The following is a 57,671-nucleotide window of genomic DNA, read 5'->3' as shown; positions in this document are numbered from 1 at the left end:
AAAGCCGTGGCGTCCAGGCTGATGATCGTATTATTACGGGTAAAGATCTTTCTCACCACATTAATATTGGCGTTCCAGGAGGTTTCCGGTTGCAGATCACCGATAAAAACGACCTGCCGGGCCCCGGTTAGGGCCGCGTGGTCTTCGGTAAAGACATTCGCTACCCGGTAGCCGTTCCCGGCGCTGATCCGCAGGGTACTCTTTTTATCACTGGAACTCCATTTGTAATTGATCCGCGGCGACAGGATGCCGCCGTGCAGACTGTTGTGATCGTAACGCAGGCCGAGGAGTAGCTTGTGGTTCGCATGCAGCGCAATTTCATCCTGCACGAAAATGCCCGGCAGATAAGTGACCGAGGGCGCATTGCCGTCGCCGCCATCCGGTTCAAAAGCCGCGGTGGCCGGCGTGTCATCATCGTAATAGGTGTAGCGGAAAGCGGTACCCAATAAAAAGCTGTGCCGCAGGCCGAGTTCTTTATGCCAGCTCAGTTGCCCGAAACCGATATACTGTTGGGCCAAGTAGGTGGTATTGCCATAGACCGAATTCTGATCGTGACCGTTAGCGCTGAACTGGAAATTGATCAGCTCCGTGGTCGGCAACTGATAGATCCCAAAGGCTTCCCAGCGGTTGGTATAGATGCTTTCTCCGTACACTTCGTCGCCGCCCCGGTAGGGTTTGGCCCAGTTCATTTCACCGCCCCAGCGATCTTCGTACACATAACGTCCGGCGAAGGAGAATGTCCGGTTCTGCGGACGGTCGATACTCCATTTGTTGAAAACGGAGATCCGGTCCTGCAGGGTAACATCCGTAAAGCCGTCCCCATTGTGATCAATGGGCTGCTGGTAGTTAAAATAATTCACGCCCAATAGGGAACTCGCTTTTTTACCGAGGCCAAAACGCAGCCCGAGATCCGTATTGAGCTCACCCCAACTGGTACCAAAAATATCCGCCGAGAACTGGGGCGCGCTGCCGGGGTTGCGGGTAATGATGTTGATCAGTCCACCCACGGCTTCCGATCCGTACAGCGTAGAAGCGGGCCCTTTGACCACTTCTACCCGCTCGATCAGCGATTGCGGAATACCGGTAAGTCCGTAAACCGTAGAAAGGCCACTGACGATCGGCATGCCGTCGATCAGCACCATGGTATAGGGGCCTTCCAAACCATTGATGTGGATGTCTCCGGTATTACACACATTGCAGTTGAGTTGGGGGCGTACTCCATTTACATTTTGCAGGGATTCAAAAACCGATGGGGTAGGGTTAGCCTTGAAAAAATCATCGCGGTAGACTTCTACGGGCACCGGGCTATCCAGCCGGCTGACGGTTTTCATCGTACCGGAGACGACCACTTCGTCCAGATCCAGTTGGGATGGCTCAAGTTGAAAGTCTACCGTCACGTCCTGGTTTTGGGCATCGATGGTGATGGATCTGCGTCGGGAAACAAAGCCCAGCATACTCACTTCTATCTGGTATTCACCGTAGGGAACCGCTTCGATCAGGAAATAGCCGGCCGTATCGCTGATGCTGCCCCAGCTGGTACGAAGCAGAGCGACAGACGCGAATTCCAGCGGTTGATCACCGGAAAAGATCTGGCCGCGTACGCTTCCGCTTTGTCCGTAGAGGCCCGACCCGCATGATAAGAGTATATAGAGAGGTATTAGTTTGTGCATAAGCCAATCGTTTGATATTCAAAAATACAATTTTAGATTAATCTAAAAAATATTTTTAGTTATTCTTTAGCTCGGAAATAGAAGAAGGGGAGCGGTCGTGGCAATTAGTGAAAGTCCCTATCCGATAGTTCGAAATGGGAAATTAGGATGTTGATAAGCCGGGAAAGCTGAAAAAAGGCTAATGAAATAGATTGATTTACAGTGAATTGTAAGAATGGTAGGTATAGGGATAGCCAATATTAGGTATAGCGAAAATCAAGAAAATAGCGATTTCAGGATCGGGAATGGCGTCCTATCTTTGCGTTTAGAATTTGTCTAAATAAGAATAAGCAGGAGTATATGGATATTTACAAAATCACCCGACTGTCTGGACTACTGATCATCGTTGCCCTTTTCGGGGCCTGTGAAAAGGACGTTCAACCCATTATTAATTACGACTTCGTTTACGAAGGAGATAATTTTGAGACCAATGCCGCCGCCGAACTGGAACTGCGCAACGCATTATCAGCATTGGCTTCTGAAATGAAAAACGGCCGTACCGCCGGTACACAGGTGGATTATAACCAGCTGTTAAGTCTCTATCAGGCCGGCACACCTTCTCTGGCTTCTACCTCCACCACCTACTACCAGAACCGTATCGAAGGTGCCGGTGGCTGGCTGGAAGAGTTGAGCAAGGCCAGTGGCGGAACTTATACGCCGGGTACGCCTACCGGAGAAGGTGGGGTATACGAAGGTTATCTCTTCAATGAATACGGCCTGGAACTGGAGCAGATGGTAGAAAAAGGTCTGTTTGCCGCCGCACTTTATAACTACGCGGCGGCGATCCTGGACGGTAGCCACGACGAAACGACTGCCGACCGGGTAGTAGCCCTTTTCGGTGCACATCCGGATTTTTCCAACTCCGACAACTCCTCCGTGGATAATCCCGACACCTTTTCAGCCAAGTATACCGCCCGCAGGGACAAAAATGACGGTCTTGGCATGTACTACATCATGGTGAATAACTTCGAGGTCCTGCAAACAGCTATTCGCATAGGAGATGATCTGGATACTCAAAAACGTCTCGCCATTGCTGCCTTGAAAACGACCTGGGAGCGGGCCATTTTCGCCACCGCGATCAACTACCTCCATTCCGCCATTTCCAAGCTAAGTAGCACCAATCCGACGGATGCGGATCAGGCCAGTGCGCTTCACGCGTACAGTGAAGTAATTGGTTTTATCCACGGATGGCGGGAAATCGCCCCGGCGCAAAAGCTGATCACCGACAGTGAGATCGATGATCTGCTGCTCACCCTGAATGCACCCTACGATGCGGCTCCGGCCTCCTACACTTTTGCTACCGATCCGGTGAATGAGCTGCCGAAAATGACCCAGGCGATCGATAAGATCCAGGCCATTTACAGCTTCACCGATCAGCAGATCCAGGACTTTAAAGAAAACTGGGTCTCCAAGCAGGGACGCTAAAATAACCGAACATAGGGCTGGTGCCGGGCACCGTCTAATTTTCTGGAACATCCAAGATCTGAGTTACCAATAAACCGCCAACCATGAAGCGCACATTGATCTACTTACCGGGCCTGTTGTTGATCCTAACCCTGGCCTGGGCCTGCAAAAAAGATGATCCGGGGAGCGAAAGACCGGATTTTGACCGCGCCGCTATGCTCGAAAACTATGCGGTTAACGTCATCCGTCCGGCCTACGAGGAACTCCTGGCCGCGACCAATACCCTCTCCGGACGATGGACGGAATTTGTTGCTGCCCCCGATACAGATAAACTGGCGGCCCTACAGGATCAGTGGCTGAGTACGGCCATTGCCTGGCAGGCGGCCAACGGCTTCAATTTCGGCCCGGCCGGTGAAGAGGGATTGCGAAAAGGACTGATCGAAGAGATCGGCACCTTTCCGGTAAATACCGATAAGATCGAGAATTTCATCAGCGCCGGTGATGCCACGCTGAATAATTTTGATCGGGACAGTCGCGGTATCCTGGCCATTGAATATCTGCTTTTTGGGCATAGCGGTAATACTCAAGATGTACTACAGGCCTTGGAGGACGACAACCGGCGGATCTATCTGGCCGCCCTGATCGATCACCTGTACGGCGAAGTGGATCGGGTGGCGACGGCCTGGGAAACCTATCAGACCGAATTCATCGCTAATGACGGTACGGATGTGGGCTCCGGCACTTCACAGTTGTACAATGAATTTGTCCGCAGCTACGAAGCCGCCAAGAATTTCAAAGTAGGGCTACCCGCGGGAAAACGGGCCGGTCAGACCCAGGCGGAACCCCAACTGGTGGAAGCCTACTACTCCGGCAGATCACTGGATCTGTTGCAGGCCCATCTGGCCTCCATCGACCGGATCTATTACGGTAAGGGACTGAACGGCGGCGATGGTGCCGGCTTTCACGAATACCTCCAGGCCGTGGAGGGCGGCCCAACCCTGATCGCATCCACCGAAGCGCAGTGGGCGGCGGTAGAGCAGGCGCTGGCCAAGGTGCCGGCTACACCTGCTTTCTCCGAATTGGCCGCTCAGGATGACCCGGCTGTGGATGCCCTGCATACCGAAATGCAGAAACAGATCCGCTTTTTCAAAAGTGATATGTCTTCTCTGCTGGGCATCGCGATCACCTTCAACAGTGGGGATGGGGATTAAATCCGGTATTTCCGGTAACACGTCAATTCAAGAACATCCGATCAAAATACACTACACTATGAACACACCTTTTACCGCCGGCCGAATGCTTGGCCTGCTTCTGTTAACTGTCAGTTTTTTTGCTTGTCAGAAAGATGACGAGGACCTGACTATCGACTATCGCGAAGTCTTTGAAAATTACGCCGAGATCGTGCACGCTTCCTACGAAGACAGTTACCGGACAGTAGCTGACCTGAAGACGGCCATTGACGATTTTGTAGCGAATCCCACGGCAGAGGGACTGGAAAGTGCTAAAAACCTGTGGCTGGTGGCCCGGATCCCTTACGGTCAAACCGAAGCCTACCGTTTTTACGGAGGTCCGATCGACGACGAAAACGGACCCGAAGGGCTGATCAATGCCTGGCCGATCGATGAGAACTTTATCGATTATGTGGACGGTAATGCTACGGCCGGTCTCATCAACGATCCGGTGAATTACCCGACGATCGATAAAGCTACCCTGGCGGACCTGAACGAAAGCATTTCGGAGACCAGTATCTATACTGGTTACCACGCCATCGAATTTCTGCTCTGGGGGCAGGATCTAAGTGCCGACGGGCCCGGCGAACGCCCGTACACGGATTATGTTACCGACGGCACGGGTACCGCTGACCACCAGGCTCGCCGGGCGGAATACCTGCAGGTTGTCACCGATCTTTTGCTGGATCACCTGGCCGAAGTTCGGGACGAATGGGCCGACCGGGCGGAGTACCGGACGGCCTTTCTGGCCACCGATGATGCCGTGGCGCTGGGACGCATCTTTACTTCTTTAGGCGAGCTGAGTAAAGGCGAACTGGCCGGGGAGCGCATGTTCGTAGCCGTCGACTCCAAAGATCAGGAGAACGAACACTCCTGTTTCAGCGACAACACGGATACGGATATCCGGATGAACCTGGAAGGGATCGAAAACGTGTACTACGGGATTTACACCCGGACCGGACCGGCCGCTGACGTCATCCAGGGCGAAAGTCTGGCACAGAAAGCGGCTCTGGTGGATGCGACCAAAGCGGATGCGGTAGATGCCGCTTTCCAGGCCGCCGAAACTGCCGTGGAGGCGATTCCCCGCCCGTTCGATCAGGCCATCCTCAACAATGAGACCCTGATCCTGAACGCGGTGGAAGCCCTGCGCGAACTGAGCGACCGGCTGACGGATATGGGCTTTGCTATGGGGGCGGAGTTTTAGAGACCAGATTTCGAACTGTTCCCTCGCAACGGGCGAGATCGGAAATAGCGGTAAGTCCGCACCGGTCTGCCACAGAACATAACCACCGAAAAACGCTAAGGAGCATCGAAGTTTTCCGTTTCCGGAAGGCTGAGTGCGCCTTAGCGCTTTTTGCGTTTAAACGGCAATTATTTAGACCTGTAGAGTTAAACTTAAAATGCAGCATATCATGGCGGCAAAGCGCCTTTTCTTCCTGAGTATTCTGTTGAGCCTGGTAGCCTGCACCAAGGACGAACCGCTATTGGAAACAGAAGCGGGGGAGAAGTATTCCGGAGGGGAGAATTTCACCACATTTGATTTTTCGGAAAATGCCTTCGGCGTGCAGGGCAGAAATCTGAGTCGAGAGGATGAGAATCTTTTTGTGGCGGGAAATGCCCTGTTTCGTACCAATTGGGTAACGGCTCCCGCTTCGGTCCAATCCCTGGACGGGCTCGGGCCGGTATTCAATGCGATCTCCTGCGGGAGCTGCCATTTCAAGGACGGACGGGCCGAACCACCCCTGAGTCCGGACGAGCCGCTGAACGGTTTGTTGTTTCGTCTCAGCGTCACAGCGCCCGGCCAACACGGGCAAACTCTGGGGGATCCGGTATACGGGCTGCAACTGCAGGATAAAGCCATCCTGGGCGTCCGGCAGGAAGCTTCGGTACACGTAAACTACCGGGAGATCAGTGGGACCTACGCCGACGGCAGCATATATACGCTCCGGGAACCCGATTACGAGTTTTACGATCTTCGCTTCGGTGATTTTGCGGCGGACCTGCACTTCTCTCCCCGTATCGCCCAGCAGATCCCCGGACTGGGGCTGCTGGAGAATATACCCGAAAGTAACATCCTGGCCCTGGCCGATGAGCAGGATGCCGATGGCGACGGAATTTCCGGCCGGCCGAATTACGTGTGGGATAAAGTCAAACAGTCGGTCGCTTTGGGCCGATTTGGCTGGAAAGCCAACCAACCGCACCTGCGGCAACAAACGGCCGATGCCTTCAACGGAGATATCGGGATCACTTCTTCCATCAACCCCCAGGATCATCTGACGGACACCCAGCGGGAAGCGTTGCAGGACGTACCCAACGGCGGCGAGCCGGAATTATCGGATGATCAACTTGATCGCGTAGTGCGTTACCTGGAAACCCTGGCGGTACCCGGCCGCCGTAATGTGGATGATGCGCAGGTCCTGCAGGGAAAAGCCATGTTCCATCAATTGCAGTGTGCCACCTGCCACCAGCCGAAAATGGAAACGGCTGCCAACGGACCGATACCGGCCCTGAACAACCAGACGATCTATCCCTACACGGATCTGCTGCTGCACGATATGGGCCCCGGACTGGCCGACAACCGGCCGGATTTTCTGGCTTCTGGTACTGAGTGGCGTACGCCGCCGCTGTGGGGCATCGGTCTGATCGCTACGGTTAACGGACATACCACTCTGCTACACGACGGACGGGCCCGCAATCTGGAGGAAGCCATTCTCTGGCACGGAGGAGAGGCTGAGGCCGCCCAAAAGGCCTTCACACAATTAGCTGCATCGGAACGGGAAGCCCTGATCCGCTTTCTCGAAAGCCTGTAAGATATGACCAACGAGCGTCTGCATACCATCACCGACTGGCTGAGCAAGCCGGTTTCCATCGCACCGCTGGTGACCTTCCGGCTGGTTTTCGGGGCGGTGATGGTATTTAGTACGCTGCGGTTCTGGTATCTCGGCTGGATTGAGGAGCACTTTATCGATACGCAGGTCACTTTTAAATATTTCGGTTTCGAATGGATACAATTGTTACTGCCGGAAGCCATGTATCTGTTGCACGCCCTCATGTTGCTGGGGGCCATTGGGGTTTGGCTGGGTTTATTTTACCGGCTATCGGCCGGCGTCTTTTTTCTGACCTTCACCTACGCGTGGCTGATCGACCTGACCTACTACCTCAATCACTATTACTTCGTCAGCATTGCCGCTTTTTTGTTGATCCTGGTGCCGGCTCACCGCCGCTTTTCGGTGGATTGCTGGCGGAAACCGGAGCTCCGACAATTGCAGACGGCGCGCTGGACGATACTGATCTTTAAGTGGCAGATCGGGATCGTATACATCTACGCCGGACTGGCCAAGATTAATTACGACTGGCTGATTGCTGCCCTGCCCCTGAAGATCTGGGTACCGGCCAACGATAATCTGCCCTTGGTAGGGCCCCTGTTCCGCTGGGAATACACGCCCTGGATATTCAGCTGGATCGGAATGTTGTACGATGCGACTATTGTTTTTTGGCTGAGCTGGCGACCTACCCGCGTGCTGGCCTATCTGAGCGTGATCATTTTTCACGGCCTGACCGGTATGATGTTCCAGATCGGTGTTTTCCCGATCGTTATGATCGGTGCAACCTGGATCTTCTTTTCCGAAAAGTTTCACGAGCGATTATTGCGATTCCTCGAACAAGGATGGCCGGTGAAAATAAGCGTGCAAAAAGCGGCGTCACCCCGCCGCATCGCTTCCTGGACCTTCTATCTGCTCGTAGCGCATTTCGCGCTGCAGTTGTTGTTTCCCTGGCGCTACCTCCTGTATCCCGGCAATATGTTCTGGACGGAGGAAGGATACCGTTTCGGCTGGCGGGTAATGCTGATGGAGAAAGCCGGCACGGCTACCTTTTACGTTCGGGATGGTGCCGGGGGGAGGGAAGGCATAGTTTTCAATGAAGACTTTCTGTCCGACCACCAGGAGAAGCAAATGGCGATGCAGCCGGATATGATCTTGCAGTATGCGCATTTTCTGGAAGCACATTATAAAGAAAATGGGATGAGGGATCCCCGGGTTCGCGCCGAAGTATACGTCACGCTGAACGCCCGGCCCAGTCAGTTGCTGGTGGATCCCAATCTGGATCTGACGACCGTGGAAGACAGCTGGGCCCCTAAAAAATGGATTTTACCGTATGACAAATCAGTTGACGATGAGCAATAACGGATTACTACGTATCATAAAAATGGTTTCTCAACCTACGATAGGCGGTTCTAAAGCATGGGCTTTGAGCGGTCTGTTAGTCATGGGAATCACCTTCGGTTTGCAGGGCCAGACCGCTACGATTAGCGGCCACGTATTGGATCAGGCCGATAATTTCCCCCTCATTGGGGCCCACATCAGTATTCCCGAACTGGATCGGCGGACCATCACCGATGCATCCGGTTTTTTTATAATCAGCGATCTGCCGGAGGGAGAATTTCTGCTCGAAGTCAGTTATACCGGAAAAACAACCCATAGCGAAAGCATCCGCACGGGCGGGCAAAAAAAAGAGCTGAAGATCAGGCTGGAAGACGAAGCCCAGTTACTGACCGAGGTGAGTGTCCGGGCCGAAGAAGAAGAGAGTTTTGGGATGGCCCGGCTGCGGGCCGTCGAAGGCGTGGCTATTTATGAGGGAAAAAAAAGTGAAGTAGTGGTACTGCGTGACCTGGCGGCCAATCTGGCGGCCAACAACCCCCGGCAGGTCTACGGCCGGGTAGCGGGACTGAACATCTGGGAAAGCGACGGTGCCGGCCTGCAACTGGGGATCGGCGGCCGGGGACTGAGCCCTAACCGCACGGCCAACTTCAATACCCGGCAGAATGGATACGACATCAGCGCCGATGCCCTGGGATACCCCGAAAGCTACTACACACCGCCCACCGAAGCGCTGGACCGCATCCAGGTAGTACGCGGAGCGGCCTCTCTACAGTACGGTACCCAATTTGGCGGTATGCTGAATTTTGTTTTCAAAAAACCACCGGCGGACCGGAAGATCAGTCTGGTCACTCGCCAGACGGCCGGCTCCTTCGGATTTCTGGGTTCCTATAATCAACTGGCCGGCACCCTGGCGGACGGCAAATTCTCCTATTTTGGTTACTACCAGTACAAACAGGGAGACGGCTGGCGTCCGAACAGTGAGTTCCAAATGCACAACGCCTTTGCCTCCCTCTCCTGGAAACCTTCCAATCGCTGGGACATCGGCCTGGAAATGACACGGATGAGTTATCTGGCCCAGCAGGCCGGCGGACTTACCGATGCCCTTTTCGAACGGGATGCCCGGGCCTCTTACCGGGAGCGGAACTGGTTTAAGGTAGACTGGAACCTCCTGGCCCTGACCCTGGATTACCGCCTGTCGGACCGGACGCGGATCAATATCCGCAACTTCGGCCTGCTGGCGAGCCGGAGATCACTCGGCGTACTTGCCCCGATCAACGTTACGGATTTCGGAGAGAACCGGGATCTGATCGAAGGTACCTTCGAAAATATGGGTAACGAAACGCGCCTGCTGCACCGTTACCGTATGGGCGGACAGGATCACACCTTCGTTGCGGGCATTCGTCTGTACAAAGGCTATACGACCGCCCGGCAGGGAGAGGGCAACAACGGCAGTGGTCCGGATTTTTATTTTCTCGACCCGGAAAACGTGGGCAAATCCGATTACACCTTCCCGAATACCAACTACGCGGCTTTCGCCGAACACATTTTCCGATTGGGAAATAAGTGGAGCCTGACCCCCGGTATTCGTTACGAATATATCCACACCCAGGCGGAAGGTTATTACAACCAGCGGGTATACGATGCGGCCGGTAATCTGGTAGCCGAGACCCGCGAAGAAGAGACCGAAAGCCGCCGCCGGGATTTTCTGTTATTCGGACTGGGCGCCAGTTGGAAACCTTCCGAGCGTTACGAATTCTACGCGAACCTATCGCAAAATTACCGGGCGATCAATTTTTCGGATCTGCGAATCGACAATCCCAACAGTCGGATCGATCCCAATATCACGGATGAACGCGGTTTTACGGCGGACCTGGGCTGGCGCACCCGTACGGGCGGCTGGCTGTACGCGGATGTCACGGCTTTTTACGTTGCTTACCGCGACCGGATCGGGCAGGTGCTGCGTTCCGGCGAACCTCCGCTCTACAACGATTACCGCCTGCGAACCAACATCGCCGACGCCCGAAATTTAGGACTTGAGTTGTTTGCCGAGGCCGATCTCTGGCATTTTATTCGCAAGCAGGATCCCGACCACAAATTGTCGCTCTTCATCAATACTTCTCTGATCGATGCCCGCTACATCAATACGGATGATCTGTCCATCCTTAACCGGAAAGTAGAACTCGTGCCTCCGGTAACCGTACGCAGCGGCCTGACCTATCGGCATCGCGATTTTCGGACCTCCTTTATCTGGGCTTACACCGCCGAACATTTTACGGATGCCACTAATGCCCGGCGTACTTCTTCGGCGGTGAATGGGATCATCCCTGCCTACCAGGTGGCGGATCTGTCGGCTGCCTATAAATGGCGCCTGTTGACGCTGGAAGTCAGTTGTAACAACCTTTTCGACGCCCGCTACTTTACCCGCCGGGCGGAGGCCTATCCGGGGCCCGGGATCATCCCGGCGGAAGGCCGTAGCTTTTTTGTGACATTGGGGGTTGAGCTTTGATGGCAAGGGGGCGCGGCCGCAATTGGGTATGAAACCGGGAGTGGAATTACTCCGCCCCGCTTTGCTGGCCTTATCCAGACCGGTGAGACCGTATACAAGAAGATCTTTCTCGATAAGATCATCTGTGCGCCGCAGAAAGAATGGGAACCAACGACTCCGGTCCACTATCTTTGTGTGCCAACCTTCAACTATCTGGTGATGAAATTGAAATATCGCGGCCCGGACGGGCGGGAATACACTGAAGATCTGGAACCGGTTTCCGTGAGCGGCCTGTTGCTCCACGCAACTCCCGATGAGCGAATTGATCGGATAAAACGGGAAGGACTTCGAATAAAAATGCCTCGTACCAAACTATTGGCCGACATTGATGCGATCTTTTGTACGATCCCTTCCGGGACGCCCAATACCGCCGACCTGTTCCGGTACTATGATGACTGGAGCATTGTGGTGATCGATACGGATCGCATTCCGGATCACCGGTGGTATATCGATTTTTTAGCCGCAGCGGACCCCAGCAGCAATGGTCAAAATCTTCACATCCTGACCTTTCAGGATATTCCGGCCGACGCGATCCGGAAAATCATCAAATAAGCTGGTGAGGGTGGTCAAATGGCAATTTACGGAAGGGTAATTCAATCACTTTTGCAAATTACCCGTGCGTATGAAAAGTCAGGAAGAGCATTCTGGGCGTGTGGATTTTGATACTATTATCCACACGCCTATATCCTATCTGCATCTAATCCCCCGACTGGTGTTTACCTTACTGCTGCCGGGTCTGATGATGTATCTGATTCTTCCGGTCACTTTCTGGAGCTTATTCGGATCGGGGTCTACCGCCTCCCGTATCATAGAACTACCGGTTTCCCGCCTGATCTATCAGTTTGTACCACTCCTCACGGCCCTGATTTTCCTGCTGTGGCGCTGGCTTAGAAATTACAGGAAGCGACGGCTGGTGAAATTAAAATCCTACCTGATCATTCTTTTTGTGCTCTTTGCGTTCTACCCTTTTCGCCATGCGATCCTGAACTATGTAATCTCGCTGATCATTGGATAGCGTTATAACGCAATGGCAGCAAATACGGCATCGGGGAACTATTCCTTGCAGGAACGAATTGGTAGGCTGTAGCCTGGATCAGATGGTCCTGGCGTAATTACCTACAGCATGATACCGGAAATAATCACGATCAATCTGGATCTGCCCGCCCGGGAACGGTGGCAGTTTTTAGCGGACTTTAAAGCGGAGCTCAACGCACTGTTGGGGTGTTACCTGAATGATCTGGCGGGAGCGGATTTCCTCTTTGCGGAGATCGGCGAATACAAACACGAATTGATCGCTGAAGAATACCTCGAAGAAATTGATTGCATTGCCGCTCTTTCCGATTATAATCCGGACGAGGTTTTGCTGGCGAATCTATACTACGATGCGCTAAAATTCTATCTGGGATGTACGGCCTTTGCGGTGGCCACCGAAGACCAGATCCTCCACGCGCGGAACCTGGATTGGTGGACAGACAACAACCTGTTGAGTAAACACTCGAAGATCTTCGAATTCACTAAAGATGGACAGGTCATTTTTAAAACGGTTGGATGGCCGGGTTTTATCGGTGCTCTTTCCGGAGTAAAACCCGGGTATTTCTCCCTGACCCTAAATGCAGTGTCGAGTAAAGATCCGGTGGAAATCGCCACTCCGGTTTCTTTTCTGCTGCGCGATGTCCTGGCCGGAGCCAACTCTTACGTGGAGGCGAAACGACAACTGGAAACCACCACCATCGCCAGTGACTGCCTACTGTTGCTGGCGGGAACGGAGGCCACAGAAATGGCGGTAATCGAAAGAACGCCCAAAAGAAGTGCCGTTCGCCGTCCGGATTCCGATTTTATTGCGGTAACTAATGATTACAAGCTGATCAAAAACGAGTCGTTCGGGGGCAATGAACTACAGGCTACTTCCTGCGGGAGATTTGAACGTGCGGAGGAACTGCTGCGCGACCAGATCCCGGAACACGCGGCGGCCTGTATGAAGATCCTGCAGGACGATCGTATCATGATGGGCATCACCGTACAACAGATGGTTTTCGAAGTGAGGTCCGGAAAGATCGACCTGATTAAAACCTGATATTATCCTGGAAACGGTATTGCAAGCATTGTAAACAATATTCAGGCCGGCCGTACAGTAAACGACCCGCTGATCTGTTCCTGCCCGTTGACCAAGATGCTTAAGCTATGGGGGCCGGGATAGTGTTTGCGAGTCGTGAAGTCCTGGAAGCGTTGCTGCTTGCTGAATTCTTTCGTGGCACCCGCTGCGAGTTCAAATTCACTGATCTTAAATACCTTTTTGGAAATCTTGCCGCTCAGGGTTTGGTAGTCGATGGCGTATTCCAGCCGGATCATATTCGCCAGACGGCCATCGTTGCGCAGGCCGAATGCAAAATGGAACCGCCGGCCGATCGCTACGGAATCATCGTGCCGGAAGTCGTAGATGGTAACTGTGGACAGCTCCGGGTTAAAGCCGAAAAGCTCCAAAGCGGCGGGATGTCCTTTTTTGAGCAGGCCCCGGCAGGCGTGGCGCACGATCCAGTCCGTATCCGGATGATGGCCCAGCCAGCGGTCGGCGATCTCCAACACCAGATCGGGATGATCTTTGGAAATATCATTTAAATTGTTGGCTACCGAGCGGCGGACGGTCTCGGCGGGATCCTGCTTCAATTGTTCCAGTACCGGCAGCACCAGTTCGGGTTGCTTTTTGAGTACCGGGATACCCATACCCCAGGGCAGCCGGGGGCGAAACCCTTCCGTAGCCAGGCGGCGCACGTAGGGACTGGTATGACGGGCCCAGCGCTGCATCTGGGCGTACATGCGCTCCGGGTAATCGCGCAGGTAGGGGCGTACGGCAAACTCAGCGCTGGTCCATCGGGTGATCCGCTCCAGTGCGGGCAGGGAAAGATCGGGCGTATCCAGACCGAAACGTTCGATAAAATCGGCCAGGAAGCCGTACTCGAAGGCCATTTTCTCTCCGTGTTCCCGGATCAGCGCCTCCGCAGATTCCACTACGATAAAAACCGCTTCGGTATAATCCTGCGGCAGCGTTTGCTGCATGCTGGAACTGATGTGTCGCATCCGCTCTTTGAGTTCCAGAGTTTGCCATTCCGGACTAAATACCAGATCTTGAAATTCGGAAGCCGGGAATTCCGGATGGATCTGCTGCACCAGGCGGGCATAACCGGAGATCAATGCTTCGGAATAGATATCCTTGAGTTTAAACGGCGTTGGTTCCGGTTTTTTGGCACTCATATCGATCGGATGATTTTACCGGCCGTGGGAACGGCCAGAGCGGTGAAAACACATGCTAATGATAGTCCAAAGTTAGAAAACAAATCGTATGAAACAAATTGGTTGGTGGTTTTTGCAGCTGGGTGCTGCCTTTTTTGTAATCCTCTTGTTTTGCGGCAATGCGGCCCAGCCCGGGGTTTGGAATGCAGGTGGCGGTGGTTTCAATCTTTTGTTTCCGGAAGACAGCAGTGCCTACCGGAAGATCCAGATGCAACGGGAAGCGATCACGATCCAGTTATATCCGGGTTTTGCGGTGGTCAGGGGCACGTACCAGATGTACAATACGACGGCGGATAGTATATCCATCCGGGTGGGATATCCGGTAGAAGGGATCTACGATAGCGACCAGGGGATGGAGCGCAATGAGATCACCTTCGACGGTCTGTACCGTTTGAAAGTGCTGCAGGATGGTCGGCCCCGACCGGTGATCGCCGAACCGGTCCGCAGTCCCCAGCCCCAGGCGCAGACTTTTGATAATGACAACTGGTACATTTGGGAATCCGTTTTTCCCCCGCGTGCCGTAACGGAGATCAGCGTCTATTTCATGGTAAATACGAATGACGCCAAGATCACGGCGGGTTATGCGAGCGATGCCCATAATGCCTTTATCTACATCCTGGAATCCGGAAGGATCTGGCAGCAGCCGATCGAAAAAGCGGATTTTAAAATACAGTTGATGGACGGACTGGAACTGGAGGACATCTACGGTATTTCGCGCAGTATCGACTTCGCTGCCGTTCCCGCCGATGCCCTGCTTTTCGGTAGCAAAAAGAACTTTTCGCCCTTACCGTCGGATAACCTCCTGATCAATTACGGGGAGCGGGTCGGTTCCTTTGATTTTGCGGCATTGGTTGCGGAGAGCGAAACCTATTTCGCGGCGGTGGATGAATTATCCAGTCGCCGGATAGCGGAGCAACAATTGATCCCCTACGAAGAAGCGGATCCCTACCGGGTGCGGCAGATCAGTATCGTGCAATGGTTCTGGATGGGCCTCCTGATCGGCCTGCCGGCCCTGGTGGTGGTATTGATTATCCTGGGGCGGTATTTTCGGCGGCGTTCCCGAAGATGATCACAATCATGGCCGCCGGTGGTGCCGGCTAATTGTATCCGGAATTGAAAAATGGTAAATTATCGGGAGCTATAAAAGTTGGCGAACAAAGCGAAAATTAAATATATGAACATCCCTATAGGTTGTGAAGGTTTTAAGAGGTGATGGATCTATAATCGGCGAACTGCAGGCAAACGTTTGATCCGGAAGTTAGCGGAATGATATCCGCACGAAAGTCCGGGGCCCAATTACTTGCCGGTGGATGATCAGAGAAAAAAACATTGCGCATATCAGCAACCGCCAGTTGATCTGGCCGAAAACCACAGCCATGATAAAGAAACTTCCCAACAACCACGAAATCGCTCAACTGCTGGAGCATATTGCCAGCCTGCTCGAACTACAGGACGCTAATACCTTTCGGGTACAGGCCTACCGATCCGGAGCGAACCAGGTCCGGGAAGCCCAGGTAGAAATTGCCGAACTGGCGCTTTCCGACAAGCAGACCCTGCTGGATATGCCCCATATCGGCGAACGGCTGACCAACCTCATTATCGAATACGCGAAAACGGGCAAATCCCGTATCCTCCAGCGCCTCGAAGGAGAAGTGCATCCGGATGAACTATTCGAAAGTGTACCGGGCATCGGACCCGAACTGGCCGATCGTATCGTCGAAGAACTGGACATCAAAACCCTCGAGGAACTGGAACAGGCCGTGTACGACGGCCGACTGGCTAAAGTGGAAGGCTTCGGCGAAAAACGACTGGAAACCGTGCGTTTGAGTCTGGCCGGTAAGATGCGGCAGCCTTTCCGTCGTATGGATCCCACTACCAGTATGCCGGGACATCGCACCGGACCGGATCGCCCGTCGGTGGAACTCCTGCTCAGGATTGACGAGGAATATCGCACCAAAGCAAAAAACAAACAACTCAAGCGGATCGCTCCCCGCCGCTTCAACCCGGAGAACCGGGCGTGGCTGCCGATCCTCCATACGGATCTGGAAGGATGGTCCTTTACGGCCTTGTTTTCCAATACCGTCCGGGCCCATGAACTACAAAAGGTAAAGGACTGGGTGGTGATTTATTACGAAAAAGATCAGCACGAAGGGCAGGCGACCGTCGTCACGGAAACCCGCGGCAAAATGGAAGGTAAACGCGTAGTGCGGGGAAGGGAGCAGGAAAGCATGGAAATGGAAACTATCTCTTAAAGTTATCCCAAGATTATTTTTTAAAACCCGGTAAACCACAACTATCCCTATCTTCGCAGCGTTTTTATGTTCAAATTCAATTAACTTTTCTACAACTTGCTGATTAAAGCCCTACATATCACCTTGGTGTTAAGCCTCCTGACCAGTTCGGTCGGGGTGGTGATCAATCAGCATTTCTGTCAGGATGAGTTAAAAAATACCGCTCTTTTTGCTGCGGTGCAAAGCTGCCATACCACGGAGGAAACACCGGCGCCGGCCTGCCCGCATCACCAGAAGCAGAGTAAGCGCAATGGACTGGATCAGCGGGATTGCTGTAATGACAGCACCCACTTTCTCAAATCCACCCAGGAGCAGCAAATGGAGCAGCAGGATCTGCCCGTCTGGAAGGCGCTGGTAGCTACTCCGGTCGCTGCTTTTACTACTGCCTCCGTATTCAGTCAGAGCCCCGCGCAACTCAGCGGACGATTCTACCGCCCGCCTCCGCTCCCTACCGAGCCAACTATTCAGTTTCAGATTTTCCGTTTATAGATCGATCTTGTTAGCAAGTTCCACTTATCCGGCCTGCGGATAAGGGGCTTTTCGTATTTTCAGCCTAGGAGATTGATCATAGGCAGTCTCCGGGATCAGGATCAGACCTTTAGGGTAGTTCCAAGTTCATGAATGGGCCTCAATTGATCTAAACAGAGATCCGAACGGAATAGGTAATAAAGTGTTGAAATTGGCTTACAGTAGATCGACCGGCGGCGTGCTACATCCAAAAAAACGGATCATGCCGTACTGATCTGCTCCTCCACCGGCAGCATTTGCCGGTAAGCGTACCTACCTGTTTACAGCTATCGGATTTCGACCGTATAATTCTAAGCGGCAATGTTAAATAACACGATTCGATTTTTTCTGGAAAATAAGCTGGTGGTCTGGCTCTTGCTCCTGCTGTTTGTAGGATGGGGATTGGTCACGGCACCCTTTGATTTCAACATCAAGGACCTGCCGCGGGATCCCGTAGCGGTAGACGCCATTCCCGATATCGGTGAAAACCAGCAGATCGTATTTACTTCCTGGAACGGTCGGTCCCCACAGGATGTGGAAGACCAGGTGACCTATCCGCTCACCTCCGCCCTGCTGGGCATTCCCGGTGTGAAAAGTGTGCGATCCAATTCTATGTTCGGTTTTTCGAGCATTTACCTCATTTTCGAAGAAGATATAGACTTTTACTGGTCCCGGAGCCGGATCCTGGAAAAACTGAACGCGCTGCCCAACGGTACGCTGCCGGAAGGCGTGACGCCGATGTTGGGTCCGGATGCCACGGCACTCGGGCAGATCTACTGGTACACCCTGGAAGGCCGCGATAAGGACGGGCAACCGACCGGTGGCTGGGATCTGCACGAACTACGCTCCATTCAGGATTTTTACGTTCGTTACGGACTGTCTTCGGCTTCCGGAGTGTCGGAGGTGGCTTCCATCGGCGGTTTTGTCAAAGAATACCAGGTGGACGTGGATCCGGACGCCATGCGGGCCGCCGGCGTGAGTCTCAATCAGGTCATGGCGGCGATCCGGGGAAGTAATCTGGACATCGGAGCCCAGACCCTGGAGATTAACCTGGCCGAATATTTTGTTCGCGGCCTGGGCTACATCGACAATATCGAGGACATTGAGGAAAGTGTAGTGGCGGTTAACAATAATGTGCCCATCCGCGTCCGGGATGTCGCCCGGGTAAATATCGGGCCGGCTACCCGCCGTGGACTCCTCGATAAATCGGGGGCCGAAGCGGTCGGTGGGGTAGTGGTAGCCCGCTACGGCGCCAATCCCCTGGAGGTGATCAATAATGTGAAGGCGAAGATCGCCGAACTGGGCCCGGGCCTGCCGAGCAAGGAACTGGCCGACGGCACGGTGTCCAAAGTGACCATCGTACCCTTTTACGACCGGACCCAACTGATCAACGAAACCATCGGTACCCTGCAGGAAGCCCTGTCGCTGGAAGTGATCATTACCATCATTGTGGTTATTTTGATGCTATTGAATGTGCAATCCTCCCTGCTGGTGAGTGGTACCCTGCCGGTGGCGGTGCTTATGTGTTTTATCGCCATGCGGTACTTCGGGGTGGATGCCAACATCGTAGCGCTATCGGGTATTGCCATCGCGATCGGGACCATGGTCGATATGGGGATCGTACTGACGGAAAGTATGGTCAACCGAATTCGGGAAGCGCCGCCGGGAGAAAGCCTGCTGGAGAGTATTTATCAGGCTACCGTAGAAGTTGCCTCGGCGGTGATCACCGCCGTCGCCACTACCGTGATCAGCTTTTTACCGGTGTTCACGATGGAGGCCGCCGAAGGTAAGCTGTTCCGCCCGCTGGCTTTCACCAAAACTTTTGCCTTGCTGGCGGCGATCGTCATTGCTATCGCTGTGATCCCGGCGCTGGCCCATACCGTCTTTAAATTCAATTCCAAAGAAAAAAATCAACAGTGGCTGCTCAATGCCGGACTGGTAGTGGCGGCCGTGGCCGCGGGGATCTGGCTGGACCTGACCCTGGCGGCGATGATCGGTATTATCGCCCTGTTCGGATTGTTTACGGTGAGCCTGCAGGATCGCTTGTCGGAACGGCAACTCAGCCGGATCGATCTGATCAAAAATATTCTGCTGGCGGCACTGGTCGGATTTACCCTCGCCCGGATCTGGATGCCGCTGGGAGTAGCCCAGTCTATCGGCACCAATTTCCTGTTTGTGGCCATTGTCGCCGGCGTACTGATCGGTCTGTTTTGGGTGGTGATCTATTTCTACGAGTCGATACTGCGTTTTTTGCTGCGCTTCAAGTTGTTGTTCCTGGCTCTGGTCACGGTCATTGTTTTTGCCGGCTACAACGTATTCCTGGGGATTGGTGAAGAATTCATGCCTTCCCTGGATGAGGGTTCCTTTTTGTTGATGCCGACCTCCATGCCCCATTCGGGCGTACAGGAAAACCTGAAGAACCTGCGGGCACTGGATATGGCCGTGACGGCGATCCCCGAAGTGGCAACGGTAGTCGGTAAAGCCGGTCGGGTGAACAGTCCGCTGGATCCGGCCCCACTGTCGATGTACGAAAACGTTATCCTGTATCATTCGGAATACAAAACCGATGCTCAGGGGCACCGCATCCGCTACGCGGTTGATGAGAACGGGGAATACCTCCGTAACGAGAAAGACGAATTAATCCCGGATAAGAACGGGCAGTATTTCCGGCAGTGGCGGGATCACATCCACAGTCCGGATGATATCTGGAATGAGATTGTGGCCGTCACCAAACTGCCGGGGGTAACCTCCGCACCGAAACTGCAACCCATTGAGACCCGTCTGGTCATGCTGCAAACGGGCATGCGGGCGCCCATGGGGATCAAGGTACAGGGGCCGGACCTGAAAACCATCGAGGATTTCGGGCTGCAACTCGAACAATTGCTCAAAGATGTGGACGGCGTGAAAGACGCTGCCGTTTTTGCGGACCGCATCGTGGGCAAGCCCTATCTGCTACTGGATATTGACCGGGCGGCTATTGCCCGTTACGGTCTACGGATCGATGAGGTGCAAACCTACATTCAGACGGCTATCGGCGGGATGCCGATGACAACTACCGTCGAGGGGCGCGAGCGCTACCCGGTGCGCATCCGTTATCCGCGGGAAATGCGGGATGATCCGGAAGCGATCAAACGTATTCTGATCAGTACCCGGACCGGTGAGCAGATACCACTGGGGCAACTGGTAAAGATCCGCTACGAGCAGGGCCCCCAATCGATCAAGAGCGAAGACGGATTCCTGATCGGTTACGTCCTGTTCGACCGGGAGAAAGAATTTGCGGAAGTGGAGGTTGTGGAAAATGCCCAACGACTCATTCAGGAGCAGGCGGACGCCGGTGAGTTGGATATACCTCCGGGCATCAGCTACCGTTTTGCCGGTACCTACGAGCAGCAACTGCGGGCGAGCAAACGCCTGAGTATCGTTTTGCCGATCGCGCTCGGAATGATCTTCCTGATTCTGTACTTTCAGTTTCGTTCCGTGGCGATCACCGCTATGGTGTTCACCGGGGTATTCGTCGCTTTCTCGGGCGGTTTCATCATGATCTGGCTGTACGGACAGGACTGGTTCTTCAATTTCGATTTCCTGGGTACGAATATGCGATCCCTTTTCCAGATGCAGAACATTAACCTCAGTGTGGCGGTCTGGGTAGGATTTTTAGCGCTTTTCGGTATTGCAACCGATGACGGCGTACTGGTGGCTACTTTTCTCAAAGATAGCTTCCGGCGCAATGATCCGGAAACTGTGCCCGAGATCCGCGATGCCGTACTGGAAGGCGGTCTGCGCCGGGTGCGTCCGGCCATGATGACCACCGCTACGACCATACTGGCGCTGCTGCCCATCCTTACCTCTACGGGACGGGGCGCGGATATCATGCTGCCGATGGCGATCCCTTCATTTGGAGGCATGTTGCTGCAGGTGGTCACCATGTTTACGGTACCGGTGCTGTTTTCCCTGTGGAAAGAGACGAATTTGAAATTCAAACGCCGGCGGGGGACTTCGGCGGCATAGGACGGGGCGTTGTTCCCGGATTAACAATTCCCAAATACGGGCTGATATCTCCGGCACCAGGCCGGGGGCAGCCCCAAAGCGGTATCGTTCTGGCGGAAGGGTACTGTCTAATAAGAGAGATCATGAACAAAATTGCAAATCATAAATTGCCGCTTTCGGAATGGCGGCTTTGGGGAGCCGGCACTGCTGGTGATGCGGTGTATTCCCTGATCCGGCGGCTCGGGCTGGGTTGCCTGTTCCTGTTGCCGGCATTTGGTCTGGCCGGACAGCCTCTGGATACCCTGCTGGCGGCGATCCCGGAGAATAATCCGGAATTGAAGGCCCTGGAGCTCGAGTACCGGGCTGCACTGCAGATCGCTCCCCAGGTAAGTCAGTTGCCGGACCCGGATCTGAAATTAGGTTGGTTTATGCTGCCTCCGGAAACCCGTCTGGGGCCACAGCGATTCTGGTGGATCTTCAACCAGAAACTACCCTGGCCGGGAAAATTGGAAGCCCAAAAGGATCTGGCTCTGGCCCGGGCGGCTCCGCTGCTGGAAAAGGTGGCTGCCCGCAAACTGGTGCTGGAGCAAAACCTGCGAAAATCCTGGCTGGAACTATACCGGCTCAACAAGCTCCAGGAAGTAATAGAGGAACAGCTCGAGATCTACGAAAGTCTCGAAGAAGTAGCGCTGGCTAAAGTGGAGAATAACCGGGGTGGGACGGTAGACGTCTACCGGATCCAACTGCAACGCAACGAACTGCAGCAGAAGATGACCCAGCTGGAGATCGAAAAATCCAAACCACAGGCGGAGATCAACCGGGTTCTGGGCCGTCCGTCCAATGCCGGAGTAACCATTACGGGCTTTATGGGCATTCCCGAATTGCCGGTAAACCTGGAGGATCTGCTCACCCGGATCACCACGGACCACCCGATGCTGCGCATTCTGGAATTGCAACAGGAGGTTTCCCGACAGGCCTTGGCGGTCAGTGACCTGGACAGTAAACCGGATTTCACCGTCGGTCTCGATTATTTTCTGGTAGGGAAGCGTACCGATGCGGATCCGATGGGTAACGGCCGGGACATTCTCATGCCGCACGTGATGATGACTATTCCACTGAATAAGGGAAAGTACCGGGCCAAAGAACAGGAAGAAGCCCTGCGTATCCAGGCCCTGGATCAGCACCAGCTGGATCAGTTGAATGCTTTCCGGTCGATGGTGGAGATGGCGCTGACGAATTATCGGTCCGCCCAGAGTGAGATCGATTTTCTGGACGAACAGGCTTATTTGTTGCGGACAACGCTGCGGGTCGCCCAGACGGATTATGCGAACGGGAAACGTTCGTTTGAAGAATTATTACAGCTACAGGAAAAACTGATCGGATACAAGGAACGCCACCTGGCTTCCCTGATCCGGATGCATATTGTGATGGCGGATCTACGGTTTTATCTGCTCTTTTAGCAGCAGCTGGTACAAACGAAAGATTTTTCAGCTTTCACCAACTGGCCTTACAGCAAAGTGGTGATTACACAAAAAACAACAATTATGAAATGGTTATATATTCTATTCGCGATGCTTGGTGGGCTCGGCCTGGGGTATTTGCTGTTTGGTGGAAATGAGGCAGTGCCCGTAGAGGAACACCAACACGACATGACAGCAACTGCCGGGGGGGCGGAAATCTGGACCTGTTCGATGCACCCCCAGATCCGCCAGCCGGAACCCGGGATCTGCCCGATCTGTGAAATGGATCTGATCCCGCTGGACCAGAATATGTCCGATGATCCGCTGGTATTGAAAATGACCGAACAGGCCGTAGCGCTGGCCCGCATTGCCACCACCGAGGTGGGTACGGCTACCGCCACCGGCGATACGCTGGAACTCAACGGAAAGATCAAAGCCGACGAACGGCGGGCGGCTTCCCAGGTTGCCCATGTACCCGGACGGATCGAGCAGCTTTTCGTTACCTTCACCGGCGAACGGGTAAAGGCCGGGCAAAAACTGGCTACGGTCTACTCCCCGGAGCTGGTCACCGCCCAGAAGGAATTGCTGGAAGCCCTGCGCTTTGCGGGTACCAATATGGATCTGGCCGAAGCCAGCCGGCAGAAACTTCGCAACTGGAAGATCGACGAAGCGACCATTCAGCAGATCCAGAGCTCCGGAGAGATCATCAGCAATGTAACGATCTACGCCGACCGGGCCGGAGTGGTAATGGATAAACGCGTGAATGTCGGCGATTACATCAAACAGGGAGAAGCTTTGTTTACCCTGGCTGACCTCGGCCGCCTTTGGGTGCTGTTTGATGCCTACGAGGAAGATCTCGCCAATATTAAGGTAGGGGATCGGGTGCTGTTCTCCACCCCCGCTTTGCCGGGGCGGAAGTTTACCGCCTCCCTTTCCTTTATCGATCCGCTCATCAATGCCGGTACGCGGGTAGCGGCCACCCGGGCGGAGATCAACAATCCCGGTGGTGTCCTGAAACCGGAAATGTTCGTTCGGGGCCAGATCGCCCTGCGCCGGGGAGAAGCCGGTGCGGAGATCAGCGTACCGAAAACCGCCGTTCTGTGGACGGGAGATCGCTCGGTGGTCTACGTGGAAGTACCGAATATGGAGGTACCTTCCTACGAGTACCGGGAAGTCACGCTGGGCGACCGGGTGGGCAATCAATACCTGATCCGGGAGGGGCTGCAGCCCGGCGACCGGGTCGTGACCAACGGCGCTTTTTCGATAGATGCGGCCGCCCAGCTCAACAACCAGCTGAGTATGATGAACCGCGATGTTCAGGTCCAGGGGCAGGACATGGTCATGGAAATGGCGGTGCCTGACTACCGGGCGGAAACGCCATCGGCTTTCAAAGAACAGGTCGGAGCGCTGGCGCTGGCTTACCTCGCACTCAAGGATGCTTTCGTCAATACCGACCCGCAGGCCGTCACCCAAGCTGCCGGCAATTTCCGGGATCGCCTGGAAGGGGTGGATATGATGCTACTCAAAGGGGACGCCCACACGTACTGGATGCAGCAGCTGGAAGCTCTGGATGTGCATTCCCGGAATATGATCGGCCAGGAGGAGATCGAAGCCCAGCGGCGGCAGTTCGATTTCCTGTCCCAGGCGCTGATCCATACGGTGAAAGCCTTTGGTGCGGAGGGCGAGGCGCTCTACGTACAGCACTGTCCTATGGCGTTCGATAATGAGGGTGCCGACTGGATCAGTAACGAAGAAACGATCCGTAACCCCTATTTCGGAGAAAAGATGATGAAGTGTGGCTCGGTACTGGAGCAGTTAACTGATTAGATCTTTGGGGATTCTCCAATTACGCTCCGCAGCTATAGGGCAGGGCTGTTCAGTTCTATAAAAACGCAATGCGAATTTTTCAATTACAATGTCAAGCACAATAGCAATAGCAAGCAAAAGGCAGCTTTCTGCTCCGATTTTGACCTTTTCGCCTGATGTTGAGTTATTGAAATTGCTATTGCCATTGAAATTGCCATTTTTTATATTCAATAATTTGAGAACTGAACAGCCCTAGCAGCTATAGGGGGTAAACGGCGCAATGTTCATCTTTCTGACAGTTGCTCACCGGATCTAAAGACGTGGTGTTAGCCAAAGGTTACGCTATCTTTGATCGGATAAAAGGAAAAGGTATGTTCGGGTCATTGCGCCGTTTACAAAATGCTCTCATGAATAAGTTACCCTGGAAACGTTATCTCCTGCACGCGCTGGGTGAGGTAGTGCTGATCGTCATCGGTTTACTGATCGCTCTTTCGCTGAACAGTGCGGTGGAGGAGCGAAAATGGCGGAAAAAGGAAAAGACTTTTCTGGAAGATTTCCAGAAAGCTTTGCTGCTCGAGATCCATGATATCCAGGAAAACCGGGAGGCCATGATCGAATGGTCCGCATCGATCGGGGTGATCGACACCTTCCTGCAATCCGACCGGCCCTATCACGATACCCTGGATCAACATTTCAGAAATCTGGCCAACTTCGTCTTTTTTATTCCGACGAGCCGGCCGAAGTTCGAGGAGCTGAAGTCGCTGGGTTTTGATCTGATCAGCGACCCGGAGATCCGCCAGCAGATGCTGGCTTATTATGAATTACACGTCCCCTACATTTACGAATACGAAGGCCAGGCCGATCTGGCCCGCGAGGACTTGCGGGCCTATTACCTGGATCATTTCTCCGGTTGGGCGTATTACGGTGCCCGGCCGGATGATGTGGAATTTATCCGGCAGGACAAGCGTTTTCAGCATCTGGTAGAACAGCAGGCTTACTTCTGGAAGACCCTGGAATACGTTTACCAAGATACCGGGATCAAGGCCCGGGAACTTCACGATGCGATCTGCGAAAAAATGGAGATCTGCTAACTATTATTTAGGACCCGCTCTTTTGGGTATCCATTTCGGCCAGCATTTTTTCCAGTTCACTTACCCGCTCAACGAGGCTGTCCAGGTTGCGGAAATGAATATAGTTTTTCCGGTATTTCATCACATCCATAGACGGACTGCCCATTTGCACCGAACCGGGTTTCCGGATACTTTTGGATACGCCCGACTGGGCGGCCAGCATAGTATTGTCCGCGATCACCAGGTGATCAATGACCCCAACCTGTCCGCTAAACATACAGTTCTTCCCAATAACCGTAGAACCGGCCACCACATTGTGGGCCGCCAGATAGCTGTTTTCTTTGATCTCCACATTGTGGGCGATGTGCACCAGATTATCCAGCTTGACCCCATCCCGCAGTATGGTGGAACCGAGCGTAGCGCGGTCGATGGAACAGTTGGAACCCAGTTCTACATTGTTGCCGAGAACGACATTACCGATTTGCGGGATCTTTTTGCCGCCGTCCTGCAGGGCAAAGCGGAAACCGTCACTGCCGACCACCGTACCCGAATGGAGGATGCAGTCGTTGCCGATGACACAGTCGGAGTAGATCTTCACACCGGCAAAAAGCACCGTGTTGTCGCCGATGGTGACGTTCTCTCCCACATAGACCTGCGGGTAGATCTTGACATTTTTACCGATGCGGGCATTGTCGGCTATCACCGCAAATTCCCCAACGTAGGCGTCCGCTCCCACCGTGGCCGATTCCGCGATGTAGGATTGTTCGGAAATGCCGCTCTTGGCCAGTTTGACCTCGTTGTACATCTCGAGGAGTTGGGCAAAGGCATTTTCCGCATTGGCTACCCGGATCAGCGTAGCCCTGATGGGAGCCGTGGCTTCGAAGTCCTCATTGACGATCACGATACTGGCGTCAGTGGTATAGATATATTGGGTGTATTTGGGATTGGCCAGGAAGGAGATCGTTCCCGGCGCGCCACCTTCAATGCGGGAGACATTGCTCACTTCGGCGTTTTCATCTCCTTCTATCTTTCCTTTCAATACGGCTGCGATCTGGGCGGCGGTAAATTTCATAAGGTGCGTTTTTTGTTATTATGCAGATAATTGTTTTCGTTCTATACTTGACAACATGTGATTTTGTGCAAATGAAGATCCCCCTCAGAACTTCGGCCAGCTCCCCCAGCCATACGGCCCGTACCGGGGTGGAGCACAACCATCCATTAAGCAAGGTGCTATCCTCCTCGGGAGGAGGTGCCCGCCCAGAACGGGCCCGTACGGGCAGGGCGGAGGAGGAATATCAAATACACAAAGTCTGACGTTATGCAGTATAATTTGACTTGACGAAGGTAGATAAATAAGCGCTTGTTTGGAAATCTCATCGCTCGGGATCCCGGTAGCATTTTGATGGATTCAAGAATGACTTCTGTATGGTGACTCTGTTAAACTGTGATCATTTTTCCAGTTAGATCTTATGATGTTTCCAGTATGCAGTATAAGTTAAATTATAATAAAAGTTTCCTCTAAAGGAAACTTTTTGTATTTTTAAGCTATTACAATAACGCGCATATGGTTCCAAAATACAATGTCATCTTTCTGATGGAGGCAATGGATTTTCTTGAAAAGCTAGATGAAAAGACCCGGGAAAAAGTTATTTATAATATTGATAAGTCCCGCTACATTAATGATCCGAAGTTGTTTAAAAAACTAAATGCAGAAATCTGGGAATTCAGAACCCGATTCAATAAGATCCAGGTTCGTTTATTGGCTTTTTGGGACAAAGAGGATGGAGAAGAAACACTGGTCGTTTCAACACACGGGATCATAAAGAAAACGGATAAAGTAGCAAAGAAAGAAATTGCGAAAGCTGAAAAGATCAGGCAGATGTATTTCGCTGATAAAAATAAATGACCATGGCAAAAGGGATGAAAAAATATACCTTAGATGAAGTAAAAGACCGCTTTATTGGTGAAAGTGGCACTGCAAAAAGAGACCAATATGAAACTGACCTCCAATTGGAAGTCATTGGAGCGTTGATCAAAACGGTTAGAAAGGAAAGAAACCTGACACAAGGTCAATTAGGCGAGTTGATTGGTGTGCAAAAGGCCCAGATCTCAAAGCTGGAGAATAATGCTAAAAATGTTTCCATTGGTACGATTATCAGAGTATTTGAAGCGCTAAAGGCCAAAGTAAAATTAACTGTAGAGATATCTGGAGAAGAAGTTGAGTGTATGTAAGAAATAAGCACCTATCCTCTGTTTATACAACCGGCTTTCTCTCACCCATTCAGCATGATCTTATCAGTAATCAAGCAATGCAAAAATTCCAATTCAAAGGCACCTGGGAATTTGATATGAAAATTACTCACCTCGCGATCTCAAGCGACTTACTGACCTCATCCGATTCCATAAAGATCGAATTTGAAGATGACCTAAGTGATGAGCAGGAACCATTGAACAGTCAGATCATGGCCTACGAATACCTCGAACAAAAATTGGCTGACATCCTGGAGACAATTGAGGAACACATTAACAAACGAGAGATAAGCGTTCCATTAACCCCCATCCTGGATAAGATCTCAATTTTGCTGAGTTCGAAGGACGGGTTCTCCTACTATCTGGTGGGCAGTAATGACAGTTTTCAGTTCCTGGTTTACCAGAAGGAGGTCATCTACATGGAAAGGATGGGCAATAAACTCGGCAGTATTCAAAATGCGCTGAAAAAGGACGGTGCTACCCTAATCGGGAACCACGATTTTGTACCCAGGAAATACTCACCGGGGCCAAAATACAATACCCTCAAACCGGCTCACCAAAAGGCCAACGAAGCTTTTGAGGTGAATCTAATTCGATGGAAACACAATGACCGCTTCAAACAGTTGGTGGAACAAAAAGAAATTGACATAAACGGTTCTTACAAGAACTTATCCTTTTTATCCAATGCCTGCTTCGTCAGTAACAACGAGATCGTTTCTTTTTTACTGGAACAGGGGGCCGCAACTGATGGCGCGCTTCACTGGTGCTCCTATTGGAATAACAATAAAAAGGCTATAGCGCTACTGATTGAGAAAGGCGTCAACATCAATTTTCAAAATGATTTTGGATGGACCGTACTGCATCGACAGGCACATGAATTGGCGGGTCTGTACCAACAAAAGAATAGAGCACTTAATGCTAAGTGGGAAACACAGTCGACGGATGAAAAGATCAAGGATCGAAAAGCTACGATCCAATTCCTAATTAAGAATGGTGCTGATCCATACATCAAGGATAAAATGGGCAGGAATGCCGTTCAGGTTGGAACGCATTTGACTGGAGTGTTTGCGGCGGAAATTGAGGCGTTTTGGAGTGGAAATGCAGAAGTTAGGTAACTTTAGCCTAAGCACGCTGCTATGCCATATGTCACATGGCAAAAAGCAATCCTCTCATTTTGACCCGGTCCCTACACAATTCACCTAATGAGAAAAGAAGAATTCGAAACCAATAGTGAAGACGGCGTAATCCTGAGGGGCAATTTATTGATCCCGGAGCAGCCAAAAGCCATAATCCAATTCAATTGCGGTACGGCTACCAAAAAAGAGTTTTACCTTCCTTTTCTCACCTATTTGGCAAAACACAATTATCTGTGCTGTTTGTGGAATTACCGGGGGAGTGAAAAAAACGACGACCTGAAGAACAGTGCTTACACTTTTATAGATTACGGCACCAAAGATATGCCGGCCATAAAAGCGTACCTGGAGCGCCAATTTCCCGGTCTGCCTTTACTATTCATTGGGCACAGCGCCGGCGGACAGCAAATTGGCTTTATCCGCGACTTGAGCAATGTTAAGGGCAATATCAACATTGCCGTTTCTTCGGGTTATTATCCCAATATGCCTTTCGGCTACAGAATGAAGGCCTATTTTTTCTTCTATGTATTTTCTCCGATCAGTGTTTTGTTGAACGGTTTTGTCAAGGCGAAACCCTACGGGATTATGGAAAATCTTCCGAAAAAGGTAGTGTTCCAGTGGCGGGACTGGTTGGAAAAAGAAGACTATTTTTTCAATGAAAAATTTTACGGGGTCACGGTTCCAACGGGTCATTTCAAAAACTTCCAATTTCCCATTCACGTCATTTATTCCACGGACGATACCATTTCCAACGCGAAGAACACGAAAGCATTTTGGCAAAATGTGAGCAGCGAAAAAGCAATAACGTTCAGAGCACTTAGCCCGGAAGAGTTCGGGCTGAAAAAAATCGACCATTTTGGCTATTTCAAAACGAGGATGAAGGACAAACTCTGGACGGATATCGTAAAACTGCTTGACGATTTGATAAGGGGATGAAAGCCACTCTCTGGCTACCTCCAACCCCAAGGTTCGAAGATTTTTGCCGTCTCTTATTTCTAATAGTGATCGGGAACTATTACGGCCAACCAATTGTAAATAATGGCACTATGCACCCCAATAGAAAAAAATATCACGAGAGTCACCGGGACCAGAAACGGCTGGCTTACGGTACCGAATCAGAGCCGGATACCGAGCCGGTTCAAAAGCAAAGGATCTGCCACGAGGGTCCCTATTGCCAGGTCTGTCACGACTCGGGTATTCTTCCCCATTACCTCACCTCCAGGACATACTGCCGGGGAATTATCTTAGAAAAGCAGGTATTAAGCCATAAGTTGCTCGCTGAGTTGGGAGCAGCCAGCCTGGAGACCGGGCGTCTGCGTTGGCTGATACTGAACAAGGCTTACGCAGGAACACAACAGACCAGCAACAGCCAGCCGGCTTCGTTTCGGGATTTTTCGACCTTATTTCAACATCCCGGAATGCAGCACCTCGAGCAACTTGCGATCATATCACAGGAATTTAACGATAACGATCTTCATCTTCTGGCCACTTCTTCTTACATTAGACATCTAAAGGAATTGATCCTTCCTTTCAACCGAATTACGAACGCCGGGGTAGACATACTGATGCAGCATCCACAGTTTCAAAAACTACAGGTTCTGGATCTATCTTACAATCAATTTGATGAACTGCAGCTTGATCCCCTGTTAGGTTCCCGGTTTTTGCCGCAACTGGAAGAATTGTACCTGGCCGGCAACACCAGCCTTTTCCTGAACAGATATCTGGCGCTGAAAAGCTCATTGAAGTTGCTGGATATTTCGGGAAATAATGTTTCCCTGGACCAATTCAATTCTTTTATCCGGAAAAACCCGGATATTCACCTGGGAGGCAGTCGGTTGGCCAACGGCTATCCACCGCGGATAGCATCCTGGTTCAACGACGAAGAAGCTGAAGATTTTTGGGGTTGGGTTGGATCCTATTTCTAAACCAAAAGATGATCATCTAAAACAAGCAGTTATGAAAAATTCGCTCTTTTCTGTTCTGGTTTTTCTGGCTGTTATTTTACTCGGCTGTTCGGCCAATAAACTGGAGACTCTGGAAACTTCCGGTTACAGTATGGTTGAAGAAAGTGTGAACTACGCAATTGTTGTTTTGAAAAAGAGTGAAATTGAAGTGGAGGGGAATACGATCCGAAATGGGATGCCCTACCAGGAACTGGTGAATAAATTTAATGCCGAATATGGAGATGCTGCTCCAAAGATCCGGGCATCCTTTATCGCAATTCAGGAAGCGGAAAATAACTACACACCGGTCATAACCATCCGTCGGTTTGACGGCTTTCCCCAGGCGGAGACGTACGCTACCCAATTGCAGAAGTTCCTCCAAAAAAATGTAGAAGGTATTACTTCGACCTACGCCATTAGCCAGCTCAACTATCGCAATTTACTCCGTCGCCGGGATATTCGGGAATACGAACAGTTTTATAAGCTAACCGCAGCCGTCGACTAAGTTTACCCCTACAGCAGTACATTTTGTTCACTAAGAGGGCCATGGCCAGATAGATCTGAGAAGCCAGTTATTGGGTCTGCCGTTGAATGATAATTGGAATATTCCTGTCCTGTTATCAATTACCGCCGATCGATAATGACCGAATTGATCTTATTCATCCAATTGCCTCAATCCTAGGACCGCACCGGTAAACGATAGATCCGTTTCCCTCCGGCCCGGTAAATGGCATTGCAGATCGCTGCCGCTACCGGGGGCACGGCGGCTTCCCCACCACCCATGGCGGCCTCCTCCGGCCGGTCGATGATCGTGACCCCGATCTCCGGCGCATCCTGTAGTCGGGGTACCCGGTAAGTGCTCCAATCGTCGCTGGTGATCTCCGATTCGCTAAAGCGGACTTCCTCCTGGAGGGTCCACCCGATAGCCTGCAGGATACCACCTTCGGTCTGGCTTTTAAGGCTATCCGGATTGATGACCTCGCCCACGTCGATCGCGGCCCAGATCTTTTGCAGTTCTATCGCTTCCGTTGCTGGGTCTACTTTTACCCGGGCGGCCATCGCGCAGTAGGCGGCATGATTCTTATAGCGGCAAAATGCGAAACCGATACCTTCTCCCGCTTGCGGACTCACCGTTCCGACCATTTCCCGTACCTGCCGGATGACATCGATCGCGCGCTGATCCTCCAGATGCCGGAGCCGGAATTCCAGCGCATCCTGACCGGAACGTTCCGCCAGATCATCCATGAAAGATTCAATGGCAAAAATGTTGGCGAAGGAACCGAGGCTGCGCAATGAAGAGACTCGCAGGGGGCCGTCGAAGTAATGAGCCGCTACCTGCATCCCGGGGATCTGATAGTAGGGATCACCGTTGCGATGCCCTCCGCCGAGATACCCCCGCCCCTGCATGGGTTTTGGCGTATCCAGATAGCGTGCCGTCAACAGGGTGCCGGCATCTTTATTGGGCCGGGTGCTGTGGGAGTCCGTCCAGACGTCGGTTCGCCAGAAGCTGATCTTACCGTCACTGTCCAAACCGGCTTCGAGTTCCGTGATCATTGCCGAGCCGTAGGGTTCCCAGCGATTTTCGTCGGTGCGGGACCAGCGCACCCGGACCATTTTTCCGGGATAGGCCATCGCCAGCACGGCCGCATCGGCCGCCGCGTCGTCGGCTACGGTATGGCCGTAAGCGCCCGAACCCGGTGCACTGATGACGTGGATCTTTTCGACGGGCATATCCAGCATCAACGCCAGCCCTTCCCGCATGGGATAGATGCCCTGACTGTGGCTCCACACGTGCAGGGTGGTGCCGTCGTATTGGGCCAGTCCGCAGGCCGTTCCGAGTGCAGCGTGCATGGTGTAGGGTTTGAAGAAACTTGCTGCAAGTTTGATCTCCGCCGCGTTGCGATCGAGTACCGCTTCCTTACCGTGTACGACATCCGGTTCGCTCGCAATGGATTTGATATGCTCCGGTAGCTCATTTTGTCGGGGAAAAATAGCGGGCTTCGACCATTCCGAATGTTTGGCCAGGAGTTGTACGGCCCGTTCAGCCTGGTACTCCCGCTCGGTGATCACCCCGAGGAAGTTACCGTTGCGTACCGTTTTCAGAACGCCTTCGGATTCCTGCTTAAAGGCGGTTTCGTCAAAACGGAGCAATTCCGACTGGTAGTTGTGCGGACGCAGTACGCGTGCGTGCACCAGATCGGAAGCATCTATATCGTGAATGTATTTTGTTTTTCCCTGAACGATATCCCGGAGATCGGACCGTGGAATGGGGTGCCCCACAAATTGGTAGGCCGACTTAGGTTTCATTTTGAGATCCAGGGGGACTTCTCCTTCCAGTTGGCGGCCTTCCAGGATATCCGCGAAGGAAAGCTGCCGGTCGCTGTCCGCCACTTTGATCTTAGCGCTTTGGAGTCTCAATTCCTCTCTGGTCACCTGCAATTTTTCGGCCGCCAGATCCAGCAACTGCTCCCGGGCAGCGGCGGCGGCGTGGCGGACCGCCATGGCACTGTTCTGGATCGAACCGCTTCCGGCGGTATAGCCTTCGTTGGGCGTCAGACCAGTTTCGGCGAGTACGACTTCAATCTGATCCAGCTCCGTGAAAAGCTCATCGGCGGCTACCTGCCGGATGGCATTGCGGATACCTTGCCCCAGTTCGACCTTGCCGCTAAAAATGCGTACCCGGCCGTCTTCGAGCACTTCGAGCCAGGCCTTGACCTGCGGTGTCCGCCGCAGACTTCCGGGAAGCTCCTCAAACGTAGTACTGACCATTTCCGGCAGATCGATCTCTTCCGGTTCTCCGGTCGACAGACAACCGGGTAAAACGGGGAGCGCGATAGCCAGACGGCCCATGGATCGAAGAAAATTTCGACGGGAATTGGAAGCGGAGATATTGTGACCGGACATAAAGTTGATTTGGTCTCAATATAGGGAATTTAGCCGCCGCCGCCTCCAATTTACGGTCCGCTTTTACCGTCCTTCGTGGAATGCATAAGAAGATCCGGGCTTATGTCGGGGAGACGTACTTTTTTAGGATCAGGGCTGCACAGTGTCCACCAAATCCGAAACTGTTGCTTAACGCATAACGAACGGTTTTAGCCCGGGAGTGGCCCAGCGTCAGGTCCAGTCCGGCCGGTACGGTCGGATCGGCGGACTGGGTATTGATGGTGGGCGGTATCTGGTCCTGTTGTACCGCGAGGGTAGTGGCGATGGCTTCTATCGCTCCGGCTGCACCCAGGAGGTGCCCGGTCATGGATTTGGTGGCGCTGAGTTGCAGCTTGGTAAACTGCCCGCCTAACAAACGATCAATGGCTTTGATCTCCGAGAGGTCCCCAATACCGGTTGAGGTGGCGTGGGCGTTGATGTAATCCAGGTCCTCCGGTTCAATCCCGGCTTCCCGAACGGCTGCCTGCATCGCTAGGTAGGCGCCCTGCCCATCGGGATGAGTGCCCGTGATGTGATAAGCGTCGGATGCTTCGCCCCCGCCGGCGACTTCCGCGTAGATGCGGGCGTTGCGCTTCAGTGCGTGTTCCAGACTTTCGAGGATTAGGGTGCCGGCACCTTCGCCCAGAACAAATCCGTCCCGCTCCGGATCGAAAGGCCGGCAGGCCGCAGCGGGATCCTCATTGCGGGTAGACATGGCCTTCATCGAATTGAAACCCGCAATGGAAGCCGGGGTGATCGGAGCTTCCGAGCCACCGGCAATGATCAGATCGGCCTTACCCAGCCGGATGTAGTTGAAGGCCTGGATGACCGATTGGGTGGAAGAAGCGCAGGCCGTGACCGGCGCGTAATTGATGCCCTGCAATCCGTACTGGATGGCGATCATTCCCGCCAGACCGTTGGCGATGATCTTGGTGATAAAAAAGGGATTGTACCGCGGCACTGCAAGTGCTGCATTTTCCGTGACTTCCCGTTCGAAAGTCTCAAAACCGCCGATTCCGCTGGCGTAGATCACTCCGGCCCTTTGCCGGTCGATGTTGGCTACATCCAGCGCAGCATCCCGGATGGCTTCCTCGGTAGCGATCAGACCGTACTGGGCAAAACGATCCATTTTCCGCGCCGACTTTCGGTCGAAATGATCCAGCTCATCGTAAGCCTTCAGTTCACAGGCAAAGCGGGTTTTGAAATTTGTCGGATCGAAGCGGGTGATGGTACTACAACCCGAAACGCCGTTCATCAGATTTTTCCAAAATTCCGGGACCTGGTTTCCAATCGGAGTGAGGGCACCGAGGCCCGTGATGACCACTCTTTTCATAGTATAATGGTTAAGCGGTTTGTTAGATATTGATCGCTCCCTGACCCGAAGAGATCAGGTAGGCTTCCTTCAGCGTTTCCGAATAAGTAGGGTGGGCGTAGGAAATGCGGAACATATCCTCGTCGGTAATTTCGTAATGCAGACCGATCACCGCCTGGGCGATCAGATCGGCCGCCCTCGCCCCGATGATGTGTACACCCAGCACTTCCCCGTATTTGGGATCGGTCAGCACCTTCGTAAATCCCTGGGTATCGATAGCGGCCCGGGCCCGACCACTGGCGGAAAAGGGAAACTTGCCGACATTGTAGGCAATGCCTTTGGCCTTTAGCTGTTCTTCGGTGTAGCCCACACCGGCCACTTCCGGCCAGGTGTACACCACGCCGGGTACCAGATGGTAATTGAGGTGCGGCTGCTGGCCGTGGATGGTCTCCACCCCAAACACGGCATCCTCTTCGGCCTTGTGCGCCAGCATGGGGCCGGCAATGACATCGCCGATTGCGTAGATGTGCGGCTCCCGGGTTTGGAGCTTTTCGTTCGTTTGGATCCGGCCGCGTTCGTCCAGTTGGATCGCAGTATTTTCCAGGCCCAGGCCTTCGGTATACGGTTTGCGGCCGGTGGCCACCAGACAGTAATCGGCCGTGACCTGATCCGGATCTTCCTGATCGGAATCAAAATGCACTGTAACCTTTTCCCCACTGGCGGAAACGGAGGTTACCCGTTTCTTTAGTAAAACGCGGATGCCCTCTTTCTGAAAAATGCGTTTCAGTTCCCGACCTAGGTCGTGGTCCATAGCGGGTATAAGGCTGTCCATATATTCCAGGATGGTGACCTGGACACCAATGCGCGCATAAATGGATGCCATCTCCACCCCGATCACGCCACCGCCGATGATCACCATCGATCCGGGTTTTTCGGGGAGGGAAAGCGCCTCCGTGGAGGTGATGATCCGTTTTTTATCGATCGTTACGCCGGGGATTGTGGCGGGTTTGGAACCCGTAGCGATGATGAAATGCCGGGCCGAATAGATGTTTGCGGTGCTTTCGTGCTCAACCCGGATCTCCCGGCTGTTGACGAAAGTGGCCGTACCCCGGATCACCTCGATCTTATTTTTTTTCATCAGGTACTTCAGGCCCGATAAATTCTGGCGTACCACGCCCTTTTTGTGTTCCATCAGTTGCGAAAAATTCAGCGTGAGATTTTTGATCTCAATACCCTGGGCGGAAAACTTGGTGTGCACACTGTGGTAGTTTTCCGTGGCATCCAGCAATGCCTTGGAAGGGATGCAACCTACATTGGTACAGGTGCCGCCGAGACTGGCGTACTTTTCCACAATAGCTGTCCGGTAACCCAGCTGGGCGGCCCGAACAGCTGCGGAATATCCTCCGGGGCCGGATCCGATGATGATAATGTCGTACGGTGTCATTGATCTGTATGGTTATGATGAGACCACACTCATATACCGATCGGTATATGAGTGGGTAAAAAATTTTTAGCTCGTTTTAAGGTGCAGGATCTCCCTTTTCAAACCGTCCATGTTATCCACGAGGATATTCGGTTCCTCCAGTGTTTTGGATAGTAATATGCTTCCTTCCATGACAGCGATCATTTTCTGGGCCATTTTCCGGGCATCAACGGGCTGTATTTCCTGCCGGTCGATCCCTTCGGTGATGATGTCGGCCAGTCCGGATCGCCAGTCCTGAAAAGCTGCTTTGACCTCCTGAAACAGGCGGGGCTCCATATCGTCCACGTCCGTGGCGGCATTGAGCAGCGCGCATCCCCCCCGGTCAAAAACGGCCCGATATTCGTCCCGGAAAAAGTCGACAAAGGCCAGTAGCTTTTCAATAGGCGTTTCTTTTCCGGTCAGTTGTTGTTGGAAACCGTTCACCATGAAACGGTGATTGAAACGAAAAGCCTCGATGGCCACCTCTTCCTTATTTTTGAAATTGCCGTAGATACTGCCTTTGGTCAGGCCCGTAGCCGCGGTGAGATCGGACAAAGAGGTACCGGCGTAGCCCTTTTTGTTAAAGACCTCCGCGGTTTTTTCGATAATCAACTGTCTTGTCTTTTCGGAACGAACCATAACACAAATATACCGATCGGTATATGAAATTCCAAATTTTGTTACTCAAAGGCTGGACGAAGGTCAGAAAGCGGACTAAAAACAGCCGGGCCGGATCGGGACATTCATCCTTGATCCGGCCCGTAGTGCAGCCACCGCTACCCGTTATTTAATGAGGTACATAAATCTCATAGGTATAGGTGATGGTCAGTTCGTCACCGGCATCCACACTGGTTTCCCAGCAGACGTCGGTTAGTTTATTGAGATCTCCGGCGGTATTGATCCGTTCGGCTTTTAGCCATTTGATACTGCTCTCCTGGAGTTCCCCGAGAATAGGTCGGCGAATATTCAGATCAATATCCTGACTTTTGTAATTCTTTACCTCTATCTGACCGGCAATGGTCAGCAGGTCGTAATAATAAGTGTCTCCGTCGCGATTGGTCTTCCGGGCATTTTCCTGGCGCTTCACGGCCTTTTCCGCCTGCTTGATGTGCACGTCCGGTGCTTCGGTCAACTTGACAAAAGAATTACCCTTGATCGGGGTATAATTCAGACGGTCCTGACTGATGGGCCGGGTTTCCTCTCCGTTCTTCACCACCAGGGCCGCACCCGTGGTGAAAGGGTATTCGGTATCATTAACCACCTTGATGGAATGAAAGACCTTGTTGGGATTAGGGGAGAACAGGTATTCGTCCCGGTAGGCGTACTTTTGGGCGTTGTTTTGGGGAAGGTTACACTCGTAAATGTGCGCAATATCAATATCGGCCGTGAAAACCGGATAGTGGCCGCGGCCGCCCTTTTTGATGCTCATATCTTCCAGGGTGTAGAAGTAAAGGTCTTCTTCGGCCGAGCCGTCGAGTCCGCTGGTCGTGCCGGGGGCATTGCCCACCACATCCTCCTCAATGGCATAACCGTAGGTCTGGGTTTGCAGAGTATTGGAAAAAGCGTCAAAATTACTGACGCCTCCCCTCGCCATAGAGCGGGGTTGAATACTGGAGAAATCGATAAGCGGAGACAGGCGGTCGGCATAGCTGAAGTTGGGCACCCCCACCACAAAATTGACGTCGGTATCTTTAATATCTTCGATCTCATTGACCACTTCGGCGCGGAGGGTCAGGCGGGCCCGCTTTTCTCCGGTAAGCTCCATGAGGTACAGCGGCGTCCAGTTCAAGCCGTTGGAGAGGTACATCAGGTCGAGTGCCTGTTCCTTTTTTTCTGAAGTGAAGGCTACCTCCAGAACGGGTTTTACCTCCGTTTTTTTGTGCTCGTAGGCCTGCACCGGTTTTTCGAAAAATTCGATGCGGCGAATTTCACTGAGCAGGAAAGTCCGCCAGCGACCGTCCATCCGGAAGGTAACGATCTGGCCCGTGGCGGGAGTCTCCTCTTCGAGTGCTTCCACGGTACCCTCGATCATTTCGTCTTTGCCAACGTGCAGAATAACCCGTTTGCCGAGGTTGGCGTACAACATTTCCGGAATAGTTTGGGCGGGCAGTGAACGGGCCGTTTCCAGCGTATCCACAAAACTGCTCAGAGCCTCCAACTGGCCCTGAGGAGAGTTCATCCAATAAGTCCCGAACAGGGCCGGCGGTAGGTTATCGGTGATCCGGTAGGTGCCTGCATCCGCGGTAACGGTGCCGGATTTGATGAAAAATGCAGTACTGTTCTTGAAAATAGAAATAGAGGAGGTCCGAAAATCTTTTTGGACATCCTGGGCGGCGGTAGTGATCGTTAAACTGATGCAGCTCAGCAGGAGCAAAATTGGTTTAGTCATATGCAGTAGATTTCAGGTGGTGACAAGGGAAAGTTTACGGTAGATGGATTTGCACCGGCGGCCGGTAGTTACCCGGCAAGGGACCTCCTTAACGGCGCCTTAACCTTCACGCGGAAAACCGACTACTGTAGGTCGCATTGGTGCCGTGATTTTTCACAGTGATACCGTTTAGTTTCTAACTGCAATATAGCGTCGTAAATTGTGAAGCGTCATTGCCCCTAAGCTTGATATTTTACATCCTACTCCGTTTTTAGCGCATCCACCGGATTGACCCGCAGGACCCGGATCAGATGGTAGGTGATCACGAGCGTACTTACCAGAAGCATAAGCGCCCCGGACACTAAAAAAAGGTCAGGCCCCGGCTCGATACGGTAACTGAATGCCTGTAGCCAGCGCTTGATCAGCCACCACGCAATCGGCATGGCGACCGCAACGGAGATCAGCGTGATTCGGCTGTAGCGCCGGGTCACGGAACGGAGCAGATGGACGGGACCGGCTCCCAGCACTTTGCGGATGCTCATTTCCCGGGTCCTTTGGTGTACATGCAGCGAGAAAAGCGCAAAAAGGCCGGTGCAACAAAGTAGTAATGCGATCAGCGCGAAAAAGCGAAATAGCTGCGCCAGTTGATCCTCCCGCGAGTACATAGCCGCAAGGAACTGATCGAAGTAGGTAAGCGAAAAAGCAATTTCCGGGAACAATGTCTCCCATTCGCTCCGGATCATCCCGCCCGCACCGGGAGGAGCCTTGACCAACAGTTTGCCGGCATAGTTGGTATTGTACAGAAACACGATCGGTTCGATAAGGTGATGTAGGGATTTGTTATGGAAATTTTCGATGACGCCCACTACCTCCAGCGGTGTATCCTCGCCGTACCAGATCCGTCGGCCGATCGGCTCTTCCCAACCCAGAGCTCTGACCAGGGCCTGGTTAATAATGACGCTTCCACTGCGATCATTCAACTGTTCCGGATCGAAGTTCCGGCCGCGGGCCAGGGGGATTTCCAATAAGTCGAAGTAGTCTTCATCGATCCGATAGATATTATATACCTTTTCCGTTTTTTTTCCATCGATGATCACCTGGAATACTTCCTTGCCGTTTTCCTCTCCGGGCAAAGCGCCGCCGGATACCAGAGAGGCATTTTTGACGCCGGCCAATTGCTGGATCCGGGCTTTTAATTCATGGACTTTCCCCGGCGTATGCTCCGTATCCGGAAGCGCTACGATCTGGATCTGGTCCTGGGAAAAACCCAGATCCTTCTGCCGGATGAAATCGAGTTGCTGACCAATGGCCAGGGTGACGATCAGGATGACGCCGGTCAGGACGTATTCCAGACCAAGCAGGGTATTTTTTAGCCAGGTCTGGGCCGTGCCCGCTTCGTGAACCGTACGGGAAGAAAAGGACAGGTAAATGCCGGAATAACTCGTACCCAACAGGCCCAGTACCAACACCAGCAGCGGCAGCAGTCCGATCAGGAGCCATTTGCCGTCCAGTGCCAGGGCATCGAAGCCGGTATAAGCGGAATAGGTTCTGGCAAAACCGAAGATCAGCAGGGTGGACAGCAGGAGGATCAGCACGGTCATAACGCCAGATTCGGTACTGCTTTGCAGTAGTAACCGGCGGCGCGAAATACCCAGGATCTTTTTGAGCCGGATCTCTTTGGTGCGTTGGACAGAGCGGGTCAGGGTGAGATTGATAAAATTGAGTCCGGCAATCCCCAATACCAACAGTCCGGCGATGGCCAGAGCCACGAGATACATCCGGTTGCCTTTGGGCACATCGTCCACCAGGCCCGGAGAGAAATAGATCTCCCGCAATGGCTGGGCGTGGAAACGGACGGCCAGACCGGAATCCTCCAGCAGAGGGGTCAGCTCCCGGTCGGTAAACGCCTGTAAGTGCTCATTTAGTTTTTCGGCATTAGCGGTGGGGGCGAGTAATACGTAGGTATAATTTTCCAGATTGAACCATTCCTGGGGATCGTATGCGGTCTGGGCTGTCGCCATTATCAGCGCGTTGATCTGTAGATGTGCATTTGGGGGCCAGTCCTGAAAAACACCGCTAACGGTAAAGTTTTCCTCGCCTACCATAATTTGTTCTCCGATAATATCTATGCTGTTGAAATACTTTTCCGCCAGGGATCTGGTCAATAGTATAATGTTCGGTTGGGTAGTTGCCTGCTCCCGCTTACCGGCTAGCAGATCAAAAGAAAACACCTCCAGCGTTTGGGGATTGGCCTGGTAAAATCCGGATTCCCGGAACACTTTCTGTCCGACCCGTACATCGGCCGCGTGGAAACCCAGACGGGCGTAGGCTGTTACGTCCGGAAAGTTTTGCTGCAGCAGATCACCGGGCGGCAGACCGGTGGTCGCGTATTGATCCGTTTGGCCACCGGCGGTGACATCCATCGTCAGGCGGTAAATATTCTGATTTTTTTCGTGGAAGGCATCGTATTGTCTGGATTGCTGGATATAGTCGGCGATAAACCAGATGGAGGCCAGCGAAACGCCCAGACCGATCCAGGAAACCAGGGTGTACAGGCGATATTTGAAAAGGGTTCTCAGGCTGTGGTGCAGTAGCTTTATCATGCAGGTGTTTTGGGTAAAGAGGAGCCGGCGGAGTAGATTGGTTGGCCAAGAGCCTATCCAAAAACCATACTTTGGTCTTAAAATAACCATCTATGGAACCTCATTTCGTCCTTTCCTCCTTCCGTAGCGCTGCTACGAAACTCGAAAATGACTTCGTGAGAACCCAAATCTGGTCATTTTCGACAGCAAAAACGGTTTCTGGATAGGCTCTACGCGCCTGAAGTATGCTGTCAACAGAGGTCGTTCAAGGGGCACTCCGAAATGGAAGGTACCTGCCAATAGTAATTACAAAGTTTAACGCTGTACCTCCTTTAGTCAAGCTGAAGAAAAGGGGCGTAGAGACAGTAGGTAATATAAAGTTTCAACTATTTTTTCTTACATTGCAGTATACCTTTAGACAGTTCCCTACTTTATTTCATTTCTATTTTAGCGGTGTTTCGATCATGGTTAGGATGATTGCCTAATGTTTCCGTGATCAGTATTTAAACTGGCTAATTTCCACTGCAGCGAAAGCTCAGTATCAGTCCTCTTCTTACCAATTGCATTCTCCTGGCAACGACGTCGTATTTTCTAACTCAATACCAAGATAAATGCTAAAGATCCTTACTGTTTTTTTGTTGGCTCTGCTAACGACCTGGACGCTGCACGCACAATTAAAATTAGACGTTGAAGGTCCCGCATCAATCCGGGGAAACTTAGTCCTGGGTGATCCCGAAGCAAGCATCTCCGGCCTGGATATGCTTGTCGGGGTAAACGATTTGCGGTTCTCCGCAGAACTAGCCGCCGGGGAACAGATGCGCCTGACTCCGGCCGGCTGGTTGGGCATCGGTACCATTAGTCCGAATTTCAAATTGCACGTAGAGGGCGAGACCCAAACCGTATTGGGACTGGCCAATACCAGTGCCGGCGGACATACTTTCGGGATCTATTCCCTCGGCGCGAGTAATTCCGAAGGAGCCGGTAATTTCATGATCCGGGACGAGACGGCCGCCAGCAATCGTTTTTTTATTAGTACTGTCGGAAATGTCGGCATTGGCACGATCCAGCCGAATGCAGAGAAATTAAGAGTCATTACGGATGGCAACGCCGCTTACAGTATTCGAGCGGACAATGAGAATACGGCCGGACCGGAACAAACCGGAATATATAGTAGCGTACGGGGTGCGGGATCCGGGACCAGGCTCGGTGTCTCCAGTCTTGTGGATACGGGTGCGGATGCAGCGGACGGGCAACACTTTGCCGTCTACGGCAGAGTAGCTAGTCAAAATGCCTCGAATCTGACCGTCGGTGTCATCGGGATAGACGAGGCCGCGGGAGCCGGAGCGCATTACGCCGGCTATTTTATCGGCGATGCAATTGTAACGGGCACTTTTGATAATCCTTCCGATGAAAAATTGAAAACCAATGTCCGCAGCCTGGATCAGGCCGTAGACCGGCTTATGGCCTTACACCCGGTAAGCTATGAATTTCGTACCCGGGACTATCCGCAGATGCGCCTGGCCCAAGGGCCTCAGATGGGATTCATCGCCCAGGAAATGGCCCGGGTATTTCCGGAACTGGTCAAGGACAACCGGCACCCGGAAATGGCTAAAACCAGGGATGAGGAGGGAAGACCAACCGCCTATTATCCTTCCGTGGATTATAAGGGGGTCAACTACTCCGGCTTGATCCCGGTACTCACCCGGGCTACCCAGGAACAGCAACAAAAGATACTGGACCTGGAAAGCCAGGTAGCTAACCGCGACCGCCACATTGCCGGCCTGGAAGATCGGCTGGCCAAACTGGAAGCGATCGTGGCCAAACTGGCCGCAACGGAGGACGGCTCTACAGTTGTGCCGGTAGGTGACGCCTCCCTGCTGCAAAACCAGCCGAACCCCTTTACGGAAACGACCAGTATCGTATATACGGTTCCTACGTCCGTTCGTAAGGCAGAATTGCGGATCACCGACGCCGGGGGTCGACTGCTGAAAACCGTGGTAATCGATCAACGGGGTGAAGGTCGCACCCAACTACAGGCTCAAAGCCTGAGTGCCGGCACCTATTTTTATAGTCTGGTACTGGATGGCAAGGTACAGTCTACACGGAAAATGGTGCTGACTCCCCGCTAGACTTAGTGAGGATGGATACGATCAGGGGCTGATTCACCGCCGGCCCCTGATCGTAATTGTAGATTAAAAGGAATTCAATGTTCCGGTTCTTCACCGGCCATCTCTTCTTATTTTCAAAACTGTTCACTACATAGTTCCTTATTGACCACCGCCCCGGCAAAATTCCCGCCGGCTACGGCACTCGCTACGGACCGCATGGGCGTGGTATTGTCCCCACAGGCAAATACGCCCGGTACACTGGTTTGCTGCATGGCGTTTACTTCAATAAATCCCTGCTCCGTCAATTGGCACCCCAGACTTTCGGGGATATCGGAATGCTGGACAAATGGCACCCGGGCGTAAAGCGCTTTTATGGCTACCGGAGGGCCGTCGGTAAAGTGGATACGCTCCAGTTGCCCGTTTTGGTGTTCCAGCCTTTCGATCAGCCTATTTTCTACCTTGATCTGGTTTGCCGTTAGTTGAGCGGTCTGTTCGGCGGTAAAATCCGACTGACCGTTGGTGAAAATGGTCAGATCATCCGTCAGATTGTTTACCAGGCTGGCGAGGTGCATGGCGGTGTCTCCGTGGTCCAGTATACCTGTGATCTCCCCTTTCACTTCGTAGCCGTGGCAGTAGGGGCAGTGGATCACCGAGATCCCCCAGCAGTCGGCAAATCCTTCATTATCCGGGAGCAGATCCTTGATCCCGGTGGCAAAAACCAGCTTTTTGGCGCTATACGTCTGGCTCGTACGCGTGGTGATCGCAAAACCCTCATCGGTGGCGTTGCCGCTGATGGCGAAGTCATTGAGGAAGCTAACCGTACGGTATTGGAGTACCTGGGTGCGGGCTTTTTCCGCAATAACGGCCGGCTTTTCCCCATCCTGGGTGATAAAATTATGGGAGTGGGGCGTTTGCCGGTTGCAGGGCCGGCCACCGTCAATGATCAGTACTTTACGGAGCGAACGCCCTAGTGCCATGGCTGCTGACAAGCCGGCGTAGCTGCCTCCGATAATGATCACGTCGAAATGGTTGTTATCGTTCATTTGCTATGTTTTACTGGAAGATCAAACCGGTAATAGTTGTCAAAGTTAGTAATTGTTTTTATTATTGCAATTCAATTGCATTAACAAAATGAAAAGACGAAATACTGCAGCCAAACAAACGATCCTGGATATCCTGCAGGCATCCCGGTCGGTGCCCCTGAGTCAGGAAGATATCGAGCAAAAGGTAGCGGGCAAGATGAACCGGGTAACGGTCTACCGGGTACTGAATAGTTTTTACGAAGATGGATACATCCACAAGATCCTGGCGGATGACGGTAAATATTACTTTGCGATCTGCCTGAATTGCCGGGAAGACGATCACCACCACGATCATTTTCATTTCCGCTGCCTCAATTGCCAGAAGGTAGAGTGTTTGCAGGAAGAGGTTAAGGTGCAACTACCCGGCGGCTACCGGCAGGAATCGGTGAATTGCCTGATCACGGGGTATTGCCCGGAGTGCGCGTAGTGGGTGACTCGGAGAGGGAGTGAATGGGTGATGGGGAGAGGGGGTGAGGGGGAGAATGTCCTCGGGCGAGAAATTGTGATATGTCTTTTTTAGGCGCAATATCAGTTGCAATTACAATGGCAGGGAAAAGGCAACTTTGGGTCCATCTTTGACCTCTTCGCCTGATTTGGAATGATTGAAATTACTATTGCCATTGGATTTGCCATTTTTTATAGGTCATCATTTGGAAACTTAACGACTCTGGGGAGAGTAGGAGAATGCCTGATCGGCGACCACTAAATTTGGTGGATCATCCGGCCATTTTACCATTTTTTTGTAATTAGCCGGCTTAATTTTTTTCGTAACTAATTTGGTAGAAGCCATGCGGTCTACGGTAAACGGGGAAACAACGGCCGGATAGACCAGGAATAGATAAATATCAAGCCATTCCTGCTACCGTCAACCATCGACCATCGACCATCAACCGTCGACCATCAACCGTCGACCGTCAACCGTCACCAGTGGACCGTCACCCATCTACCAAACAAATACCACCCAATGTTCTTCACCAATTATCAATTCAGACTGTTTAGTGTCCTGCCGCTTGCCCTACTGGGTTTTTTTCTGTTGAAAAACGGGCCGGACAAAAAAACGGAGGATTTCGCGGTCATTGCCTACTATGCCGGTAACGGACAGGATCTGGACAAATACGAATGGAACCGGATCACCCACGTTATCTATAGCTTTTGTCACCTCAAAGGGCAGGAACTGGCGGTTGACAACGCCAAAGACAGCATCACCATCCGCAATCTGGTGGCGCTGAAGAAACAGTACAAGCACCTCAAAGTATTGCTTTCCCTGGGCGGCTGGGGCGGCTGCAAAACCTGTTCACCGGTATTCGCCACCGACGAAGGTCGGGAGGTCTTTGCCCGTTCCGTGAAAAAGCTGACGAAAACCTACCGCACGGACGGCCTCGATCTCGACTGGGAATATCCCGGGATCGAAGGGGTGCCAGGCCATCCTTTTATGGCCGAAGACAAACAAAATTTCACTATGCTGGTGGAGCAATTGCGGCGGAAACTCGGAAAAAAGGCCATCCTAAGTTTTGCGGCGGGCGGTTTTGAGAAGTACTTCGAGCACTCCATCGAGTGGGATAAGGTCATGCCGCTGGTAGATTACGTCAACCTCATGAGCTACGACCTGGTTGGCGGATACAGCAAGGTCACCGGGCACCATACGCCGCTTTATTCCAATCCGGATCAGACGGGTTCGGGCGATTACGGGGTACAGTACCTGATCGATCTTGGCGTGCCTTCCGAAAAGATCATCATCGGAGCGGCCTTTTACGGGCGTAGCTGGAGCGGCGTGAAAAATGTCAATAATGGATTGTACCAGTCGGGCACTTTCAAATCTTTTATTCCCCACCATCGATTCGATCAGGCGCTGACCGCCGAGCAGGGTTTTGTTTTCTATCGCGACCCTGTGTCTAAGGCGCCTTACGCCTACAGTGCAAAATTGAATGAATTTGCCACCTTCGACGATGAGGTGTCCATCCGACTCAAGACCAAATACGCAATGGATAAAAAATTGGGCGGCATCATGTTCTGGCAACTGACCGACGACCGGACGGATGGCGGCCTGCTGCGCGCCATTTCGGAAGGTATGGACCAAAACTGATGGATTAGATCAGGCACCTTCATGTCATATACCGGGTCCCGTATCGCCCCCGGTAAACTTTAAGCTGAGCCATTCCGAACGCTCCGGGTATAATTGTTATCCGTAGCATTCGGAATAGCTCGGGTTTCGGCGCGAACAGCTCCCTTTTTCTTTCCCATATTACGGAATAATTACGATTCTTCACTACCTGCCAAAATCCGCTATTGCCCGGCCATTTTGGAGGCAGCCTACTATTAAGCAGCTAAAAAAATCACATTTTCCTTGTAACCTTTTTGCTACTTCGGCGACTATCTTTTCTGAATATGACTTATTTTAAAAATCGTTCTCAAAAGATGGAAGGCATGAATCAGCAAAAACAGACCCTTTTTATGGAGGCTTATGCCTCCTGTCATGATCCCTTTATCCGGTATTGTTCTGCATTGGCTTACAACAAAATAGAACTGGAGGATCTGGTGCAGGATGTATTAGTGACGGCCTACGAGCAATTCGAAAATATCAGAAAAAAGGACCGCCTGTTGCACTATTTGATCCGGGCTGCCCGTAACCGGGCGATCAGTACCTGGCGACGATCCAAGCAAAGAGAAGGGTTACAGGAAGCTCACCCCAGTTGGTGCCGACCCGGAACTACTTCGCCGGAAGTGATCCTCGATATCCAGCTGTTATACCAACTGATGACCAAACTGCCGGACGAACAAAAAGATGCTATTTTGCTCTTCGAAATAAGCGGCTTCAGCATGAAAGAAATCGCGGAGATCCAGCGCTCCACCGTGGGAGCGGTCAAAACGAGGATCAGCCGCGGTCGCAGCAGTTTGCGGAAGATGATCGAGGAAAAACCGGAGTCCAAATCGCTGCTGGGACTATTGTTATTTCTGCGTGATCCTATTTCCGACGAGGGTTTCCGAAGTCAAAGAATAAATGATTCGCTGCAAAAGCTGCCACCAAAAATAGAACAAGAGGAGATTGCCAAAATGATCAATGCCCTGCCGGACGGGGCCATGACGAACAAAGCCTGGTTTTCCCGGATCAATTTCACTCCATTGGTAGTGGGTGCAATTGGCCTGGCAATCCTGGTTATGGTCTTATTCAATTTCCTGCCCGGTGCACCACTTACCACAGGCACAGATACTTCCGTTTCCGTGGAATCTCCACAACCCGATAACTTAGCTCTGGCCAACGGATTCCCCAACTCCGTGGATAATCCCCTGCCGGCATCTTCCGAACCAGTAAAAGCCTTGCTCAAAGGCGTGGTTCTCGATCCGGATGCGGAGGGGCTGTACCTGTTAAAAGTCACCCAGGATACCCGAGGGGAAAAGGTTCGTATTCCAGTCGTTAACGGTGCTTTTGAGTACGAATTGGTTACCGATCACGAGGAGGCCTTCCAACTTATCTACACGCATGAACTGGATATGGCTGGAGCGTGGAGGCCGATCGTATTCTTTGCCGAACCCGGAGAGATCGACTTCGTGCTGCAGGAGTCGCAGCGGGCGGACGAAAATAAGATCGAGGGAGGTGAATTGAACCGGCTGTGGACGGAATTTCAGACCCTTTTTGAAACGAAGTTCTACGGCCAGTATGCTCCCATCCAGGCTAAAATGAGGGAATTGTTCCAAAATGATGAGTACTCAAGCGATTCCATGAAAGTATTGCTCCAGGCGGTGAGAGATCCGAAAGACGAAAAGGAGCGAACCGATCTTGGGCGAAAGATCACTGCCCTGCGGGACGAGGGCCTGCATCTGAGTCCAAAAGCTAAAGTACTGGATGACCAGCGGAAAATTATCGATCAAAAGGCGCTGGACTGGCGGTACGATTATATCAGCAATAATCCCAGCATTATGAGCTATTATCTACTGTACCAGGACCTGAAAAGGTCGGGTGAAAATAATGGTAATATCGGGGAAATGGCTGTGGCCTTTGAGGAATTCAAGAAGTTGTATCCCGAGCACCCGTACACAAATATCATCCGGGAAATGATCTTCAGTTTTAAGGCGATCAAAGTAGGCGGAGTTTACGAGGATTTCATTGCGCCGGACCTACAGGGTGTAGAGCATCAGTTATCGGATCTGAAAAAAGGTAAGATCTTGGTACTTGATCTATGGGCCTCCTGGTGTCGTCCCTGCCTGCAAAAAAGCCGGGAACTGATACCGGTGTACAGAGACTACAACGGGCCTGATTTCACAGTCGTAGGCGTGGCCCGGGAATTCAAAAATACCGAACGACTGGAAAAAACACTCACCAGAGAGCAGTACCCCTGGATGAATTTACTGGAACTGGATGATCAAAACGAGATCTGGTTGAAGTACAAAATCCCGTTTTCGGGGGGCGGCATTTTCCTGATTGACCGGGAAGGTGAGATCCTGGCTATTGAACCTACGGCCGAAGAGGTCCGGAAGATCCTGGAAGATCAGGGTATTCCAAAGACTAAACGTTAGCCTTTTGACTTGCTCTCTCTGATAAAATACAATTGGCCGAAGCGGTACACTTCGGCCAATTTTTTGCTTTTTATAACGACTTGGTGCTGGAACCGGAAGCTAAGGCTACCGGCGTTTACACCACTTGCATCACCGATATCTTTCCTAATTATCGGAAACTTTCATTGATATTTTCCAGTGCTGCGGCTCCCGGATTCAGGTCCGTTTCCTGCAGACTGTTCAGCGGGCGGTGCACGGTATTTTCCAATTCGTGCAGGTCCCGGCTCTCCTGGTCGATGTACAACAGGCCGGTGAGGATCTCCCCTTTGGATTTGGCTTCGTAGAGCCGGTTGACCGCCGAACCGCGATCCGTCGGATCCCAGTTGGGCGCCAGCTTGTGGAGCTGGATCCGGGAACCGTCGTGCAACTTCACATTTTTGGAAGAGCCTTCGGCGTAATCGACCGTGATCTCCTTTTTCTCGGGTACGAAGTCAATGGTAGCGGTAGCTTCCAGGTGGGCCCGTACGTAATCGTAGGATTTCGTCGATTCGGGCTTATTATTGAAAGTTACGCAGGGAGACAGTACGTCGAGGAAAGCAAATCCCGGGTGGGACATTGCCGCCTGGATCAGGGGCACCAGCTGGGTTTTATCCCCGGAGAAACTCCGGCCCACAAAAGTAGCGCCGAGTTCGAGCGCCATCCCCACCAGGTCGATAGACTGGAACGGATTGATCGCGCCGTCTTTGCTTTTTGAGCCGGCATCGGCGGTAGCCGAGTGTTGCCCTTTGGTCAGACCGTAACAGCCGTTATTCATCACGATGTACACCATATTCAGGTTCCGGCGGATAGCGTGGACGAACTGCCCCATACCGATGGAGGCGGTATCCCCGTCACCGGAAACCCCCAGATAAACCAGGTCCCGGTTGGCCATATAGGCTCCGGTAGCAATGGATGGCATCCGGCCATGCACGGAATTGAAGCCGTGGGAGTGACTCAGAAAATAGGTCGGCGTTTTGGAAGAACAACCGATACCCGAAAGTTTAGCCAGTCGGTGCGGCTCCAAGGACATTTCGTAGCAGGCCTGCACGATCGCACCGCTGATGGAGTCGTGGCCACATCCGGCGCAAAGCGTGGAAATGGCACCTTCATAATCAGCCCGGGTAAACCCAATATCGTTCTTGGGCAGCCCCGGGTGTCGGAAGGATGGACGTATATAGGTCATAATTTCTTTTCAGTTTTGAGCCGTGACCGGAACCCTCAGCACTATCGCTGATCGCCGATCTTCGAACGGATTATTTATGATTAACCGTTGCCGGCATTAATTCATTAATGATCTGCCCCTTGATGTTATCCGCAGTAATGGGCATGCCATCGTAATTCAATACGGAGATCAATTTTCCTGGATTTACATCCAGTTCGTTGATCAGCAGGGTCCGCATCTGAGCGTCCCGGTTTTGTTCGATAATGAAGATCTGGTCGTGTTCCTCCACAAACTGCTCCACTTCCGCACCGAAGGGGAATGCCTTCAGGCGCATGGAGTCGATCACCAACCCGTCGGCCTCCAGTATATCCATGGCTTCCAGTGCGGCGTAAGTGGTGGTGCCGAAGAAGATCATGCCCGTATCACTTTCTTTACCATCCTGGTACAATTCAGCGGCGGGAACGTAGGTTTTGGCCGTGTTCCATTTTTTAACGAGGCGATCCACGTTGCGTACATAAGCCGCACCGTCTTCGGTGTACCGGGCGTATTCATCGCGGGAAGTACCGCGGGTGAAAAAGGCCCCTTTGCTGGGGTGCGTGCCCGGAAGCGTGCGGTAGGGAATACCGTCTCCGTCCACATCGAGGTAACGGCCGAATTCCTTTACGCGTTCCAGATCCTCAGCGTTGAGTACTTTGCCGCGATCGTATTTCCGCTCGTCGTCCCACTTGAGGGGAGGGGAGAGGTGATCGTTCATACCGAGATCCAGATCGGTCATCAGCATGATCGGCGTTTGCAGCCGGTCCGCCAGATCAAAAGCCTGGGCGGTCATCTCGAAGCATTCCTTCGGATTGGCCGGCAACAGCAGTACGTGTTTGGTATCACCGTGGGAGGCGTAGGCCGTAGACACGAGGTCCGATTGCTGGGTACGGGTGGGCATACCGGTAGACGGGCCGCCCCGCTGTACATTGATCAGTACCACCGGGATCTCGGCAAAGTAGGCCAGCCCGATAAATTCATTCATCAGGGAAACTCCGGGACCACTGGTAGCCGTGAAGGCACGTGAACCGTTCCAGGTGGCGCCGATCACCATTCCCATAGCGGCCAGCTCGTCTTCAGCCTGGATTACCGCGAATTTTTTCTGTCCGGTTTCCGGATCTATCCGCAGGCGGTTGGCGTAACGTTCGAAGGCCTGGGCCACCGAAGTGGACGGCGTGATCGGATACCAGGCTACCACCGTGGCGCCGCCGTAGATGGCGCCGAGCCCGCAGGCCGTGTTGCCGTCGATCACGATACGGTCACCTACCAGGTCGCGGCGCTCCAGGCGCAACTGCAGTGGGAATTCGTAATTTTCCCGCACGTAGGTACGCCCCAGTTCCAATGCCTGGATGTTGGGTGGGATCAGTTTCTCTTTTTTCTTGAACTGATCCTTGATCATATCTTCCAGTACGTTGAACTCAATATCCAGTAAAAGCGATAATGCGCCGACGTAGATGATATTTTTAAACAGCTGCCGTTGCCGCGGATCGCGGTAATTTTTCATCGAAAGCTCCATCATCGGAATACCGATATAGTGGATATCATCCCGGATGAACTCCTCGTGCAACCGCTTGGTATTATCGTAGATGAAATAACCGCCCGGACGGACGGACTGAACGTCCTTCATCATACTCTGCGGATTGACGCAGACCATGATATCGACGCCGTCACGACGTCCCAGATAATCCTTTTCACTGACCCGTACCTCGTACCAGGTCGGCAATCCCTGAATGTTCGAAGGGAAAATATTCTTGGGAGAAACCGGAATACCCATCCGGACGATCGATTTGGCAAAAAGGTTATTCGCACTCGCCGAGCCCGTTCCGTTCACATTGGCGAAACGGACCACCATATCGTTTACTCCACTAAGTTGCTGCATGTCTGTCCTGCTTTTGTAACTTGGTATAAATATTTCTGCATGTCCCAGGCGGATGTGGGACAACGTTCGGCACATAATCCGCAATGAAGACAGACATCCTCATCCTTGATCATGACGCGTAGAGTGGGAAGCGTTTCGGATACATAAAGCTCCTGGTCCGTATTCTGCGCCGGGGCGTTGAGCCGTTCGCGCAGTTCCTCCTCCTCTCCGTTTTTAGTAAAGGTGATACAACTGGTAGGACAGATATCCACACAGGCGTCACATTCTATACAGCGGCTGGTGTTGAATACGGTCTGCACATCGCAGTTCAGACAGCGCTGGGCCTCTTTGAAGCCGAGGCGCTCGTCGAAACCGAGTTCGACCTCCACCTTCCGGTTGGCCAGGGTTTTTCTTTTATCCTCGTGGGGTACCGCGTAGCGATCGTCATTGGTCACGCCGCTATCATAGATCCATTCGTGGATACCCATTTTCTGACTGATGAGGTTGGTGGTTGGTCCCGGCCGGTCCGTCAGCACATCATCTCCCTGACAGAACAGGTCGATGGAAATAGCTGCCTGGTGACCGTGCGCTACCGCCGTGATCACATTTTCCGGACCAAATGCCGCATCACCCCCGAAAAATACATGGGGAAGGGTTGACTGGAAGGTGACCTTATTCACTACCGGCAGGTCCCATTTGCCCAGTTCCAGTCCCAGGTCGCGTTCGATCCAGGGGAAGGCATTGTCCTGACCGATAGCGATGATCACATCATCCGCTTCGATGAACACGTCCGGCTCGCCGGTCGGGATCAGCTTACGGCGTCCGTTCTCGTCGTATTCGGCCCGTACATTCCCAAAGATCACTCCTTTGAGTTTGCCGTTTTCCACCACAAATTCCTTGGGAGGCATATTGTTCATGATGGGAATATCCTCGTGCTGGGCATCATCGATCTCCCAGGGCGAGGCCTTCATATCTTTGAACGGACTCCGCACCACTACTTTTACCGCTTCGCCACCCAGGCGGCGGGAAGTACGGCAGCAGTCCATCGCGGTATTACCACCGCCCAGTACGATCACTTTTTTGCCTACGCTTTTGATGTGCTCAAAGGCCACGCCGGCCAACCACTCGATACCGATGTGGATGTTGGCGTCCGCTTCTTCCCGGCCCGGCAGATTCAGGTCGCGTCCTTTCGGAGCGCCGGTACCTACGAAGATCGCGTCGTAGTCTTTATCGAGCATGTCCCGCATACTGGAAACGTAGTGATTGAAGTGCGTGTGTACACCCATGTCCAGGATGTAGTTAACTTCCTCGTCCAGTACGGTTTCGGGTAATCGGAAGGCGGGGATCTGCGTGCGCATCATGCCGCCACCTTTATTCCATTCGTCGTAGAGATGGATCTCGTATCCGAGAGGAGCCAGGTCACGGGCTACGGTCAGTGAAGCCGGGCCTCCGCCGATCAGAGCGATCTTTTTACCGTTGGACGCAAAAGGGCCCTGTGGCATCAGATGTTTAACTTCTCCTTTATGATCGGCAGCTACGCGCTTCAGGCGACAGATAGCTACGGGTTCTTCCTCGTCTTCGAGACGGCCTCTTCGGCAGGCCGGTTCACAGGGACGGTCACAGGTGCGTCCCAGGATGCCCGGAAAAACGTTGGATTCCCAGTTGACCATATAGGCCGCGGTGTAACGCTCCGCTGCAATCAACCGGATGTATTCCGGGACCGGCGTGTGGGCCGGGCAAGCGTACTGGCAATCAACGACCTTATGGAAATATTCCGGGTCTTGAATGTTCGTCGGTTTCACAATCTACCTCGTTTTTTATTTGTTCATTTCGAGCTCTTATCCGTGCAATATAATGCACATATTGAAAAAGGACAAAGAATAAATCAATAATTGAACTCCTTGTGAAATTTTATTGCAAATTTATTGTTGCAGATATTTTTTTACACAAAAGCTAAAGGAACTGCGGTTAGGGGGAGTAGGGCAACACTTACTTTACCTTAAGGCCCAAAAGCACATGGAAAATCTGCGACTTCCGGGCCGCCACTACTTCCCACAAATACGGTCTGGCACCATCTCCACATTTTCTCATCTGTTAAAATTTTCTAAAATAAAGTTACATCCCACAATCCGCCCCGTCATAAATGCGAATCAAAACCTCGATAACATGAAAAACAAGATCACTGCTACTTTACTGTTTTTCGCTACTACACTGACTTTCAACGGACTGATGGCGCAAACGCCCGGCCCCGTACACGGCAACAAGACCGAACCGGAAGTTCAGAAAGAAGACGACAGATCGGAGGATGGCACCTACAATCACCAGGAAACGAAAGAAAGAGAAAACTGGAAAAAAGATAAAGGCCGTAAAGGCGGAAAAGAAAATGCCCGGAATAATGGGAAAAAGGATAAGACCAGTTGCGAAGAAGGGACCAACGACAGAACTGGCTACCAGGGGCAAAAACGTGCAGAAAATCACGCGAAGGGACTCAATAAGGAAGAATTCAAACATACGATGAGAGCCGGTAAAGGGCAAATGAAAAAAGAAGACAAATCCTTCAAAAAACATCCCATCTTCGAGCGTAGAGCGGACGCCCGGAATGGCAAAGGTGAAAAAGGATAAAACCATTCGGTAAACGGCAGTCGGTGGGAGCACAATTCAGACCATAAACAATCATAAACACTGACTGCGGTTGCCGGATCAAAATACTATAAAGTCTTTTAGGGCCGGTAGCAACCGGCTGCTGCTTAATGAAAATGGATGAATATTCGGGGGCTAAACTGCTGCAGGTAGTTTAGCCCTTTTTTATTGTCGGGCTAGAACGGGGACTTTGTAGAGTCTGGGAAATACGGAAAAGCGACCAGTCGTCAGCAAGATTTATTGAGCCGCCGGCTTTTACCGCTAGTCGGGAAGTACTAATTTTGAACCGGCCGGAGAGATGCCGCCCATTCCCCTTTTAAAAATTGAGTATGATCACCTACCGAACCGCTACCCCCGATGATACGACGGCCATCGCCCGGCTGCACACCCAAAGCTGGCAACAGCACTACCGGGGTATGATGAGCGATCGTTATCTGGACGAAGATATCAGTGCTGAACGACAGGCCGAATGGCAAAAGCGCATGGCGCAACCCAATCCCGAACAGTATATACTGCTGGCCATGGACGGCGAGGAAATTTGCGGCTTTGCCTGCGTCTATCTCAACCACGACCCGGAGTGGGGCGCACTACTGGATAATCTGCACGTGCTGCCCAACTGGCAGCGCCGGGGTATTGCCCGTCAGCTGATCTACCGGACGGCGGCCTGGGTACGGGAAAAAACACCTGCGGCAAAATACCATCTGCTGGTGCTGGCGGGAAACCACAATGCGATCAAATTTTACGATAGCATGGGGGGAAAGAACGTCAAAAAATTATTTTACGACGTCCCCTACGACCGTAAGGAACCGGTCTATCTGTACGTCTGGGACGATTGGGACCGGTTGTTGCCGGCCTGAATAACAACGGGCCTTCGGTCGAAATCATTTCGACCGAAGGCCCGGATCAGTTGCCAAGCGAAAGCAGCGAGTCTTTGTCGGCAATCTGGCGTTTGGTAACCTCTGATGATCAGATCATCACCCGCTCAAAACGCCCGTAAGTACGTGCGCCTTCCCGCACGCCGCGCGCTGTCTCAATGTGTTTGAGGTAGAACGTATCTTCCGGAGGCATTACACTTTCCGTCCGGGTACCGCGGTGCAGTTGTTCGTAGGTGTCATAGTCTACCGCCTGCCGCTCCTCCAGCCGTTCGAATAACTGGAAGCGCTCGACCAGTTCCCGCCAGCCGGGCTGCAGGCTGCCCACAAATACCTTGGATTTAGAACCGCTGCCGTAGCCGAAAAAGCCGATGCGACCGTCTTCGAGATCATCCTGTTCCCGCTGGGCGACCGCCAGGGTGCTCATCAGCGAAAGGAACAAGGACCCGGCGTAGAGATTGCCCATCAGGGATGAAGCCCGCTCTCCCGCCTCGATCTTTTCCTGCACAAATGCCCGGTAATCGGCAGTTTTGGTTACTACTTTCAGCAACTGAGCGTTGGCCTTCTGAAAAGCTTCCGGCGATTCAAACTGCTCGGGTTGGGGATCACTTAGTTCATTTTTTGCCGCCCAGGCTGTCCATTCGCCCCGCTTGCGCAGGGTATCGACAAAGATCTCGGAAAACATCCGGCGGGCCTGGTAGGCGTACGGCAGGTGGAAGACCAGGCGATCCCACTTATCGATGATGGGCAGATCGGCCGACTGACCGGACTGGGCCAGGTAGTGACCGAGGGCTTCACCGATCCGCTGCTGGTAACAATCGTTGGAATAGGGGCCGTCAAATACCGGCGTACTTTTATGAAGGTTCAGCTGGGCTTCATTCGCGTCCAGGATACCTTTTACTTCAATGGATTCGGACAATTGTTCCACCAGCGCTTCCACGTCCATCCGCTGATCGTCGAACAGATTGAGCACCTCGCGAATAATATCCGCTTTGCTCACCTGCCGCAGCGGTTTGAAAAAGTCATGCACCGGTCGGGTGGCTACGCCCCAGTCGGGATCGATGCTCAGCAGACGGGGATTTTCCCGGACCAGCAGAGCGATAGCTCCGGCGCCCTGGGTATATTCTCCTCCGGAACCCAATTCGTAGCGGGCAATGTCGGAGGCCACTACGATCCCGATCCGGTCGCTTCCGCCACGTACCCAATCCAGGGTGTTTTGCAGGGCATCAACGGCACCCACGCAGGCAAAAGTGAGATCGACCACATCGCAGTGGAGCAGGCAGTCCGGTCCGTAAGTGGGTTCAAAATAATCATTGAGCATGTCCAGGGTGTAAGTAGCGGTGGGTTTTGCCCCATCGAGTGCGCTTTCCGTACCCAGGTAAATGCGTCCGATCCGGTGGGGATCAATATCGTTCTTGAGGATCAGTTCCAGCACTGCATTGGCGGCCATGGTGGCGGCGTCCTCGTGCGCGTCGGTGATAGACATGGCTTCCAGCCCCAGCCCTTTATTCAGTTTTGCGTATTCCAGATCCCGGGCTTCGGCCAGGTCGGAAATAGGGAAATATAAGTGCGGAATGTAGGCCGCCATATCATCGATGCCGATGGACGTGCGGTGCGCTTGGTTGGATACCATGATATTTATTTTAGCTTGGCGCAGGGAGCAGAAATGCCTGGTTCCGGACGCCCTCTATATCTGAGTTCCGTTCCCTGCTATCTGGAAAAATTACAAATATAGGATACGAAACAACAAGTTTATAATTAGGTTCAATCCTCGATGGCCTCGCCGATCAGGCGCAGCCCGTCGAGGGTAAGGTTGGGGTTGATGATGAGAAAGTCGTTTCGTAAAGGGTGCAGAATAGAGGAAAGCCCACCGGTAGCGATGGCCTGGTAGTGTTCGCCCAGTTCGGACCGGATGGAACGGAGCATGTGGCGAACCAGACCGACGTAGCCGATCA

43 protein-coding genes (2 of these 43 cut by a window edge) are annotated in these 57,671 nt (G+C 52.5%); 28 read left to right on the top strand and 15 right to left on the bottom strand.

Annotated elements, in window-relative coordinates:
* A protein-coding gene (locus CRP01_RS26445) for a TonB-dependent receptor (RefSeq protein WP_099153126.1) crosses the window boundary here: on the bottom strand, positions 1-1,670 show its 5' portion. 622 nt of this gene lie to the left of the window's left edge; only the first 1,670 of its 2,292 coding nucleotides appear in the window; it begins with the start codon at positions 1,668-1,670; its stop codon lies beyond the left edge, outside the window.
* Positions 1,671-2,009: 339 nt separating this feature from the next.
* Here CRP01_RS26445 and CRP01_RS26440 point away from each other — a divergent pair, with 339 nt between their 5' ends.
* The 9 genes from CRP01_RS26440 (at position 2,010) to CRP01_RS26400 (ending at position 13,121) form a co-directional block, all read left to right on the top strand.
* Positions 2,010-3,134, top strand: a complete 1,125-nt coding sequence (locus CRP01_RS26440) for a hypothetical protein (protein WP_099153125.1) — start codon at positions 2,010-2,012, stop codon at positions 3,132-3,134.
* 83 nt (positions 3,135-3,217) lie between these two features.
* Entirely contained in the window at positions 3,218-4,324 is a 1,107-nt protein-coding gene (locus CRP01_RS26435; protein ID WP_099153124.1) for an imelysin family protein, read from the top strand.
* A 58-nt stretch (positions 4,325-4,382) separates the two neighbouring features.
* A complete protein-coding gene (locus CRP01_RS26430) occupies positions 4,383-5,546 on the top strand; it encodes an imelysin family protein (protein ID WP_170110550.1) in 1,164 nt (387 codons plus the stop codon).
* A 208-nt stretch (positions 5,547-5,754) separates the two neighbouring features.
* Positions 5,755-7,152, top strand: coding sequence for a di-heme oxidoreductase family protein (locus CRP01_RS26425; RefSeq protein ID WP_222845818.1), 1,398 nt, complete (start codon positions 5,755-5,757; stop codon positions 7,150-7,152).
* A gap of 3 nt (positions 7,153-7,155) precedes the next feature.
* Positions 7,156-8,526: an HTTM domain-containing protein gene (locus CRP01_RS26420; protein ID WP_099153121.1), complete on the top strand. Its 1,371-nt coding sequence runs from the start codon at positions 7,156-7,158 to the stop codon at positions 8,524-8,526.
* A gap of 64 nt (positions 8,527-8,590) precedes the next feature.
* Positions 8,591-11,008 carry a TonB-dependent receptor gene (locus CRP01_RS26415; protein WP_170110549.1) on the top strand — a complete coding sequence of 806 codons (2,418 nt, stop codon included), beginning with the start codon at positions 8,591-8,593 and terminating at the stop codon, positions 11,006-11,008.
* A gap of 198 nt (positions 11,009-11,206) precedes the next feature.
* A complete protein-coding gene (locus CRP01_RS26410; RefSeq protein WP_099153119.1) occupies positions 11,207-11,599 on the top strand; it encodes a hypothetical protein in 393 nt (130 codons plus the stop codon).
* A 70-nt stretch (positions 11,600-11,669) separates the two neighbouring features.
* Positions 11,670-12,062: a hypothetical protein gene (locus tag CRP01_RS26405; RefSeq protein ID WP_099153118.1), complete on the top strand. Its 393-nt coding sequence runs from the start codon at positions 11,670-11,672 to the stop codon at positions 12,060-12,062.
* A 108-nt stretch (positions 12,063-12,170) separates the two neighbouring features.
* On the top strand, positions 12,171-13,121 hold the full coding sequence (locus CRP01_RS26400; protein WP_099153117.1) for a C45 family autoproteolytic acyltransferase/hydolase: 951 nt from the start codon (positions 12,171-12,173) through the stop codon (positions 13,119-13,121).
* 41 nt (positions 13,122-13,162) lie between these two features.
* Here the strand turns inward: CRP01_RS26400 and CRP01_RS26395 are convergent, their stop codons facing one another.
* Entirely contained in the window at positions 13,163-14,296 is a 1,134-nt protein-coding gene (locus CRP01_RS26395; RefSeq protein ID WP_099153116.1) for a DNA alkylation repair protein, read from the bottom strand.
* An 88-nt stretch (positions 14,297-14,384) separates the two neighbouring features.
* Between CRP01_RS26395 and CRP01_RS26390 the strand changes: the two genes are divergently transcribed.
* The 7 genes from CRP01_RS26390 (at position 14,385) to CRP01_RS26355 (ending at position 25,477) form a co-directional block, all read left to right on the top strand.
* Positions 14,385-15,404 (top strand): hypothetical protein, encoded by a 1,020-nt coding sequence (locus CRP01_RS26390; protein ID WP_099153115.1) that lies wholly within the window; start codon positions 14,385-14,387, stop codon positions 15,402-15,404.
* Between the two features lie 307 nt (positions 15,405-15,711).
* A complete protein-coding gene (locus tag CRP01_RS26385) occupies positions 15,712-16,587 on the top strand; it encodes a helix-hairpin-helix domain-containing protein (RefSeq protein ID WP_099153157.1) in 876 nt (291 codons plus the stop codon).
* Positions 16,588-16,710: 123 nt separating this feature from the next.
* A complete protein-coding gene (locus CRP01_RS26380) occupies positions 16,711-17,115 on the top strand; it encodes an HYC_CC_PP family protein (protein WP_143473541.1) in 405 nt (134 codons plus the stop codon).
* A gap of 339 nt (positions 17,116-17,454) precedes the next feature.
* Positions 17,455-21,141 carry an efflux RND transporter permease subunit gene (locus CRP01_RS26375; protein ID WP_099153113.1) on the top strand — a complete coding sequence of 1,229 codons (3,687 nt, stop codon included), beginning with the start codon at positions 17,455-17,457 and terminating at the stop codon, positions 21,139-21,141.
* Between the two features lie 122 nt (positions 21,142-21,263).
* Complete coding sequence (locus tag CRP01_RS26370) at positions 21,264-22,580, top strand: TolC family protein (protein WP_099153112.1); 1,317 nt, start codon at positions 21,264-21,266, stop codon at positions 22,578-22,580.
* 84 nt (positions 22,581-22,664) lie between these two features.
* Positions 22,665-24,407, top strand: a complete 1,743-nt coding sequence (locus CRP01_RS26365; RefSeq protein WP_099153111.1) for an efflux RND transporter periplasmic adaptor subunit — start codon at positions 22,665-22,667, stop codon at positions 24,405-24,407.
* 386 nt (positions 24,408-24,793) lie between these two features.
* Positions 24,794-25,477 (top strand): hypothetical protein, encoded by a 684-nt coding sequence (locus tag CRP01_RS26355; protein WP_099153109.1) that lies wholly within the window; start codon positions 24,794-24,796, stop codon positions 25,475-25,477.
* Between the two features lie 7 nt (positions 25,478-25,484).
* On the opposite strand, the gene lpxD is transcribed toward CRP01_RS26355, so the two are convergent.
* Positions 25,485-26,528, bottom strand: a complete 1,044-nt coding sequence (lpxD, locus tag CRP01_RS26350; RefSeq protein WP_099153108.1) for a UDP-3-O-(3-hydroxymyristoyl)glucosamine N-acyltransferase — start codon at positions 26,526-26,528, stop codon at positions 25,485-25,487.
* Between the two features lie 492 nt (positions 26,529-27,020).
* On the opposite strand from lpxD, the gene CRP01_RS26345 reads away from it, so the two are divergent.
* The 6 genes from CRP01_RS26345 (at position 27,021) to CRP01_RS26320 (ending at position 31,287) form a co-directional block, all read left to right on the top strand.
* The gene (locus CRP01_RS26345) at positions 27,021-27,362 is read left to right on the top strand and encodes a type II toxin-antitoxin system RelE/ParE family toxin (RefSeq protein ID WP_099153107.1); all 342 of its coding nucleotides are present in this window, start codon (positions 27,021-27,023) and stop codon (positions 27,360-27,362) included.
* Positions 27,363-27,364: 2 nt separating this feature from the next.
* On the top strand, positions 27,365-27,688 hold the full coding sequence (locus CRP01_RS26340) for a helix-turn-helix domain-containing protein (RefSeq protein WP_233752765.1): 324 nt from the start codon (positions 27,365-27,367) through the stop codon (positions 27,686-27,688).
* Positions 27,689-27,765: 77 nt separating this feature from the next.
* Positions 27,766-28,821 (top strand): ankyrin repeat domain-containing protein, encoded by a 1,056-nt coding sequence (locus CRP01_RS26335; RefSeq protein WP_143473540.1) that lies wholly within the window; start codon positions 27,766-27,768, stop codon positions 28,819-28,821.
* 87 nt (positions 28,822-28,908) lie between these two features.
* The gene (locus CRP01_RS26330; RefSeq protein ID WP_099153105.1) at positions 28,909-29,775 is read left to right on the top strand and encodes an alpha/beta hydrolase family protein; all 867 of its coding nucleotides are present in this window, start codon (positions 28,909-28,911) and stop codon (positions 29,773-29,775) included.
* Positions 29,776-29,885: 110 nt separating this feature from the next.
* A complete protein-coding gene (locus CRP01_RS26325) occupies positions 29,886-30,764 on the top strand; it encodes a leucine-rich repeat domain-containing protein (protein WP_099153104.1) in 879 nt (292 codons plus the stop codon).
* A gap of 31 nt (positions 30,765-30,795) precedes the next feature.
* Entirely contained in the window at positions 30,796-31,287 is a 492-nt protein-coding gene (locus CRP01_RS26320; protein ID WP_099153103.1) for a hypothetical protein, read from the top strand.
* 173 nt (positions 31,288-31,460) lie between these two features.
* Here the strand turns inward: CRP01_RS26320 and CRP01_RS26315 are convergent, their stop codons facing one another.
* The 6 genes from CRP01_RS26315 to CRP01_RS26290 all read right to left on the bottom strand — a co-directional run bounded on the left by CRP01_RS26315 (position 31,461) and on the right by CRP01_RS26290 (position 41,449).
* The gene (locus tag CRP01_RS26315) at positions 31,461-33,686 is read right to left on the bottom strand and encodes a xanthine dehydrogenase family protein molybdopterin-binding subunit (protein WP_099153102.1); all 2,226 of its coding nucleotides are present in this window, start codon (positions 33,684-33,686) and stop codon (positions 31,461-31,463) included.
* A 100-nt stretch (positions 33,687-33,786) separates the two neighbouring features.
* Positions 33,787-35,037 (bottom strand): beta-ketoacyl-ACP synthase II, encoded by a 1,251-nt coding sequence (gene fabF / locus CRP01_RS26310; protein WP_099153101.1) that lies wholly within the window; start codon positions 35,035-35,037, stop codon positions 33,787-33,789.
* A 22-nt stretch (positions 35,038-35,059) separates the two neighbouring features.
* A complete protein-coding gene (lpdA, locus tag CRP01_RS26305) occupies positions 35,060-36,460 on the bottom strand; it encodes a dihydrolipoyl dehydrogenase (protein WP_099153100.1) in 1,401 nt (466 codons plus the stop codon).
* 66 nt (positions 36,461-36,526) lie between these two features.
* Positions 36,527-37,090 carry a TetR/AcrR family transcriptional regulator gene (locus tag CRP01_RS26300; RefSeq protein ID WP_170110548.1) on the bottom strand — a complete coding sequence of 188 codons (564 nt, stop codon included), beginning with the start codon at positions 37,088-37,090 and terminating at the stop codon, positions 36,527-36,529.
* 175 nt (positions 37,091-37,265) lie between these two features.
* Positions 37,266-38,867 (bottom strand): hypothetical protein, encoded by a 1,602-nt coding sequence (locus CRP01_RS26295; protein WP_099153098.1) that lies wholly within the window; start codon positions 38,865-38,867, stop codon positions 37,266-37,268.
* Positions 38,868-39,106: 239 nt separating this feature from the next.
* A complete protein-coding gene (locus CRP01_RS26290; RefSeq protein ID WP_170110547.1) occupies positions 39,107-41,449 on the bottom strand; it encodes an ABC transporter permease in 2,343 nt (780 codons plus the stop codon).
* A gap of 590 nt (positions 41,450-42,039) precedes the next feature.
* On the opposite strand from CRP01_RS26290, the gene CRP01_RS26280 reads away from it, so the two are divergent.
* A complete protein-coding gene (locus CRP01_RS26280; protein WP_099153095.1) occupies positions 42,040-43,557 on the top strand; it encodes a tail fiber domain-containing protein in 1,518 nt (505 codons plus the stop codon).
* 113 nt (positions 43,558-43,670) lie between these two features.
* Here the strand turns inward: CRP01_RS26280 and CRP01_RS26275 are convergent, their stop codons facing one another.
* Positions 43,671-44,579 carry an NAD(P)/FAD-dependent oxidoreductase gene (locus CRP01_RS26275; RefSeq protein ID WP_099153094.1) on the bottom strand — a complete coding sequence of 303 codons (909 nt, stop codon included), beginning with the start codon at positions 44,577-44,579 and terminating at the stop codon, positions 43,671-43,673.
* Positions 44,580-44,667: 88 nt separating this feature from the next.
* On the opposite strand from CRP01_RS26275, the gene CRP01_RS26270 reads away from it, so the two are divergent.
* The 3 genes from CRP01_RS26270 (at position 44,668) to CRP01_RS26260 (ending at position 49,130) form a co-directional block, all read left to right on the top strand.
* Positions 44,668-45,045 (top strand): Fur family transcriptional regulator, encoded by a 378-nt coding sequence (locus tag CRP01_RS26270; RefSeq protein WP_099153093.1) that lies wholly within the window; start codon positions 44,668-44,670, stop codon positions 45,043-45,045.
* Between the two features lie 537 nt (positions 45,046-45,582).
* On the top strand, positions 45,583-46,701 hold the full coding sequence (locus CRP01_RS26265; protein ID WP_099153092.1) for a glycoside hydrolase family 18 protein: 1,119 nt from the start codon (positions 45,583-45,585) through the stop codon (positions 46,699-46,701).
* Positions 46,702-47,042: 341 nt separating this feature from the next.
* Complete coding sequence (locus CRP01_RS26260) at positions 47,043-49,130, top strand: sigma-70 family RNA polymerase sigma factor (RefSeq protein ID WP_170110546.1); 2,088 nt, start codon at positions 47,043-47,045, stop codon at positions 49,128-49,130.
* Between the two features lie 148 nt (positions 49,131-49,278).
* On the opposite strand, the gene CRP01_RS26255 is transcribed toward CRP01_RS26260, so the two are convergent.
* The 3 genes from CRP01_RS26255 to CRP01_RS26245 form a co-directional block, all read right to left on the bottom strand.
* The gene (locus tag CRP01_RS26255; protein WP_099153090.1) at positions 49,279-50,331 is read right to left on the bottom strand and encodes a 2-oxoacid:ferredoxin oxidoreductase subunit beta; all 1,053 of its coding nucleotides are present in this window, start codon (positions 50,329-50,331) and stop codon (positions 49,279-49,281) included.
* Positions 50,332-50,401: 70 nt separating this feature from the next.
* Complete coding sequence (locus CRP01_RS26250) at positions 50,402-52,225, bottom strand: 2-oxoacid:acceptor oxidoreductase subunit alpha (protein ID WP_099153089.1); 1,824 nt, start codon at positions 52,223-52,225, stop codon at positions 50,402-50,404.
* Positions 52,204-54,006, bottom strand: a complete 1,803-nt coding sequence (locus tag CRP01_RS26245) for an FAD-dependent oxidoreductase (protein WP_099153155.1) — start codon at positions 54,004-54,006, stop codon at positions 52,204-52,206. The genes CRP01_RS26250 and CRP01_RS26245 overlap by 22 nt, the downstream gene beginning before the upstream one ends.
* Before the next feature lie 364 nt (positions 54,007-54,370).
* Between CRP01_RS26245 and CRP01_RS26240 the strand changes: the two genes are divergently transcribed.
* Both CRP01_RS26240 and CRP01_RS26235 read left to right on the top strand, forming a co-directional pair.
* Complete coding sequence (locus tag CRP01_RS26240) at positions 54,371-54,826, top strand: hypothetical protein (protein ID WP_099153088.1); 456 nt, start codon at positions 54,371-54,373, stop codon at positions 54,824-54,826.
* Between the two features lie 347 nt (positions 54,827-55,173).
* Entirely contained in the window at positions 55,174-55,701 is a 528-nt protein-coding gene (locus CRP01_RS26235; protein ID WP_099153087.1) for a GNAT family N-acetyltransferase, read from the top strand.
* 109 nt (positions 55,702-55,810) lie between these two features.
* Here CRP01_RS26235 and CRP01_RS26230 read toward each other — a convergent pair whose 3' ends face one another.
* Together CRP01_RS26230 and CRP01_RS26225 are read right to left on the bottom strand one after the other, a co-directional pair.
* Positions 55,811-57,349 (bottom strand): hydroxymethylglutaryl-CoA synthase family protein, encoded by a 1,539-nt coding sequence (locus tag CRP01_RS26230; RefSeq protein WP_099153086.1) that lies wholly within the window; start codon positions 57,347-57,349, stop codon positions 55,811-55,813.
* 131 nt (positions 57,350-57,480) lie between these two features.
* Positions 57,481-57,671: the final stretch of a type III pantothenate kinase gene (locus tag CRP01_RS26225; RefSeq protein ID WP_099153085.1), read on the bottom strand. It continues 580 nt past the right edge of the window; 191 of the gene's 771 nt are visible here — the last part of the coding sequence; its start codon lies beyond the right edge, outside the window — the gene reads right to left on this strand; its stop codon occupies positions 57,481-57,483.

This window comes from Flavilitoribacter nigricans DSM 23189 = NBRC 102662 (assembly GCF_002646595.1).
Lineage (GTDB): Bacteria > Bacteroidota > Bacteroidia > Chitinophagales > Saprospiraceae > Flavilitoribacter > Flavilitoribacter nigricans.
This window is presented reverse-complemented; position numbering and strand designations above follow the sequence as displayed.

What these genes read in the sequence shown, in the direction of transcription:
- CRP01_RS26440 (WP_099153125.1), top strand. Translation starts at nt 2,010, where the DNA reads ATGGATATTTACAAAATCACCCGACTGTCTGGACTACTGATCATCGTT.
- CRP01_RS26435 (WP_099153124.1), top strand. Translation starts at nt 3,218, where the DNA reads ATGAAGCGCACATTGATCTACTTACCGGGCCTGTTGTTGATCCTAACC.
- CRP01_RS26430 (WP_170110550.1), top strand. Translation starts at nt 4,383, where the DNA reads ATGAACACACCTTTTACCGCCGGCCGAATGCTTGGCCTGCTTCTGTTA.
- CRP01_RS26425 (WP_222845818.1), top strand. Translation starts at nt 5,755, where the DNA reads ATGGCGGCAAAGCGCCTTTTCTTCCTGAGTATTCTGTTGAGCCTGGTA.
- CRP01_RS26420 (WP_099153121.1), top strand. Translation starts at nt 7,156, where the DNA reads ATGACCAACGAGCGTCTGCATACCATCACCGACTGGCTGAGCAAGCCG.
- CRP01_RS26410 (WP_099153119.1), top strand. Translation starts at nt 11,207, where the DNA reads ATGAAATTGAAATATCGCGGCCCGGACGGGCGGGAATACACTGAAGAT.
- CRP01_RS26405 (WP_099153118.1), top strand. Translation starts at nt 11,670, where the DNA reads ATGAAAAGTCAGGAAGAGCATTCTGGGCGTGTGGATTTTGATACTATT.
- CRP01_RS26400 (WP_099153117.1), top strand. Translation starts at nt 12,171, where the DNA reads ATGATACCGGAAATAATCACGATCAATCTGGATCTGCCCGCCCGGGAA.
- CRP01_RS26395 (WP_099153116.1), bottom strand. Translation starts at nt 14,296, where the DNA reads ATGAGTGCCAAAAAACCGGAACCAACGCCGTTTAAACTCAAGGATATC.
- CRP01_RS26390 (WP_099153115.1), top strand. Translation starts at nt 14,385, where the DNA reads ATGAAACAAATTGGTTGGTGGTTTTTGCAGCTGGGTGCTGCCTTTTTT.
- CRP01_RS26385 (WP_099153157.1), top strand. Translation starts at nt 15,712, where the DNA reads ATGATAAAGAAACTTCCCAACAACCACGAAATCGCTCAACTGCTGGAG.
- CRP01_RS26375 (WP_099153113.1), top strand. Translation starts at nt 17,455, where the DNA reads ATGTTAAATAACACGATTCGATTTTTTCTGGAAAATAAGCTGGTGGTC.
- CRP01_RS26370 (WP_099153112.1), top strand. Translation starts at nt 21,264, where the DNA reads ATGAACAAAATTGCAAATCATAAATTGCCGCTTTCGGAATGGCGGCTT.
- CRP01_RS26365 (WP_099153111.1), top strand. Translation starts at nt 22,665, where the DNA reads ATGAAATGGTTATATATTCTATTCGCGATGCTTGGTGGGCTCGGCCTG.
- CRP01_RS26355 (WP_099153109.1), top strand. Translation starts at nt 24,794, where the DNA reads ATGAATAAGTTACCCTGGAAACGTTATCTCCTGCACGCGCTGGGTGAG.
- lpxD (WP_099153108.1), bottom strand. Translation starts at nt 26,528, where the DNA reads ATGAAATTTACCGCCGCCCAGATCGCAGCCGTATTGAAAGGAAAGATA.
- CRP01_RS26345 (WP_099153107.1), top strand. Translation starts at nt 27,021, where the DNA reads ATGGTTCCAAAATACAATGTCATCTTTCTGATGGAGGCAATGGATTTT.
- CRP01_RS26340 (WP_233752765.1), top strand. Translation starts at nt 27,365, where the DNA reads ATGGCAAAAGGGATGAAAAAATATACCTTAGATGAAGTAAAAGACCGC.
- CRP01_RS26335 (WP_143473540.1), top strand. Translation starts at nt 27,766, where the DNA reads ATGCAAAAATTCCAATTCAAAGGCACCTGGGAATTTGATATGAAAATT.
- CRP01_RS26330 (WP_099153105.1), top strand. Translation starts at nt 28,909, where the DNA reads ATGAGAAAAGAAGAATTCGAAACCAATAGTGAAGACGGCGTAATCCTG.
- CRP01_RS26325 (WP_099153104.1), top strand. Translation starts at nt 29,886, where the DNA reads ATGCACCCCAATAGAAAAAAATATCACGAGAGTCACCGGGACCAGAAA.
- CRP01_RS26320 (WP_099153103.1), top strand. Translation starts at nt 30,796, where the DNA reads ATGAAAAATTCGCTCTTTTCTGTTCTGGTTTTTCTGGCTGTTATTTTA.
- CRP01_RS26315 (WP_099153102.1), bottom strand. Translation starts at nt 33,686, where the DNA reads ATGTCCGGTCACAATATCTCCGCTTCCAATTCCCGTCGAAATTTTCTT.
- fabF (WP_099153101.1), bottom strand. Translation starts at nt 35,037, where the DNA reads ATGAAAAGAGTGGTCATCACGGGCCTCGGTGCCCTCACTCCGATTGGA.
- lpdA (WP_099153100.1), bottom strand. Translation starts at nt 36,460, where the DNA reads ATGACACCGTACGACATTATCATCATCGGATCCGGCCCCGGAGGATAT.
- CRP01_RS26295 (WP_099153098.1), bottom strand. Translation starts at nt 38,867, where the DNA reads ATGACTAAACCAATTTTGCTCCTGCTGAGCTGCATCAGTTTAACGATC.
- CRP01_RS26290 (WP_170110547.1), bottom strand. Translation starts at nt 41,449, where the DNA reads ATGATAAAGCTACTGCACCACAGCCTGAGAACCCTTTTCAAATATCGC.
- CRP01_RS26280 (WP_099153095.1), top strand. Translation starts at nt 42,040, where the DNA reads ATGCTAAAGATCCTTACTGTTTTTTTGTTGGCTCTGCTAACGACCTGG.
- CRP01_RS26275 (WP_099153094.1), bottom strand. Translation starts at nt 44,579, where the DNA reads ATGAACGATAACAACCATTTCGACGTGATCATTATCGGAGGCAGCTAC.
- CRP01_RS26270 (WP_099153093.1), top strand. Translation starts at nt 44,668, where the DNA reads ATGAAAAGACGAAATACTGCAGCCAAACAAACGATCCTGGATATCCTG.
- CRP01_RS26265 (WP_099153092.1), top strand. Translation starts at nt 45,583, where the DNA reads ATGTTCTTCACCAATTATCAATTCAGACTGTTTAGTGTCCTGCCGCTT.
- CRP01_RS26260 (WP_170110546.1), top strand. Translation starts at nt 47,043, where the DNA reads ATGAATCAGCAAAAACAGACCCTTTTTATGGAGGCTTATGCCTCCTGT.
- CRP01_RS26255 (WP_099153090.1), bottom strand. Translation starts at nt 50,331, where the DNA reads ATGACCTATATACGTCCATCCTTCCGACACCCGGGGCTGCCCAAGAAC.
- CRP01_RS26250 (WP_099153089.1), bottom strand. Translation starts at nt 52,225, where the DNA reads ATGCAGCAACTTAGTGGAGTAAACGATATGGTGGTCCGTTTCGCCAAT.
- CRP01_RS26240 (WP_099153088.1), top strand. Translation starts at nt 54,371, where the DNA reads ATGAAAAACAAGATCACTGCTACTTTACTGTTTTTCGCTACTACACTG.
- CRP01_RS26235 (WP_099153087.1), top strand. Translation starts at nt 55,174, where the DNA reads ATGATCACCTACCGAACCGCTACCCCCGATGATACGACGGCCATCGCC.
- CRP01_RS26230 (WP_099153086.1), bottom strand. Translation starts at nt 57,349, where the DNA reads ATGGTATCCAACCAAGCGCACCGCACGTCCATCGGCATCGATGATATG.